This window comes from Pseudoxanthomonas indica (assembly GCF_900167565.1).
Lineage (GTDB): Bacteria > Pseudomonadota > Gammaproteobacteria > Xanthomonadales > Xanthomonadaceae > Pseudoxanthomonas_A > Pseudoxanthomonas_A indica.
Genome location: NZ_FUZV01000001.1, coordinates 1524297 through 1581967, shown reverse-complemented (window position 1 = coordinate 1581967; position 57671 = coordinate 1524297). Strand labels below are relative to the sequence as shown.

Sequence of the window (57671 nt, the reverse complement as noted above, 5' to 3'; positions counted from 1 at the left end):
TTGTTGCGCGAGACATTGCCACTGAACTGGTACCCCTTGCTCTCCGAGCCGAAGTTGGTGCCCAGCAGGTAGTTGTGGCGAATCGTGTTCTGCGCGATGTAGCCGGTGTTGGCGCCGATGGTCAGGATGCCGTTGCCGCCGTTGTACTCGATGGTGCACTTGGTGATGGTCACCCCGGTCACCCGCTTGTAGACCAGCACGCCATTGCCCGCATTCCTGCGGATCAGGCAGTTCTCGATATGCACGGTGGAGGTGGTGCGGCCATCGTGGGCGTCCGGCTCGATATCGATGCCGCACTCGGGCGCGATGCCCTTGCTGGCGCTGAACTCGCTGTCGTACACCTTGACGTTGGTCGCGCAGCCGATCGTCATGCCCTGGCGGCGGTTGCCGGTGCAGACCACGTTGTCGATCACGATGTCATCGCAGGAAATGGTCGGCTTGCCGGTCACCATGGCCCCGCCAATGGAGATGCCGTCGCCGAAGCACTTGGAGATATGGATGTCGCGCACGGTGACATTGCTGGAGCCGCGGATCATGATGCCGTGGCCCCATTCGCCCTTGCTGCCGATATGGTTGTCGCGGTCGCCGATGATCTGGCCGCCCTTGATCTCCACATTCTTGACCTTGTAGACCATCAGCACATACGCGCGTTCCTGGTTGTTGCGCTTGGCCAGCAGCACCGCGCCGCTGCGCAGTTCCAGGCACATGTTGCTGCGCAGGCGCAGGTTGCGGACCGGATCGATGACGTATTTGCCCGCTGTCAGCACCACGGTGCCGCCGGAGGTCGGTAGCGAATTGATGGCGGCCTGGATGGCGGTGGTGTCATCGTTGGCGCCATTGCCCAGGGCGCCATAGTTGCGAGCATTGCGGACGGTGGTGCCGCGGTAGCGGCGGGGCGGGGAGTAGGCCGCAAAGGCCTTGGGGATGCCCAGGGTGTAGAGCGCTGGTGGTACTGCCAAGAGCAGCGTCTTCCGCATGAAATCGCGGCGAGGCGTCCCTGCCTCGTGTGGGGAGCACACGAGTGCATTGTCTTTCACTGATTCGAGCCCTTAAGTGCGAGTCCTCAAAAAGGAGAACATGAAAAGAAAGTCACGAGATTCGCGACCCGGGCGACTATAGAGGATGAGGAGCACGTGAAAGTTCGCTGCGCGTGAAAGACGCGTGCACGGTCAGGTGTCTGAATCGGGCGCAGATGAGGTTGCTGGAAATGCAAGCGCAGATTCGCCGATGCGCGTCGCTATTCCAGCATTTTCCCGACATCGACGATGTCCACGCCCTGCATCTGTCCCAGCCACTGATCGAACCACGGCTTGTGCGACACCCCGACCACCGACAGCACGCGCGCGCCGGGCCGTTCGCGGAAGGTCTGGTGGATGTTGGCGACCATGCGCAGGTTGCGGATTTCCCAGCCGTTGACCCAGATCTGCGGGTAATGACGATCGGACTTCGCACGCATGGTGGCGCCGGCGTTCACGTCGGCGCGGATCCACAGCTGCTCCGGCTGGTTGATGAAGCGGTACAGCGGCAGCAGATCCGGCGCCGCCGACAGCGATTTCTCCTGTTGCTCGCTCTGGTTGAGTTCGCTGCGCCCGGATTTCCACGCCGCCATCACGGACTGGCCGAAGGCTTCAGTCTCCGCCTCGGGCACCTGGATGTTGTCGCCGGTGTGATCGTCCACCGCATGCACGCGTGGCAGGCCCAGCCGTGCGGCCAGGCGCGCGGCGATCTGGTAGTTCTCGTTGTTGCGCGCGGCGATTTCGCCCAGCATCGCCACCAGCGTTTCGTCGAGGCCGTCGCCGGCATGGCGTTCGGCTTCCGGCAGCTGCAGCCACTGCGTGTACGCGGACGCGCGATCATTGGCGGCCAGGAACAACGCGGCCAGTGCGCGCCGTTGCGCCGGAGTCGGCCGCGCCGGCCATGCGGCCAGGGCTTTCTGCACGCCGGCGATGGCGGCGGGTACGTCCAGGCCGGTGGCGGCCCGGGCCTTGGTGGTGTCGGGACAGTAATCCGCGCCATAGATCGTGGGATGTCGCGCAGCCAGATCGCACTGCTCCCCGCTGATGGCCTCGATGGTGATGATCTCGGGCCGGAACGCGGCCAGGCGATCCAGCATCGGATCCAGTGAGCGCGGATCGAATTCCTTGGGCAACTGGCTCAGGTGGACCGAACCCAACACCAGCACCTGCGTGCGCGGCCCGCTCATGTCCTTGTCCAGCGTGGTCAGATCGAACTTTGTCTGTGCATGCGCGGCGGGGATCGCCAAGAGGCAGGCGGCCACTATCCCGAGGCATCGATTCATGCGGTTCCCCTCCTTCCCGGATTCGAGAACCGCATTATTGGCGAACCCTGCCCTGCGCTGGCGTAGCGAAGGGCAGGGTGCCTTATGGCATGCCGTGGACGCTGGCAGTCAGCTCACCAGTTCCAGCGCACGCCCACTTTTCCATCCCACGCTTCGAAGCTGCGGCTGAAGCCATGCTGGTAGCCGACATTGGCGTACAGCGACGTCGCTGCACCCCATTGCCAGGTCATGCCGGCGTTCAACTGCCACCACGAACCGCTGATGTCGGCTGCAAACGGAATGTAGCCGGCGGCGGAGGAAAACTCGGTGACCGGCCGGCCGCGGAACTCATGCCACAGGTTCACCCGCAACCAACCGGTGAACAGGCGTGGTATGCCCTCGTTGGTCGGCTCGAGCTTGCGCGAATCGGCCCAGCGCAATCCCAGCCGGCCCGCCAGCGATTCCATTTCGCGGAAACGCACATCGGCGTAGGCGTCGGCGTCCTGGTCCTTGTCCGCGTGCTGGTAGATCAGTTGCAGTTGCGGTTCGATGATGCGATCCGGATCTTCGTCGCTGTAGTGCCAGGGGTAGCCGGTTTCCGCCGACATCGCCCAGCCGAAGCCGCGCCGCTCCAGCGTCTGCCCATTGGACGAGCGCGCGGTTCCCTTGGCCCAGGTGCCCTGCCAGACCAGATCCAGGTAGTCACCCTGATCGCCGTAGCGCGTCCAGTACAGACCCACGGAAGGCCCTTCGACTTCGTTGCGACCGGCGTAGCTGCCATCGTAGTGATGCACCGAGGTGCGGATGCGGCCATCGCCCACGTAGAAGCCGGCATGGTCACGCACGTTGTCCTCGTCCGCGTCTTCCTTCGCGTACACGTCCATGCCCACCTGCAGCGCGACGATGCTGTAGTCGTACTTGGGACCTTCGCCATAGATGCCGCGTCGACTGCCGCGCACATCGCCATCCTCGCCTATCACGCGAATCCAGGCGCCGTTGAAACTGTTCCTGCCGCGCAGGTCGGAACGCGCGCGCAGCTGCTCCTGCTCGCCCACGCGCTCGTGCAGGTTGCCCAGCGTCGCCCAGCCGTAGCGCAGGCCCATCGCCGGCAGCGCCGTATACAACGACACCTCGTCGCGGTACTCGGGCGGCTCGGGCGCGGGATCCGGCGGCGGCAGCGGATCCGGCGGGTCCGGCGGCGGGGGATCCGGCGGCGGTGGCGGATCGGGTGGCGGCGGCGGCGGATCCGGTGGTGGGCCCGGCGGATCCGGATTCGGCGGCGGCGGGTCCGGCGGATCCGGCGGCGGATCCGGTGGCGGTGGATCGGGCGGATCCGGTGGCGCAGGACAGGGCGGCGTGGGCGCATTGGGCGCCGAGCAATCAATCGCCGATCGCAGGAACCAGAACTGCTCGGTGCCGGGCGAGGGCCCGCCCTGATGCAGGCGATAGACATACGGCCCGGCGAACACCGGCGCGGCCAGCGCGAACAGATCGGCCTGGGTGGCGCCACCGTTGATCACCTCGACCAACGGAATGCCGTTGGCCAGCGTCACCGCGCCCGGGCCGCCGGCATTGACCACGCGGATCAGGCTGCTGCCGGTGGCGGTTCCGCCATCGATGATCAGTTTGTCGGTAGGCGAATCGTCCGAGGCCAGGTAGGTATTCATCACCAGCAGGCTGCCCGCGGCGCCCACATACGACTGCGTGAACAGGTTCTTGTAGACATCGCCCTGCGGTGCGGTGAACTCGATGGTGCCCGCGTTGGAGACCAGTCCGGACACCGTCGACTCGATTGGCAGCGTCCACAGACTGCTGGCGTCCACCGCGACCTGGGTGACATTCCAGGCGCCGCCGGTCCAGTGCGAGTTGTCGTTCAAACTGATGTTGGCCTGCGCGCCGGTTTCGGCCTCAGCCAATCCTTCCAGCACGCTGTTGTTGGCGGTCAGATCGATCACCGTCGCTTCGCCATAGGCCGGATCGGCCACCGACGCGCCCAGCAGCCCCTGGCTGCCGCGCACGCTGGCCCCGCTCAGCGTGGCGGCCAGCGGCCCCACGCCGATGATCGCGAACTGATCACTGACCAGGCTGCCACCGTCCATGCTGAAGGTGTTCTGCATGCCCTTGGTCTGGTTGACCGAGTACAGGCCGTAGCTGCTGCCGCTGGCGATCACGTTCGAGTTGGTCAAGTGCACCTCGGTGGCGAAACTGGCGGGCTGGTTGGTGGCGTTGTTGACGTAACCGAACATGTACACCGCGGCCACGCCATCGGCCACGTCCACGACCGAATCCTCCGCGTTGATTTGCCCGTTCGCCGATGCGAACAGGCCGTAGCCATATTGGTTGCTCGTGCGTACGGTCACCTGGTTGTGCAGCAGGTTGATCTCGCTCAGGGCCGTGCCGTTCTGGCCGGCATACACGCCATAGCCTTCGCTGCTGTTGATGTTGATGGTGGTGTCGGTGCTGTTGATGGTGCCGCGCTGCGCCAGCAGGCCCGCGCGCTGCGAGGGTGCGCTGACGCTGGCGAACAACGGCCCGGTGATGAACGAGGAAGTCGGCCCCGGGCTGAAGTTGTAGGTCTGTGCGTTGCTGCTGGCGTTGATGTCGATGACGCTGTTGCCGCTCAGGTTGATGGTCGAGCCGGCCCGCGCCCACGCACCCAGCGCCGCGCCGACGCCGCCCATCTGCAAGCCGGACACCTCGGCCACGCCACCATTGACCGCAGTGACGCCCAGGCCCGCGCTGCGCCCGGCGGTGTTGTTGTTGAACTGCAGTTGCAGACCCTGCAGCGGCGCCGCCATCGTCGAACCATCCACGATCAGGCCCACCGAGCCGGTGCCGTTGAAGGCAATCCGCAGCGGCGCCGTGCTGCTCACCTGGCCGTTGTTGTACAGGTAGACACCGATGGCGCCCTGGCCATTCATCACCACCGGCAGATCACCGTTCACTTCGATGCGTGCAGCGGGCCCGTTGGCGGCCAGCGCCACGGCATTGGTGAAGTTGCCGGTGAACAGACGGTTGCCGCCGCCAATGGCGATGACGCCGCTGCCTTCGGCCGCAAAGCCGCTGCCGCTGCCGGCGCCCAGCGCGGGATCGTTGAAGATGCTGTCGCTGATCTCGATGCGCCCGGCCGATGCGCCCGCCGCACGCGCGTTGCCCGTGTTGGTCACCAGCGCGCCCGCTACGCGAATCAGGCTGCTGGCCGAATCGCTCAGCATCGCCGGCCCGGTGGTGCTGAGGATGTTGACGCCGTGATCCACGAGGATCGTTCCGCCGTTGGCGTACAACGCCGCACCGCGCTGCGTGCGCAGGGTGATCGGTCCTGGCGTCCCGGCCTGCATGTCGATGATCAGCGTTCCCCCGCTGACCTGCGTGGCCGGCGTGCTGGTGCCGGCGCTGACATCCACGCTGGTGCCACCCACCATCGTCACCTCACCCGAGCTCACCTGCACCGTGCTGGTGAGTGATCCCGGCCCCACCTGCTGCGCGTGACCTTGCGTGGCGAGCCCCGACACACCCAATGCAACGGCCCAGGCCAACGGTTGCTTCTGTACGTGCATGGCGCTCATCCATCCAGGGATTGCGCCCGTTGTACCGGCTCAGATTGCCGGCACAACCGTGCAGGTACGTAGAACGAGCCAGTATTTCTACTGGCGGATCAGCGCAAGCGCCTCTGTGGCGAATGATCTGACAGACGGCAACGCGAAACCGGTGCGAACCGCCGTGCGAGCGAAGCCGATCGCTGTCTGCTACGGCGCCGCGGCTTCCATCTCCCAGCGCGCATATTTCTGTGCCGGCTGCACCACCACCTGGCCACCGCGGTTCTGCTCGCGGCGCATCTCGAACACATCGCCCTCGGCCAGGCTGATCCGGTACGGGAGCTTCAGCAGTCCCTTGCCGATGTAGTGGATGTTGCCGTCGGCATCGATCCTGCCGTCCCAATCCTTGCCGCCCAGATATTTGGTGTGCATCTGGATGCCGCCGGGCTCGCCGGTCGGGGTGATGGTGTTGCTGTAACGCACCTTGCCGCTCGCGTCTTCCCAATCTTCCAGCAGCACCTTGCCCGGATCCTGCCAGCGCCAGACGATGCGATAGCGGCCTTCCGGCGCCTGCGTGCGGCGTCCGACCAGGCGGGTATACAAGCCCCACACGGCGGGATCGCCGGTGAACACCGCAGGCTTGGCTTCGGCACTCGTCGCTGCGGGCGCGGGCACTGCCGTGATTGCGGCAGTGGCACTGCTCGCAGTCAGCGCATCCGTCGCAGCGGCGGCAGGTTCATCGTCGTACACCAACTCGATGCGCGGCACCTGGCCTTCCACCAGCACCGTGTACGGCACGTCGGTCCTGGCGCTGCTGATGCCGATCAGATAGATGCCGTCTTCCTCCAGCGTGTGCTGCAGGATGCCGCCGTAGTTGTCCTGCTGGGCCGCCAGTTCCTTGCCATCGGCGTCGTACAACACCACGGCCGCGAGCCCCTCGACCACCAGATACACCTTGAGCCGCGTACCCATGGCGCCGGCAAACGCGTAGAAGCTGCCGCCATCGCCGACGGCCTTGCCGCTGGTCACCTGGCCCATCTCGATGCGCTGCGGCGTCTGCGCGATAGCGCTGGCCGAAGCCAGCACCGCCGCCAGCACCAACAGCTTGCGAAGGAGCGCGCGCATCACTGCATCCTCCCGCGGCGACGATCGCGTTCCCGGACCTTCTGCAGGTCCGCTTCCAACTGCGCATCGCGGCGCGCGTTCTCCGCCATCACCTTGGCCATCGCGGCGGAGCGGCGACGCTGTTCTTCCATCGCCCGCGCTTCCATGACCTCGGGTGGCACGGTCAGCGGCTCGGCTTCCTCGATGATCAGCGAGTCGGTGACCGGGTACTCGACCACCGGCTCCGACGGAATCGGTGGATCATTCCACGCCACCTCCATGCCACCTTGCTTGACCTGGTAGTCATGCGACTCCTGCACGCCTTTCAGGTTGGTGCCCCGGTAGCAGCCGGTGCGCATGCTGCTGGAGTCCGCCAGCAGATGCGAGGCGAAATCGGCGTAGGCAAACCCCGTGGCCCGCTCGTCCAGCGCCACCGAGGTCTGCATGATCGGCGTGTAGGCGTAACCGCCACCGCCGTACGCGTTTTCCAGATAGCAGTAGTAGTAGTACGTATCGGCCATGGCCGGCGCACTCACCCACAGGCAAGCCCCCGCCACCGCCATGGCGCAGCCGCGCGAAAGTTTCATCGAAATCCCCTGTTTCCCCGCCGCCACTATAAGCCAATGAAACAGGGGTCAGAGTCCCTTGTTCCGGCAAAAACCGGCCACGGGCGCTGCCGACGGACCGCTGTCGATTTCCGGCCTTCCGGTTCGTCGTAGCAGGAAACCCGAAGATCCCGGCCTTCCGGCCCGGCGGGACACAGGAGATCCCCATGCGCAAGTTGCTATTGACCATGTCGATGTCGCTGGACGGCTTTGTCTGCGGCCGCGATGGCGACACCCGCTGGATTTTCAGCGGTGACCAGGAAGCGATTGCCTGGAAGCTGGAAGTGTTCAAGCGCGCCGGGCTGATCATCATGGGCAAGCGTTCGTTCCAGGCGATGGCGCCGTTCTGGCCCACGGCCGACAACGTGTTCGCGCCGGAGATGAACCGGATCCCGAAAGCCGTGTTCTCGAAGGAAGGGCCCGCCGTATTGGAGGGCGCGGCCAAAGCCATCCAGGACGCGCGCGCCAGCAAAGGCGACGCCCAAGCGCTGCACCCCGGCGCCGACAGCTGGGCGCAAGCGCACGTAGCCACCGGCGACCTGGCCGAGGAAATCCATCAGCTGAAGTCGCAGGACGGCGCACCCATCCTCGCCATCGGCGGCGCCGCCTTTGCGCGCAGCCTGATTGCCGCCAACCTGGTCGACGAGTTCGTGCTGATGGTCCACCCCATCGCCCTGGGCGGTGGCGAACCGATCTTCTCCGACCTGGTCACGTCGCGGCCGCTGGAACTGATCAGCTCCACCGCCTTCCCGCTGGGTTCGATCGCGCAGGTGTATCGGCCGGCGACCGCCTAGCGCACTGCGCTACGCAAACCCCGAATCCGCCACCACCTCATCCTCGTATTCCACGAAGCGCTGCAGATCGAACGTATCCATCCGCAGCCGCCGCGCCGCCGCCGAATACGCCATGGTCGCCAACACCCGCTGCGGGTCGCGCGCCCACGGCGGGATGTAGCGCGAGGGCGCGATCAGCCCGGTTTCGCGATACGGCGCCAGGGTGATCACATCGGCGGTGGTCAGCCGGCCGGCAAACAACATCGGCAGCAGTTCGGGCCGGCCCTCCTGCAAGGTCTTCACCACGAAGGCGTGCACCACCATCACCCCGTCCAGATACGCACCATCCTTGGTGAAGCACACGCGCCCGCGCACATCGCCGCCACGGAACAGGCGCGCGGCGCTGCGATAGCTTTCCACCTCGGTCTGCCCCGCCTCCAGGAAGCCACGGAACACCTCGATGAAGTCCGCCCCCGCCAGCGCCTTCTCCAGCCACACCACCCGCAATGCGATGCGCCGCAGCCGCGCCAGATCAATCGCGCCGGTGATGATTTCCGAGAACGTCGCCAGCCCTTCCTGCGTGCGCGTGGTGCGCGGCGCGCCCAGCCCCAGCGCCTTGAAGTAAGGCTGGTTGCGGCCATTGATGGCGGTGAGCGTATGCACGAAGGCCTCATGCTCGGCCAGCTGGTGCAGGTCACGCTCGGAGAACAGCGCGGTGGCGCGCAGGTTGATGCGCTTGCTGCAGGCGGTGGCCTTGGAGGCCAGGTTGGGATCCAGCACCACATCGACCCGATCACGATCGAAGATCGGCGTGATATGCGCGCGCAGCCGCTCGGCGAAGACGTCGGCGGGGATGTTGGCCTCGGTCATTTCCAGCGTGCCGCGCCCCATCACGTCGTCGGTGATTTGCAGCATCTCGCGCGCGCTGTCGGCGCTGGTCAGCTCCTGGCTGCGGTAGGCCACGTCGGGTCGCCCGTACAGCAGCATCGAGCAGCGGGTGAACTCGGGCGTGCCGGCGCCGGCCAGCATCCGCGCCGCCACGAGGTAACTCCACGCCGTCTTGTACAACCAGTGGCCGATGGGATGGCCGGTGTCGATCTCCCGCATCAACGCCTGCAGGCCGTCTTCGCATTCGGGAAAGGTCTTGACCGTGGTCGGCGGCGTCGGCAACTCCGGCGCGCCGCGTCGCCACGAGGCGAGGAAGCGATCCTCCATCTCCGCCGGCCACTCGATGCTCTTGAGCACGGTGATCTTCTTGCCCAGTGACACCAGCGCGCGATCCCAGGCTTGCAGGCGCGCGAGCGACTCGGGCGGTTCCGACGTAACGGCGGGGGCGGGGTGCGCAGCCATGGCGGAGATCCTCGAAGGGGTGGCGAAGCGGCCTGCCTGCGCACCTTAGATCCGGCGTGTGCCCATCCGGCGCCGCTGGTCGGGAAAGCGCGCGCCCGCCCGCCCCCTAGTCCACGGCGGGGCGGGTCGGACCGCGGCCGGCCTGCAGCGACCGGCCGCCACCGCCGCACGCATCCAGCGAGTACGCCACATAGCGGTCATACAAAGTGGTGTGCAGGTTGTGCAGCGCCAGCTCGATCTGGAACGGCGTGCGTGGATTGAGGTCGAGCAGGCGGACGATATGGAAGCCGACCGGCTTGACCCCCTGCTTGTGCACGTAGATGGCGAACTCGCGATAGAACGGGTCGGCCAGTTCCGCATCGATGCGCGCCACCGTGTCCCGCTCGCTCGCCGACAACGCCGCACGCAAGGCCGGCTCGCGTTCGACCAGCAACCGCTGGAAGTAGCCATGCGTCTTGCGCCCGGGCAGACGGCGCGCAAGTTCCCAGATGGTGCGGTTGCGCTGGTTGTAATACTCGAAGCCGCCATGCTGGCGCAGCAGTGCAGCCGCCGATTCGCCGACGTCATACACCACGAAGTTCTCGGCCTGGTTGTTGAGATCATCCAGCGTGTCGCGATCCAGCACGTGGAAGATGAAACCCGGCAAGCCCATGAACGCCTGCCGCCCGCTGCGCGACGCCGCCACCGCACGCCCGTCGCGGGTGAACTCGCCCGCCTCCGACCCCAGCAGGATGCTGCGCGTGCGATGCAGGCGCAAGAAGGTGCCGATGACAATCTCGTCGGCGTCAAAGGCCACATCAAATCCCTCGCGCCCGTACAACTCCGCCTGCGTCGCGTACTGCGCCACCTGCCGTCCCACGCCGCATTCGCTGCGCACCTGCCCGGCGTAGAACGCCTGGATGGCGCGGTAGTTGCCCGCACGCGGCTGGTAGCCGCGGCCGAAGGAGGCAATCGGCTCCCAGCCATCGCGCGCCGAACCGCTCGGGCCGAAGCCTATCCAGCCCACCTGCAGCGCCGAGAAGCGATAGCCCGCGTTGGCGCTCAGCTGGTCCACCGCCCGCCGCGTCGCCGTGCCCAGCTGGAAACCGTAGGCGCAGTGCGTGGCCGGATGAGCGAGCAGATCACGCTCCAGACGCGCGAGTGAGACCGCATCCATCCCGGCAGGCACGCGCACCACCAGATCGCCCGCTGCCTGCGCCGCGGAAAGATCGCTACGGTCGCAAGGCGTCCCCGGCTCGATCCGCACCTGCGCCACATCCGCCACCACAAAGCGCCAGCCCAGCGCTTCCAGCAAGCCGCGCGTGCAATCCGGCGCGTCCTGCGCCACCGTCGACGCCGAACCCGCCAGCCACGCCACCGCGATCACCGCAGCGCGAAGAGTCACACCCCAGCGCGTGGAAGAGTAGGGGAACACCTTTGAGAGACGGCAACAGGAGAAAGGCCAGCGTACTCCCCGCCCCCGTGATGCAGGCGTCCACCCGCGCCCCGTTCGTCGTCACTCACGCCACGGCATGGCCCGCCGGCGGCTGGATCGCCGGCGCGTGCTCCGCCAGCACCTCCACCATCCAGTCGATGAACACCCGCAGCTTGCGGCTCACATGCCGGCTGGGCGGAAACGCCACATACAACGGCATCGCCTGCAACTGCCAGTCCTCGAACAAGGGCACCAGCTCGCCGCGCGCCAGCGGCGTGCGCGCCATGTACTGCGGCAACCACATCACCCCCATGCCGGCGATGCCCGCCGCCAGATAGGCATTGCCGTCATCCACCGACAGCACATGCCGGCCCTGCAGGCTCAGCTGCTCGTCACCGCGCTGCATCACATGCGCCAGCGGCCGGCCGCTGCGCGATCCGCGATAGCCGATGATGCGGTGATGGCTGTCTTCCAGCGCCTGCGGATGTTCCGGCGTGCCATTGCGCGCCAGGTAATCCGGCGCGGCGTACACGCCCAGCGGCAGATCCGCCACATGCCGCGCGCGCAGCGAGGTTTCGCTGAGCTCGCCACCGCGCACCACGCAGTCCACGTTCTCGTCGATCAAATCCACCTTGCGATCACTCACGCCCAGGTCCAGCTGCAGATCCGGATAGCGCGCATGGAAGCCGGGCAGGGCCGGCACCACCACCAGGCTCGCCAGCGGCGTGGGCACATCCACCCGCAAGCGTCCGCGCGGGGTGTCGGACGCGGCCGACAGGCTGGTTTCGGCATCGTCCAGATCCGCCAGCAGCCGCACCGCGCGTTCGTAGTAGGCCGCGCCATCGGCGGTCACGTTGACCTTGCGGGTGGTGCGGTGGAGCAACTCCACGCGCAGATGGGTTTCCAGTTGCTTCACCAACTGCGTCACCCGCGTCTTGCTGGCCTGCAGCGTTTCGGCGGCCTTGGTGAAGCTGCCGGTTTCCACCACGCGGACAAAGGCCTGCATCGCGTCGATACGGTCCATGGAGGTTCCAGAGGGGAGCGGGGGATTGTTTGGATTCTACAAACAGTGCTTGCGCGTTCGAGCGGTTTATCCGCCTGCCGCCGCGGCCTAGAGTGATCGCATGCACCGGGACCGCGTGTCCCATCCCCCACGGCAAGCCCAACAGGAGAACCCCCATGGCCAAGCGCGACGCAGTCTTCCCCGCCGGTCGTCACGAGCTCTACCAGAACCACACCTACTCCGCCGCTATCCGCTCCGGCGATCTGCTGTTTGTCTCCGGCCAGGTCGGCAGCCGCAGCGACGGTTCGCCCGAGCCGGACTTCGAGAAGCAGGTGCGCCTGGCCTTCGCCAATCTGCAAGCCACGCTCAAAGCCGGCGGCGCCGGACTGGATGACATCGTCGATGTCACCAGCTTCCACACCGATCCGGAGCACCAGTTCGCCACCATCATGGCGGTGAAGGGCGAAGTGTTTCCCGAAGCGCCGTATCCCAACTGGACCGCGATTGGCGTGACCTGGCTGGCCGGGTTTGATTTCGAGATCAAGGTGATTGCGCGGATACCGGGCTGAGGCCGGCGATCAGCGGCGCGTGACCTCGCGCGGGTATTCCAGCTGCATGGCCACCACGTCGGCCGTGGGCTCGCCGTAACGGGCGGCGATGGCGGTCAGCGTGTGATCCAGCACCCGCGCGGGCGCCTGCCTGGCGAAGCTGGTCACCCGTCGGTCGACCGGCCATTCGCCCGCCACTCCATCGGGAATCACCTGCACCCCGTTCCAGGTGTCCACCGCCGCCGACGAGAAGGCGAAGCTCGACACCCGCGACCGGTAGGTGCGCGACCACGCATCGGCCGCCAGCGCCAGCGACACCTCGTCCATGCCGAGCTGCAACAAAATCCCCAGTTCTTCGCGCTGCCAGAAGGCCAGCGTATTGGCCAGCACGGTGCTGGCAAACGGGCGGGTGAACTGGAAGCGGCCGCTGTCATGGCCCGCGTCCCAGCGCACCATGCCGAGTTGCGCGGCCACTGCTTGCGCCTTGTCACGCCCGGCAATGGCCTGCACCAGCGTCAGCATCATCGGCAGCGAGGCGCTGATGCCGGTGGTGGTGGCGACGCCGTGGTCGACCACGATGCGCCGGTTGGCGACGTAGTGAATTGAAGGATTGCGCTGCAGCAGCTGCTCGCGGTAGTACCAGTGCGTGGTGGCGCGCTTGCCATCGAGCAGGCCCGCCGCCGCCACCACCTTGGCGCCGGCGCAGACGCCGATGATGATCGCGCCCTTGTCGGCCTGCGCGCGCAGCCACGCCAGCACGGCGGGATCGTCATCGCGGCTCATGGCCGGCACGATCACGTAATCCGCGCCGTCCGGATGGCGCGTATCAAACGCCGCGACCGTGGCATCGGGCTGCACGGTCAGCGCAGGGAACAGCCGCACCGGCCCGGGCGCGCTGGCCAGCATCCGCACATCGGCCACGTCCGCGCGCCGCAGGATGCCGGTGGGCACCAGATAGTCCGTGGTCTCGGTGGCGTCGTTGATGCCCACCACCGCCACCAGCGGGCGCGCACGCTTGGGCGGCTTGAGAGCGGCCAGGAGGGCGTCGGTTTCGGCCTGCGCGAGGGTGGGCGGGTTCGCCAGCGCAACCGGCGTGGGCAGGTGCAGCAGCCACAGCCCGAATCCCGCCAGCGCCAGCGCGAACAACCCCGCGCCCCCCAGCCACAGATGCCGCACGCGCATGGTCAACGAGTTCCGTCAGCGAAAGAGTGCACGCTAACAACGTGCCTTGGCAGCGGCAATGACATTAGTTGTTCTGGCCGGCGAGATGCGGTGATGCAAGGCGGGTTCGACAACGGTGCGTGCGGGCCCGACAATCCGCCCCTCCGAGCTGCCCTGCGGCTCACCTCGATGAAAGTATCGGGTCATCCATCCGGAGTTCGCGTGCAGATACGACCCGCCACCCCGGCAGACCTTGCCGCCATGTGGGACATCTTCCAGTCCGTCATCGTCAGCGGCGATGCGTTGCCGTTTGCCGAATCGCTGGACCACGTCACCTTCCGCAGCCACTGGTTCGGCACGCATACGGCGTACGTGGCGGTGGACGACGCGCGCGTGCTGGGCATGTACAAGCTGGGGCCCAACTATCCGGATCGCGGCGCGCATATCGCCAGCGCCACGTATCTGGTCGGCGCCGCCGCACAAGGCCAGGGCATTGGCCGCGCCATGGTGGAGCACAGCATTGCGCTGGCCGAGCAGGCGGGCTACGTGGCCATGCAGTTCAACTACGTGGTCAGCAGCAATGCGCCGGCGGTCAAGTTGTATGAAAAGTTGGGGTTCTCGATTGTGGGTACGCTGCCGAAGGCATTCCGGCATCAGCAGCGGGGGCTGGTGGATGTGTATGTGATGTATCGGCCGCTGGGGGAGAGCGGGTGAAGAAGAGAGCGAACTTGCAGCAAGACGAAACAAGCGCGCACATCAACTACGGCGACATCTTCTGGGTGGCGGCGGACGAGCAGATGGGTTCCCTCTCCGGCTCGCCGCATCCGCAGGTGGTGGTGCAGGATGATGTCTTCAATCATTCCCGCATCGGCACCGTGGTGGTCTGTTCGCTGAGTTCCAACCTCAAGCGGGCGTCGGAGCCGGGGGTGATTCTGCTGGAGGCAGGCGAGGGCGGATTGGAGCGGCAAAGCGTGGTCATCGCCTCGCAGGTGTCGAGCATCGCCAAAGAGCGCCTGGGCGAGCGCATCGGCTCGCTCTCCCGCCAGCGGGCCGACCAGGTCGTTGCCGCGTTGCGATTTCTACAGGCATCCCACTTCCGCGGCCGTTGACCCGCGGCCCGGGCACCGGGCCGCCCGCCAGGCAAAGAGCTCCGGGTGCAAGGCACTTTGGCCGGCGCACAAGGCAAAACGGGCGGCGCGCGAAGCAAAAAGCCTTGCGCGCGGAGCTTTTTGCTTCGGCTGCAAGGCTCGGAGCCTTGCGCGTGATGCCCGGTAGCCCGGCGCGCGAAGCAAAAAGCATCGCCGACGGAGCTCGGAACTCCGCTCGCCAGGCCTTTTGCCCGGTACGCGAGGCAAAAAGCCTTGCCGATGCAGTCATTTGCCTTGTGCCAACAAAAACCCCGGCCAGGCCGGGGTCGGGTGCGCCTACTTGGCGGTGATGACCAGCCTTCCGTGGCTTATCTCCACGCGCACCTGGTGCCGGCGGTGGAACCCGGCCTCCGCCAGCCATTGCCCCTTGAGGCGGATGTAGGGCACGGAGACATAGGGGCGGCTGTCCTCGCAGCTCATGAACTCCCGGCTGCGCAGCTGGTCGTCGCGGTCGGGCGGCTGGTAGCCCGAGGTGCTGATGGTGAGGGTGCGTTCTTGTTTGCGTGGGCGTGATTTAGGATTGGCGTTAGCCATTGGCAGCTCCTTGAGTTAGCTGTTGGTGGTTAGCGGGCCGTGGGTGTTGGTAGCACCTGCGGCCCGCGCGTTTTTTATTTTGCCGAGCGAAGTCAAGGTGAAGGCTCAACTGGCCAATCAACATTAGCCCTTCGAGCGGTCAAGCGCTGTCAGAAAACCCCGCTACCGCGCCTACGTAACTTCTGAGCTATCTGTAGGAAATGCAGCTTGGACTCGCAAAGTCGCTCTCCGATCCCCCACGTAGCTTCGCTACGCAAGTTCAACCAACGATACGTTAGTGCTGACATTCCCCGTAAGCTGATACGCGCGAAGAAGAGTCTCCTCGTCTTGAACCTTCATGAACTTCTGAATTACATGTCGAGTCGTAGTCCAGCTCGCGGTGGTCAGGACAAGCCGCGTACGCTGAGTTGAGTCTCGACCGGAAAGCACGAACGATCGAAGAGTATCCAGTACGGCAACTCGGTTTACGTCGTCGAGGTGAGCCAATGGCTCGTCCAAAAAGAAGCTGCCTCCCATAGCAAATGCTCGCACCAGAAAGAATGCAAGGGCTAGGTCTTGGCGCTGGCCCGTGCTAAACAATTCCGGTTGAAGCGAGAATCGCCCAAGCAAGCCCTCCAACTCGAATGAGGGGCCCACAGACACCGAATCGAAAACTCTGTTCACCTGCATTCGTTGAAAGAGCTGGCTGACCGACGGGCCAACTGTGGCTACTAGCCTTTCTCGGTGATGTTCCGCCTGCTTCTCGACTTGACTGTGTACGCGATGTACTCGAATGAGTTCCGCGTCAAGGGATTCAATATCTTTTGCAAGTGCACCAGCAGCAATCGATGCCTTCTCCGCCTCCAATCCAAGAGCAGTTTTCCCTTGAATGTCTCCCGCTGCACGGAGATGTTCCAATGCAGCACGGACGTCCTTCTGGCGAAGAACTAGTTGATCGTCCACCTCCTTCAGATGGGCTGAAGTCGTAAGATTGAGCCCAAGGTGGCTTTGAAGAACTTGTAACTTCGAGCGCAGACTTTCATGAACTGCAACGCTCTCTCTTAATGATCTAAGTACGCCTTCCCGCTCCGATATAGAAGCACTGTCCTGCTCAATTGACGCACCAAGAGCTTCAAGCGAATGCTCGCTACGCAGAAGTTTAGAGTGAGCTGAAGCTGCCGCTATAGCAGCAATCTTTGCTGCGGAAGCAGGAGTTGTCGACTCCGGGATAGCCTTCCAGTCTGAGTGTGTGGAATACAGTTGGTCTACGACCGCTAGCTTCTCGGCTACCCTAAGATTCCTTTGAGCCTGTTGAATGGTCTCATGGCTAATGCTGGCAGCAGAATCAAGTCCAAATCTACGAGCAAGTGCATTCGCGTCGCTGATTCGTTTCAGGTGTATCTCGATTTCAGCGTCTGCCTTCTGAAGTTCCTCTCGACGGAATCGTTGTGAAGCGATTTCAGAGCGCAAGAGCTCTACATCCGATAGCAGTGACGCCTCTGAAACAAGCAGATGCGCTTCCGCGTGGGGCATTTGCTGAAGTGAATCTTGGAAAGCCTGTTCAAGCTGAGAGCGAGTGACCCAATCATGGCCGCATGACGGGCAGGATGTACCTTGCCCATCATGCTGATGCGCAAGCATAGCTATCCTGACAGCATCAGACCTGAGCGTACTCAAGGCGCGCCGAGTCGTCGCGCTTTCGGAGATAGAACGCTCCTTCGCGATAACCTCAGCCTGAAGTTGGTCTTCAGATCTCATCTCAACAAGCAACTTTTGAATCTCGTTAGAACGAAGTTGGAGATCTCGAAGGGTCGACGTGTCGTGCAGAAATTCCGACGGAGTGACCGCGAGGGCTTCAAGACGATTAGCGGCAACTTCGATGCTCGAGAACGAGGCAAGGCTGCTGGCTGCTAATCGAGCCTCATGAAGTGTTTCGGTGTCGCCACATACGGCGTTCAAATCTAGAAGTGCATCCCCAAGCTTCTTCAGGTCGGCTACTTCGGCAGCAAGCAGGTCATTCTGTCGAGAAGTCTCCACAGATTGCTCGTTGTCGCGCCGTAAGGAAGAACTCAGATCACGAATCTCGTCCTCCAGGCTTGAGATCTGCATCGAATGATCTGGTTTATCGAAAGTCGACAGTAACGTGAGTACGGACCGAAGTTCCGAAAGAGATTCCATGCGAACTCTTAGGTCCTCGAGTTCTCTGTTTGCCACGATTGTCAGACGCTCAAAGTCAGCGACATCTTGATCAGATCCAACGAGAAGCCTGCTCGCCTCCTTTACAAGGGCGTCAATGTCGGCCCTATCCTTCGAAAGCTTCAGGTACTGTTCTTCTAGCTCAATGAATCGAGACAGCTCAGATTCGAGTCTTGCCCGTCGTTCAAGAAGCTTCTTGCGATACAGGTCCATAACCTTCTGAGCATTCCGCTGGATCCTTGTCCCCGCCAGATCCGCCATGGCATCAGCTCTGGCGTCAGCATTCTCGCTATCGATAAGTCTGCCAAGCGCACCAACACCAAGCACATGATTGGATGAAAGATAGGCTTTAAGTTTCGGAATTCGAGAGATAGCCGAGAGTTCGGAAACGTCACAATCGGGCGCGAGACTCTGCAAGAATTCGGCTTCGCCTACCTGCGCACCGTTAGAAACTCTTGACGACCTGCCGGAATCAATTGCGCGCATGGCGCTAACCGGCTTCGAGCCAATGACGGCGCTGATAGCGACCTTGGTTGGCTCCAGGTTGCTTGCGACCTTGCATCGAGCTTCGCGAATATCGCCTCCGTAAAGCCAGTCTATAGACTCGATTAGCGATGTCTTCCCAGTGCCGTTTGGCGCGTAGATGAGCGTCAGTGGCGCAGTTAGATCGAGATCTAAGCTCGTTCGTATTCCGCCGAATGCTGCAACGCTAAGGTTATCAACTAGCACGGCCATTAGTTGGAATCCAAATTTGACGTGAATTTTGTGAAAGTTAACGATGGCCCCTCCGCGATGAGACTATCCAACCAGTTGGAGTCATCTGCCGCAAGTTGGAGGGTCTCTGAACGCTGCACGTTGGGCGGATCGGAAATGGGCAGAATCGGAAGGCGATTGAGGAGCTGGCTAGGGAACTCTGAGGTGCTCAACCAATACTTGCGTGACACGTTGCGTACAGTTCTCTCGTTTCTCAGAGCCCAGAGGGAAGCCGACTCAGCATCGTTAGCTACGAAGCACACATGAGCGTCTACGACGCCACCATCTTTCAGTTCTTCGCCGCGAATATCCTCCAGCACCTTCTTATCCACAATTCGAACTATCTCGGGCCAGTTGAGTTCCGTGTCCTGTTCGCAGAGAGCTATGTATAGCCGTACATAGCTTGAGCGATAGACCTTGGCCGCCACGCCGGGGAGAAGGTCGATCTGTGGCCCATGTTCGACGATGCCGACCTGCGACAGGAGTAATGTAAGGTCACGGGAAGTAGTCGTCACGGGATCAAACCTGCTGCAGTTAGTATTGAGATCCGAAGTTGAGCAATCGTATCCGGGTAGGTACCCGTATCAACTACGCTGCTAATTCTTAAACCCGTCGAGAAGGGGAGAGCGATGACGGTATTCGCGTGAGCGCGCGGTGCTGTCGAGTCAACTTGAGCGTCTTCCCTCGGCCCCGTCGTATCGAACTGTAAGGTCACATCATCTTGGTTAAGTGGTATCCCGTTCATGTCTTCTGCGAAGACCACAAGAGCAGGTCGGGGGATCGGGTCATCAATGTATGATTGAAGAGAGCTTGCCATGCCTGACCAATGCTCTTTCGTGCTGCTCCAAACGTATGCGGAACATCTCAGACTTGGATCCTGCTCAGTTGTGGGAATGTTGACCATAAGTGTGGGTTGGAGATCTGTTGGCCAAGGGAAGTACGACGATCGCGACAGCGCGTCAGCTACCCTGAGTGCATTCTCCATGCTCTTATTCGTCGAAGAATTAAGTGACGGATTAGGATCCGTGGAGGTGCTGTTAGGGCCCTCAGAAATTGATAGAAAGAAGGAAGCCTTCCTCGCGTCGTCTGCTTCTTCAAGGTGAGATGTAACTCTCGAAATTGCGCTGGCCGAAGGTTGGAGGTGCTTGGTTCGATGACATATCCGCGGGATCTCGTAGGTAAGCCTTGTACTAATTCGGGTGAAGGCTGCGTTTGAATACGTTTGACCCCATCGGACAAGCCAAAGATGGCGGCCCTTTGTCGACGAGAAATTCTCTACTCGAAGCAATCCGGCTGTGAAAACTTCGCATGAGTCACGGAGCACCGTCCCCCTTGCAGTCTGGCCGTCTCGCGCGCTGCAATCAATTGAGTCCGGCAGGGTGCCATTTATGGTGCCTGCGGCAGCATAAGCGCCACTGAGATTCCGATTGGGGTCATCGTCATAAGTTGCGGGTCGGACCTTATGAGAGTAGTTGGCAAGCGCGAGGACGAATCCGCAGTCTGTCACTCGATCTAGCCGACTGCTCCATATTCCGTGCCATGGTGTTTCTTGCAGAACGCTTGCAGCGACAATGAGTGGCTTACCATTTTCCTGTTTCAGTGTTTTTAATTGATCGACAGCATTTGGCTTCTGAGCTTCAGAATCTGCAAGTAGGTCAGCGCATATTAGAGGCGCGAATGTGCAATCTTGGAAAATCAAGGCCTTGTGGGAGGTCGCTCGAACAGGGTCGAAGGCGGGCTGCTCCTCCGTCTGCTCAGGAAAGTTTTTGCAGTAATAGTGGGCGTCGTGTAATTCTTCCGTGTCGCCGGATGCAGGAAGTTTTACCCAGACACAGCCGAAGTTGACGTTTCGTCCGTCAGACGTGCCTTCAGGAAAATGTAGGCGGGTGCGAAGCGATTTGACCTTTGTGAAGCCGAATCCCGCGACTACGAGAATCGCTTTATTGTAGTTTCTAATGGCCTGGTCGATAAGCGACCAATCGTCGAATCCGAGGCTCAGTTCTGGCAGTACAAGTAGTCGAGTGAGAAGTGGATTGTCACAATCCAGGTCAATGGGTGCGAGTCCATCCGCGTTGCATTCGAGCAGTGCGCACACGGCGTCAGCAGCTGCTCGATTTCGATGTGCGGGAGTCAGTTCGTTTTTGCTACGACTCAGCTGTCCGATGCAAAGCCACAGCTCAGATCCGACTAGTATTCGACGCTCATAGGTGACCACGTCCAGTGTCATTCTGCTCCCCTCTTAACCTAGCAACTCGTCCCCAGAGTTCTTATCTCCAATATTAACTTATCGGGCGTACAAGCCGGGAATGGTCTTTGCGCCGGACAGATGGAACCCCTGAGTTCTACGGCCACTCATAGGGTGGCAGCGTTTCTTGGCGAGGTCGATTCGGCAGTCTGCAAGGGAGCGATTGCGCGGACCCCGGGTTTCTCTTAGGTCGAACTAGTTTCTGTCGAGGCAGATTTTTCTGAGCGGCGCGGCGTGGGCACTGGGGGTTGCACGCGTTCACCCCCCCACACTCCTCCTCACCGTAACCCCCACAAACCCCGGCGAAACCCGCTTCCTCAACTCCACTTCATTGCTGGCCCCATCCGCCCGCGTCCCCTCCCACTTCTCCCGCTCCTCCCGAAACCCGCGCCCAAACAGATCGGTGGCCTCGGCCCTTACCCGCCAATGCTCCCCAGTCCGGCGCTCGGCAAACAGGGTCCAGCCCATCGCCTCGGACTCGCGGGTAATCCGGTCATAGCGGTACTTGGTTTCGCGCTCGGCGATATGTTCCAGCTGCACGCCCCAGTTCATCCGTAGCGTGGGCAGTTCCTGCTGCAGTTCAATCTCGCCTTCAAACGGCTTCTCTTCGGATATCCCGCGCTGCTCGCCGGTGACCGGGTCGGTGACGCGGCTCTGGCGGTACAGCAGGCTGGTGCGCAGGTGGAAGCCGCGCAGGCCCCAGGCGTCCAGCGGGGTGGCCAGTTCCAGCGCCAGGGTGTCGCGGCGGCCGTCGCCGATATTGCCGGGGGCGTCGAACACGTCATCGCCATCCACCACCAGCACGCGGTCCACCACGTCGCTGATGCGGTCGTGCGTCCAGTTCAGGGTGAGCGCGGCGTCTTCGTTGAAGTGGTGTTCCCAACCCAGCACGCTGCGCCAGCTGCGGTCGGGCTGCAGCTCGGCATTGCCGGCGCTGACGGTGCCGCCTTCCAGCGAGGCGCTGGCGGCAAAGTCCTCGAAATCCAGTTGCCCCACCTCGCGCGATATCGCCAACCGCCACTGGTTGCGCTCACTCGGCGTCCAGCGCACGGCCACGCGCGGCTTGGGGTAGGTGAAGCGCCGCTCCAGCGCGCTGTCGCCGGTCTGCGAAATCTTCGATTGCTCCAGGCGCATGCCGGCTTCCAGCGTCCACGCCTCGGCCGGTCGCCACGCCAGCCCGGCGCTGGCTTCGGCGCGCTGTTCTTCCACCCGCACGCGCGAGCCGGGCAGGAAGACCGGCGCGCCGTTTTCTTCCAGCTGGCTGTTGCCGTCCAGGAAGTTGTACGCGGCCTCGATGCCGCCGAGCAGCGAGAGTTTGTCGTTGTGGGCGTGGGTCAGTTCGATGCGGCCGATGGTCTCGCCGGTGTCGGTGTCCTGGCGGAAGCGTTCGTGGTCTTCGCCTTCCTGCGAAACCTCCTCGCTCTGCAGGTCGCCGCGCTGGCGGCTGGCCATGGCTTCCACCGTGGTGCGGCCGGCGAACTGGCGCACGTAGCGCGCGGCCAGTTCGGTTTCGCGGTAGTCCTCGTCTTCGCTGATGCGCTCGTCTTCTTCGCCGCCGCTCAGGGTGCTGCGGGTGCGGGTGTCTTCGCCGCGCAGGTTGGCGGTGAGGGTCAGCCGGCCTGCGGCCAGCGGCTGGCGCCAGCTCACGCCGGCTTCGGTGTTCTGCTTGGTGGTGCGGGTGTCCCAGGCGCTGCGCTCGCTCTCGCCATTCTCCAACTCGCGCGTGCTTATGTGGCCGCGGCCGGTGTCGTCGTCCAGCTCGGGCTCCAGTTTCAGCGACAGGTCCAGCGCGTTGTCGTTCCAGCGGCGGCCGTATTCCAGCTGGCCCTGCGGCGCGGTCCAGCCGTTGGTGGCGGCGACGGCGCCGGCTTCCACCGCCCACTCGGTGCTGGCTTCGCGGTGGCGCACCACGTTGGCCAGCACGGCATAGCCGCCCATGTCCACGCCGGGGGTGCCGGCGTAAATCAGCTCGATGCGCTCCACCGCGCCGGCGGGGATGCGCTTGAGTTGCTGCGATACGTCTTCGCGCTTGCTGGTGGGGCGGGCGCCGTCGAACAGCACGTTGCCGGAGGCGCCGGCATAGCCGCGCACGTCGGCGTCGGCTTCGACCAGGCTGAAGCCGGGCAGGCGCAGCACCATGTCGTAGGCGTTGGCCGGCGCGGCGGCGCGGAAGAACTCGGGAAGATAGACACCGGCGCGGGGGGCCGCGCCGGTGTCCGCGGTCTGCGCCGCCGCCGGGAGAACGGTGGCGCAGGCCATCAACAGGCTTGCCAACAGAGGGGTGCAGTCGTTGCGTGGCCGCATGGTCGGTGCGTTTCCAACAGGAATGACCGGCAGGCTATGCTGGCTTGCCTGACATGCCGTCGACGCAGATCGTCAGGCAGATGTCAGGACGGCTTTCGCATGCTGCGCCCCATGAACACGACAACCCAGCCCAAAAAGAACCGTCCCTTCCGCCGTGGCCGGAGCCTGGCCCTGCTGGCTGCACTGCTGGCATCGGCGCCCGTGTACGTGGCGTTGGCCGGCAAGGACGACCATATCGAAGCGCGCGAGCTGCTGCGCCGTGGCGAAATCGTGCCGCTGGCGCAGATTCTGGAGGTGGTGGGCAAGCGCGTGCCCGGCGACGTGATTGAAGTGGAGCTCGAGCGCGAAGACGGCCTGTGGGAATACAAGGTCAAGGTGCTCACCCCCACCGGCCGCGTGCGCAAGTTGTATCTGGATGCGCGCAACGCCGCGGTCCTGAAGATCAAGGACGATTGATGCGTTGTCTGGTGGTCGAAGACGAGCCTGACATCCGCGCCGACCTGGTGCGCGCGCTGGAAGCGGCCGGCTTCACCGTCGATGGCGTGGGTGATGGCCAGACCGCCTGGTACCAGGGGGATGTGGAAGATTACGACGCGGTGATCCTGGATCTGGGCCTGCCGCGCCTGGATGGCCTGAGTGTGTTGCGGCGCTGGCGCGCGGCGGAGCGATCGTTTCCGGTGATCGTGGTGTCGGCGCGCGGCGACTGGACCGAGAAGGTGGAAGGCATCGAGGCCGGTGCCGACGACTACCTGTCCAAACCGTTCCAGATGGGCGAGCTGGTGGCGCGCGTGCGCGGGCTGGTGCGGCGCGGTGCGGGCAAACTCACGCCCACCGTGGACGTGGGCCGCCTGCGCCTGGATACCGTGCGCATGAGCGCCACCTGGAACGGCGCGCCGGCGCGGCTGTCGCCGCTGGAATTCCGCCTGCTCGATTACCTGGCCCACCAACCGGGTCGCGCGGTGCCGGCCGGCGAGCTGGCGGAGCATCTGTATGGCGTGGCCGATCACGGCGATGCCAATGCCATCGAAGCGATCATCGCGCGCCTGCGCCGCAAGTTCGGCAACGAGATTGTCAGGACGCGGCGCGGCTTCGGTTACCTGCTGGAAGACGCGCCGTGATGCGCGCCTCGCTGCGCTGGCGGCTGCTGGCCGGCGCGGGCGTGGCGATCCTGTGTGCGCTGGCCATGGCCTGGCTGCTGATGACGCTGCTGTTCGAGCGCCACCTGGAGCGCCGGCTGGAAGCGGAGATGACCCGCGATGCGCTGGCGCTGGTGGGTGGCTTGAACCTGGACGCGCAGGGCCGGCCGCAACTGAGCGACGAACCCAATGACAGCCGCCTGCGCAAGCCGGCCGGCGGTTACTACTGGCAGATCACCACCCAGGCCGGCGTGCTGCGTTCGCGTTCGCTGTGGGACAGCGCACTGCCGGTGCCGAAGGACTCGCCGCAGGATCACTGGCGCCTGCAGCGCCGGCCCGGTCCGTTTGGCGAAGCCATCGTGGTGCTGGATCGCCAACTGGTGGTGGAGTCGGATCGGCCGCCGGTGATCGCGCAGCTGGCGCAGGACAGCTCGCCGCTGTCGACCGCGCGCAGCGAGTTTGGCCGTGAGCTGGCGTTGTTCCTGGCGGTGTTGTGGGCGGTCCTGTTGCTGGCGGCGTGGCTGCAGGTGAGCCTGGGCCTGCGCCCGCTGGCGCGCGTGCGCGCCCACCTGGCGGCGCTGGAACGCGATGCCAATGCGCGCCTGCCACCGGCCAACGTGCGCGAGGTGCAGCCGTTGGTGGATGCAATCAACTCGCTGGCCGGCGTGCGCGAAAAGGATCTGGATCTGGCGCGGCGTCGCGCGGCGGATCTGGCGCACAGCTTGAAGACCCCGTTGGCGGCACTGGCCGCGCAGAGCCGGCGTGCGCGTGAGGCCGGCGCGGACAGCGCGGCCGACGGCATGGATCGTTCGATCGCGGCCATCGATCGGGTGGTGGATGCGGAACTGACCCGCACGCGGCTTGCGCGCTTGGGTCAGGTGCGTGGCGCCACTGCGCATGTGCAGGCGGTGGCCGAGCGCGTGGTCAACGTGCTGGAGCACACCGAGAAGGGCGAGCAGCTGCTGTTCGCGGTGGAGGCGCCGGCCAACTTGCAACTGGCCATCGAAGAAGAGCACCTGTCGGAAATCCTCGGCGCGCTGCTGGAAAACGCGGCCAAGTACGCACGCCGGCAAGTGCGTCTGAACGCCGACGCCGGCCCCGGCTGGGCGCGCGTGCAGGTGGACGACGACGGCGCCGGCATCGCCCCCGAACGCCGCGATGAAGCCCTGGCCCGCGGCAGCCGCCTGGACCAAAGCGGCGGCACCGGCCTGGGCCTGGCCATCGCCCGCGAACTGGTCGAAGCCAACGGCGGCCAACTGCACCTGTCGCAATCAGACCTGGGCGGCCTGCGCGTCACCGCCGAATGGAGCGGCGACGGCGCGTAAAGCGTGCTGCTACGCGTAGTCCCGCTCTTCGCTCTTGCCCCCTCTCCCGCAAAGCGGGAGAGGGCTGGGGTGAGGGCGCTCCTAACGCCGAGCCCCCACCGCCTTCTTCGCCACCCGCGGCGCCCGCTTGATCGCCGCGACAATCTCTTCCTGCGGCTCTGCCACCGAATCCCGCGTCACCAACTGATGCGGGATCACATGGTTGACGATCACCCGCGACTTGCGATCCTCGCGCCGAATCGTGCGCAGCAGGATGTCGATGGCGGCATCGGCCATCGAGGCAATCGGCTGGTGGATGGTGGTCAGCTCCGGCCACACAGTGGTGGCGGCGGAGGTGTCATCGAAACCGACGACCGACAGATCATGCGGCACGTCCAGCCCGCGCCGGTGCGCGACCGACACCACGGCGGCGGCCATGTCGTCGTTGCTGGCGACGATCGCGGTGGGGCGATCGGCCAGGCCCAGCAGATGCTCGGCGGCATCCAGGCCCGAGCGATAAGTGAAGTAGCCCTGTTCCACCAGGCCTTCTTCCAGCGGCAGCTTGGCCTCGGCCAGCGCTTCCTTGAAACCCTTGTAGCGATGCTCGCTGGCGGTCTGGTTGGGGTGGCCCTTGATGTAGCCGATGCGCGTATGGCCGTTGGCGATCAGGTGCGCGGTGACTTCCTTGCTGGCGGCAAAGTCGTCGATGCGCACGCAGGAAATGTCATGGCTGAACTGGCCGGAGGCAATCGACACCACCGCCACGCCGGCGCGTACGAATTCCTGGATCACCGGCTTGGACTCGCACAGCGGCGGCGGCAGGATCACGCCGGCCACGCTCTTGGCCAGCTCGCGCGCGGCATTGCGCTGGCCTTCGGCATCGAGCGTGTCCCAGGTGGCGATGACCAGTTGCGCGGCGGTGCGGCCGGAGCCGTTCAAGGCGCCGACCAGCAGTTCGCGCAGATACGCCGAGCTGGGATTGGTGTAGATGAGGGCGATGCAGGTGTGCTGCGCGGCGGCCAGCGAACTGGCGGCGAGGTTGGGGCGATAGCCCAGTTCGGCCACCGCGCGCTGCACGCGCTCGCGGGTGTCGTCGCGTACCGTGCCACGGCCATTGACCACGCGTGAGACCGTCATCGGCGACACGCCTGCATGGCTGGCGACTTGATCGATGGTTACGGCATGTCCCTTACGACGGACAGACTTTGTCGGCATCTCGTTTCCGCATTCGTGACCTGGGGGGAGGCCGGCAAGTATCAGGGCAGACGCGCGCCTTGGCGCGGGTAGTGCATCTGCGCGCGGCTTCCCCGGGCCGCGATTGACGGTAACGCTACCAAAACGATACGCCCATTACCTGCGCAGTCGGCGCTGGTTTCAGATGAAACAAATCATCTGAAATGGCGCTTTTGCACGGGAAAACCCGGCAATTGCGAGGTTGTAAAAGTTTTGTTGCAGCGCATGGTGACAAACCCCGGACGGCGTGACTAGTCTGCGCGCCATCTGTGGTAGCGCTACCAGACAGCGCAGTCAGCAGCAGCAAACAGGCGAGCCTTTTGCGCCTGGACTGGAAGAACGCCGGTAACGGCCCGTGGGCGCCCTGGGGGGGGCGAATCGTTTCAACGATCGAAGTGAGGGGGTTAGCCAGATGAGTGGGTGCAGGTACCGATGCCACGCACGCTTCATGGCCAGGGCCGTCGCGCAAGCGGATGGACTCGGGCTGGGTCGGGCGATGGGCCGTTCAATATCAGACCAGAGGGCAGGCAAATGAGTGGCACGCTGATGACGCGCAAGTTGGCAAGATTCAAGTCCCGGGCCATGTTCACCTTCGTGGGTGGTGTCCTGGTCATCAATCCGGCGTTCGCACAGGACGCTGCTACCGCGCCGGCCCCTGCGCCCGCGCAACAGGAGGCCACGCAGGGCACGCCCAGCGCGACCACGCTGGATACGGTGACGGTCACCGGTATCCGCGGAAGCCTCAATCAGTCGATGGGCATCAAGCGCGATTCGGCCGGTGTGGTCGACGCCATCAGTGCCGAAGACATCGGCAAGTTCCCCGATACCAACCTGGCCGAATCGCTGCAGCGCATCACCGGCATCTCGATCGAGCGCCGCGATGGCGAAGGCGCGCAGATCACCGCACGCGGCTTTGGCCCGCAGTTCAACATGGTCACCCTCAATGGCCGGCAGATTCCGGGCGCGGATGCGTTTGGTTCGCCGGGCCAGGTGCCGATTGGCGGCGTCGACGGCGGCACGCGTGCGTTCAACTTCGCCCAGCTGGCGTCCGAAGCGATCAGCGCGCTGGAGGTCTACAAGACCGGCCAGGCGACCGTGCCCAGCGGCGGCATCGGCGCGACCATCAACATCCAGACCGATCGTCCGTTCAACCACACCGGCGTGGTGGCCAGTGCCGGCGTCAAGGCGCTGTACGACGACTCGCAGCCGTTCGATACCGATCTGACCCCGGAAATCTCCGGCATTTTCAGCTACACCACCGATGACAAGGTCTGGGGCGTGGGCGTGAGCGCCAGCTACCAGAAGCGCCATGGCGGTTCGGTGCAGGCCACGGAAAACGCCTGGAACATCCAGCGCTGGACCGGTACCGATCCGGCCCTGCGCGCCGACGCCAACCTGGTCAACGCGCCGCAGATCGGCCAGCTGTATGCGATGCCGAATGACCTGCGCTATGCCTTCGCCGATTTCGAGCGCGAGCGCATCAACGGCCAAGCGGTGCTGCAGTTCGCGCCGATCGACAGCCTGACCCTGACCCTGGACTACACCTACTCGACCAACGAGATCAGTGAAGACCGCGGCGAGCAGACCATCTGGCTGCAGCGCGCCAACAGCTTCACCGACCTGGTGTTCGACACCAACGAAGCGGTGGCCACGCCGGTCTACCTGCGCGATATCGTGGGCACCAAGGATTTCGGCTTCGAGCAGCAGCACAACGAGCAGAAGTACAAGCTGTCCTCGCTGGGCTTCAATGCGGCCTGGGATGTCAGCGACACCTTCCGCCTGAAGTTCGATACGCACAGCACCAAGTCCAGCAGCCTGCCCAATGATCCGATGACCGGCGGCGGCTCGACCTACTTCTCCATCGCCGGCACCAACAACTGCACCGACGGCCCGTACTGCGGCGGTAACTGGGCGCAGGTGCTGCAGTTCAACAACGGCCTGCCGCTGGGGTCGCGCACCTGGTATCCGACCACCGCGGATTCGGTGGCCAACACCAATGGCGTGGTCAACCCGGATTTCCCGGCCCAGCAGATTGGTTCGCAGGTGCTGCGCATCAACTCGCAGAAGCAGGAAACCGAGGTCAAGCAGGGCCGCATCGACGGTGAGTGGGACTTCGACAATGGCCGCTTCTCGTTCGGCCTGGATTCGTCGAAGGTGACCATGCATCGCCAGCAGGCGACCGAAATGTACGCAACGCTCGGCGACTGGGGCGTGGCCAACACCGGCAACGAGCCGGGCCTGCAGGATCTGCTGCGTCCGGTCAGCATCATCGGCATGTTCGACGACTGGAGCGCCAATGGTGCGGCGCCGGGTGCGTGGATGGGCGATGCCAGCGCCGGGGCGCGTTGGGCCAATGGTTTCTACGGCGCCAGCAACCGGGTCAATCCGCAGTTGGCGGCCGACAATGAAATCCGCGAGAACACCCGCGCGGCCTATGCGCAGATCGAACTGCAGGGCGAGTTGGGCGGCATGCCCACCAACACCCGCATCGGCGTGCGTTACGAGCGGACCAAGGTGGTGTCGACCTCGGCGGTGGCCATTCCCAATGCCATCCAGTGGCAGGCCAACAACGACTTCCGCATCCTGCGTTCGGCCGAAGTGCAGCCCTTCAGCGAGAAGACCAGCTACAGCTACCTGCTGCCGAACCTGGACTTCAGCATCGACCTGACCGATGAGTGGAAGGCGCGCGCGTCCTTCAGCCAGACCATCGCGCGTCCGCCGTACGGCAACCTGTACGCCGGCCCGAACCCGAACCAGCCCACCGGTTCGATCCTGGTCAATCCGTCCACCCGCGCCGGCGGCGATGCGCAGAACCCGGCCCTGCAGCCGCTGGAATCGAACAACTTCGATCTGGCGCTGGAGTGGTACTTCGCCGATGCGAGCTACATCTCGGCCACGTACTGGAACAAGTCGGTCGACAACTTCATCGGCAACACGGTGGTGCGCGAGAACCTGTACGGCCTGACCGATCCGACCTCCGGCCCGGATGCGCAGGCGGCGCTGGACTTCCTGACCAGCCAGGCCTGCGTGGATCAGGTCACCGCCGCCGGCAACGACGTCGACTCCGGCTGCTCGGCCAACGACACCGCGCTGTTCACCGCACTGGCGATGCTGCGCAACGAAGGCGCCACCGGCGGCCTGGATGCCTATGACGGCAGCTCGGCGCAGGTGCTGACGATGGAAAACACCTACGACCTGGTGGGCGAGGCGGACGACCCGCTGTACCTGTTCGACGTCAACCGTCCGGTCAACCAGAACAAGGCCAAGCTGCACGGCTGGGAAGTGGGTGGCCAGTACTTCTTCGGTGACACCGGCTTTGGCGTGTTCGCCAACTACACCAAGGTCAATGGCGACGTCGGCTTCGACAACACCGTGCTGGAGCGCGATCAGTTCGCCCTGCTCGGCCTGAGCGACACCGCCAACGTGATGCTGATGTACGAAAAATACGGCTGGTCCGCGCGCCTGGCCTGGAACTGGCGTGACGAGTACCTGATTGCGGCCAACCAGAACGGCTCCAACCGCAACCCGTTCTACGTGGAGGAGTACAAGCAGTTCGACCTGAGCGTGAACTACGCGTTCAACGATGCCTGGTCGGTGGGCTTTGAAGCCATCAACTTCACCGGCGAGGACGTGCGCTGGCACGGCCGCTCCAAGAAGCAGGTAATCAAGCTGGTCGACCAGAGTCCGCGTTACATGGTGGGCGTGCGCTACAAGTTCTGACGATGCAACAAGGGGTCATCCCGGGGGACAGGGACCGCTGCGGGGGCAGCGGTCCCTTTCTTTTGCCGGCGCCGGTGATTCGTCACGCCGGAGATTGCGGCGGTGTGCCTTTTCTTCCCGCGGCAAAAAGCGCATAACGCGCCTAATCGAATCAAACCACGTCTTTCCGAATACTTCATGGCCAGACACGAACTGCTCAACAATGTCGCGCACCAGCAGCTGCGCGTGGTCACCCGCTTTGGCCGCGAATACGGCGACGACGTCGGCATGGTCAGCGCCTACCCGACCGAGTTCGCCGAACTGCAGCGCGAATATCCGATCTTCCTGCGCAAGGATCGCCAGGATGGGCACTGGCAGGCGGTGGCCCTGCTCGGTTTCGAGGCGCACGAGAACCTGTTCGTGCAGGACGGCCGCTGGAACGCTGCCTACCTGCCAGGCGCGATCGCCAAGGGGCCGTTCCTGATCGGCTTCCAGGAGCAGCGCATCGACGGCGAGCTGCGACGCGAGCCGGTCATCCATGTGGATGTGGAGCATCCGCGCGTGAGTTTCAGCGAAGGCGAGGCGGTGTTCCTGCCGCACGGCGGCAACTCGCCGTACCTGGAGCACATCAGCGGCGTGCTGCGCGGCCTGCGCGATGGCCTGGAGGCGGCGACCGCCATGTACGCGGCCTACGACGCGCTCGGGCTGATCCAGCCAATGAATCTGGAATTGCAGTTGGACACGCAACATCGCGTCAGCCTGGCGGGGTTGCATGGCATCGATCGGGATCGGCTGGCGGCGCTGGATGCCGATCAGCTGCACGGCCTGCACCGCAGCGGCTATCTGGAAGGCGTGTACTTGCTGCTGGCGTCGCTGCACAACCTGCGCCGGCTGATGGCGGAGAAACAGCGCCGGCTGCGCCAGGCGGAGGCGGCCTGAGGCATGTTCGACACCTTGCCGCCGCTGCCCGAACGGGCCGACTGCACGCCTGACAGCTTGCCGCTGGAGACGTTGCTGGCGGCGGGTGAACCGGTGGTGCTGCGCGGCCTGGCGCGCGACTGGGGCCTGGTGCGCGCGGCGGATTCGATGGCGTCATCGATGGACTATCTGCGCCGGCACTACAACGGCGAGCCGGTGACGTATTCCTGGGGCGGGCCGGAGATTGCCGGCCGTCCGTTCTACCGCGAGGACTTCAGTGCGTTGAACTGCGAAGTTCGCCGCAGCCATCTGGATCAGGTGCTGGCCGAGATCAGCGCGCACGCCGACGATGCGCAACCGCCTACCTACTACGTGGCCTCGTTGCTGGTGGACAGCCGCTTCCCCGGCATGCGCGCGGACAACGATCTGGATCTGGCGCGCCAGGGCGTGCAGGCGCCGCCGAGCATCTGGATCGGCAACCGCGTCACCGCGTCGTGCCACTACGACGCCTTGAACAACATTGCGGTCTGCGTGGCCGGCCGTCGCCGCTTCACCCTGCTGCCGCCCGCGCAGATCCACAACCTGTATCCGGGGCCGCTGGAACCCACGCCGGGTGGACAGGCGGTGAGCGTGGTGGATTTCGCGCAGCCGGATCTGCAGCGCTATCCACGCTTCGCCGACGCCATGGCCCACGCGCGCACGGCGGTGCTGGAACCCGGCGATGCGATCTTCATGCCCAGTCTGTGGTGGCATCACGTGCAGGGGCTGGAACCGTTCAACGTGCTGGTGAACTACTGGTGGAGCAGCGTGCCCGCGTATCTGCCTTCGCCGATGCAGGCGCTGTACCAGGCGCTGTGGACGCTGCGCGATCGGCCGGAGCGCGAGAAGCAGGCCTGGCGCGAAGTCTTTGATTACTACGTGTTCGGGCCGGCCGAACTGGCGGGCGCGCATCTGCCGCCCGCTGCACGCAACGTGCTGGGGCCGGTGGATGAAGCCATGGCGCGGCAGTTGCGCGCCATGTTGATCGGCAAACTCAATCGCTGAGGAAGGACCATGGAGCAGGGCAGGGTACGCAAGGTGGTGATTGCGGGTGGTGGCACCGCCGGCTGGCTGGCCGGCGCGGCGCTGGCGCATCAGTTCCGCGATCTGCTGGACATCACCCTGCTCGAATCCGAGCAGATCGGCACGGTGGGCGTGGGCGAGTCGACCGTGCCGCCGATCCGCAATTTCCACCGCTTCCTGCAGATTGACGAGCAGGAGTTCCTGCGCGCGGTGGCCGGTACGTTCAAGTTGTCGATCTCGTTCGAGAACTGGCGCCGGCACGGCGATCGCTACATCCATCCGTTCGGCATCACCGGGCAGAGCACGCTGGTCTGCGCCTTCCATCATTTCTGGCTGGACAGCCTGCGCCGCGGCATGTCCTCGGATTTGGGCGACTACTGCCTGGAAACGCTGGCCTCGCGCGAGGATCGTTTCGATCTGCCGCAGCAGCCGCAGGTCAATTATTCGTATCACCTGGACGCAGGCCTGTATGCGCGTTTCCTGCGCCAGCGCGCCGAGAGCCATGGCCTGAAGCGGGTCGAAGGCAAGATCCGCGAGGTGCGCCAGCATCCGGACAGCGGTTTCGTGCAGGCGCTGGTGCTGGAAGATGATCAGGTGATCGAGGGCGATCTGTTCATCGACTGCACCGGCTTCCGCGGCCTGCTGATCGAGCAGACCTTGAAGACCGGCTACGAGGACTGGCACCAGTGGCTGCCGGCGGATCGCGCGGTCGCGGTGCAGACCGAGCCAGTGGGCCCGCCGGTGCCGTATACGCGCGCGATTGCGCACCAGGCCGGCTGGCGCTGGCATATCCCGCTGCAGCATCGCGTCGGCTGCGGGCTGGTGTACGCCAGCAAGCACATGTCCGATGACGAAGCCACGGCCAAGTTGCTGCATGACGTGGGTGCACCGCCGATCCGGGATCCGTGGCGCGTGCCGTTCCGCAGCGGCCGCCGCCTGAAAGCCTGGAACAAGAACGTGGTGTCGCTGGGCCTGGCCAGTGGTTTCATCGAACCGCTGGAATCCACCAGCCTGCATCTGTCGATGACCGCGATCGTGCGCTTGATCGAAGCCTTCCCCAATGAGGGCATGCCGTCGGCGTTGATCGAACAGTTCAACGAGACCAGCCGCAAGGAGATGGAGCATGTGCGCGACTTCATCATCCTGCATTACCACGCCAACCAGCGCGATGAACCGATGTGGCAGGCCTGCCGCGAGATGGAGCTGCCCGACTCGCTGTCGATCCGCCTGCGCGCCTGGCGCGAACGCGCGCATGCCTGGCAGGGCGCCAACGAATTGTTCCGCGTGGATTCGTGGACGCACGTGATGTGGGGGCAAGGTCTGATGCCGGAACAAGCGCATCCATTGGCGCGCGCGCTGCCGGATGCCGAGCTGCAGCGCTTCCTCACCGGCGTGCGCGAACCGCTGCAGCGGGCGGTGGCGAAGATGCCTTCGCAGCAGGATTTCATCACCCGCTACTGCGCGGCGCCCGCGGCGGTCTGGGGATCGCGGCCGCGGACGGTCAGCGCATGAGCGCCATAGCCATGCTTGTGGGGGGATTATCGGCCGGCTGCGTCGCGGGAAACCGCCGCCAAGATCTTGATATGGCAGGGATTCCGCGCCGCAGCATGTAGTCGGCGCCAGTCCTGTATAGAGTGGCGGCATCCTTGGGGAACGACGCCGGGAAGCAGCCGTTGGAGACGCCAAAAGCGCGCACGGCTTTTTTTGGACAGTCGATTGTTAGCGCTAACCTGATTACGGGAACGGGTAGACATGAGTCTTTTTGCTGGCATCGATGCAGGCACGCAAAGCGTCAAGGTGGTGGTGTACGACGCCGCCGCGCGCAGCGTGGTGGCCAGCACCAGTGCACCACTGGAATTGATCAGTGGCGAGGACGGCAGCCGCGAGCAGCATCCCTCCGATTGGGTGCATGCGATGCAGGCCTGCTTTGATCGCATCGACCCGGCCGTGCGCGCGCAGGTGGCCGCGCTGGCGGTATCCGGCCAGCAGCACGGCTTTGTTCCGCTCGATGCACAGGGCCACGTGCTGGCGCCGGCCAAGCTGTGGAACGACACCAGCACCACCGCCGAATGCGCGGCGATCATGCAGGCCGTCGGTGGCGCGGCGCAGACGATTGCCTTGGCCGGCAATCCGATCCTGGCCGGGTATACCGCCTCCAAGCTGCCGTGGACTCGCAAGCATCGACCCGAGGTGTACGCCAAGCTCGCCAAGATCCTGCTGCCGCACGACTACCTCAACTTCATCCTGACCGGAGCGTACTTCTGCGAGTACGGCGATGCCTCCGGTACCGGCTGGCTCGATGTGCGTACCCGTCAATGGTCGAAGGAACTGCTGCAGGCCACCGATGGCGAACGTGATCTGTCGGCCTGCCTGCCACCGATCGCCGAACCGGATGCCCTGTTCGACATCGCGCCGCTGGTCGCCGCGCAACTGGGGCTTGCCACCACCGTCAAGGTGGCGGTGGGCGGCGGCGACAACATGATGGCGGCGATCGGTACCGGCTGCGTCAGCGAAGGCCGGCTGGCGATGAGCCTGGGCACCTCGGGCACGCTGTTCGCCTACGCGGATCGCCCGATCGTCGATGACGCCGGTGCATGGGCGGCGTTCTGCTCGTCCACCGGTGGCTGGTTGCCGCTGATCTGCACGATGAACTGCACCGTGGCCACCGAGCAGGTGGCCAAGCTGTTCGGCTTCAGCACGCGCGAAGGCGATGTGTACATCCAGGCCACGCCGCCCGGCGCCGATGGCCTGTTGATGCTGCCCTTCCTCACCGGCGAGCGCACGCCGGATCTGCCGCTGGGCAAGGGCGTGCTGGCCGGCATGGATACCGACAACATGAGCCCGGCACACTTCTATCGCGCGGCGATGGAAGGCGCCACCTACAGCCTCAAGTACGGCTACGACGCCTTCGTGCGCGCGGGCATGCGCTTCGATCGCATCCTGCTGACCGGCGGCGGCGCCAACAGCGCGGCCTGGCGGCAGATGGTCGCCGACATCTTCGAACTGCCGGTGGAAGCGCCGAAGCAGAGCGAGGGCGCTGCCCTGGGCGCCGCCTTGCAGGCGCTGTGGGCCTTGGGCAACGCGCAGGGCGAGACGACCACGCTGCGTGAACTGGCCGATCGGCACGTCACCACCGATCCGCAGTTGGCCGCCACCCCCGATCCCGACCGCGCCGCCGCCTATCGCGCGTCGTACCAGCACTTCCTGCAGCACTTGCAGGCCGTCACGCCGCTCTATCGCGGCTGAGTTTCCCCACGAACCGAACACAACGAACAACACAGGACTTACCCGCATGAGCACGCAGCCCTTCATCGGCGCCAAGGAATACTTCCCCGGCATCGGCCGCATCCCGTTCGAGGGCCGCGGCTCCGACAATCCCCTGGCCTTCAAGGTCTATGACGCCGACAAGAAGATCGGCGGCAAGTCGATGAAGGATCACCTCAAGTTCGCGGTCTGCTACTGGCACACCTTCTGCAACGCCGGCCACGATCCGTTTGGCCCCGGCACCCGCCATTTCCCCTGGGAAGCCGGTGCGCCGATGGCCACGGCCGAGGCCAAGGTCGATGCGGCCTTTGAACTATTCACCAAGCTCGGCGTGCCGTACTGGTGCTTCCACGATATCGATCTGGCGCCGGACGCCGACGACATCGGCCAGTACGAGAAGAATCTCAAGCACATGGTGGGCCTGGCCAAGCAACGCCAGGACGCCACCGGCATGAAGCTGCTGTGGGGTACGGCCAACCTGTTCTCGCATCCGCGCTACATGAACGGTGCATCGACCAACCCGGACTTCAACGTGGTCGCGCGCGCGGCGGTGCAGGTCAAGAACGCGCTCGACGCCACGGTCGAGCTGGGCGGCGAGCATTACGTGTTCTGGGGCGGCCGCGAAGGCTATGCCTCGTTGGTCAACACGCAGATGAAGCGCGAGGTGGATCATTTCGCCCGCTTCCTGACCATGGCGCGTGACTACGGCCGCAGCATCGGTTTGAAGGGCAACTTCCTGATCGAACCCAAGCCGATGGAGCCGATGAAGCACCAGTACGACTTCGACAGCGCCACGGTCGCCGGCTTCCTGCAGCAGCACGGCCTGGAAAAGGACTTCAAGCTCAACATCGAAGCCAACCATGCCACCTTGTCCGGCCACACCTTCGAACACGATCTGCAGGTGGCCTCGGATCACGGCCTGCTCGGCAGCATCGACGCCAACCGTGGCAATGCGCAGAACGGCTGGGATACCGATCAGTTCCCGGTGGATCTGTACGACACCGTCGGCGCGATGATGGTGGTGCTGCGCCAGGGCGGGCTGGAAGGTGGCCTGAACTTCGACGCCAAGGTGCGCCGTGAATCCACCGACATGGAAGATCTGTTCATCGCCCACATCGGTGGCATGGATTCGTTTGCGCGCGGCCTGGAAGTCGCGCACGCGCTGCTCAACGATTCACCCTGGGAAAAGTGGCGCACGGAGCGCTATGCCAGCTTTGACAGCGGCGCCGGCAAGGACTTTGCCGACGGCAAGCTGGCCCTGACCGATCTGCATGCGCTGGCCAGCAAGGCCGGCGAGCCCAAACAGATCAGCGGCAAGCAGGAGCGTTACGAGAATCTGATCAACCAGTACCTGCTGCGTTGATCCCGCGGTGGCAGGCGTCCATGCCCGCGCGCTTCTCCCCGCCGCGGGCGTGGACATCAAGCCAGGGTGGGCGACACTCCGGTGTCGCCCACTCTCATCGCCGCCGCGGCGGCGATGCCACCGAATCGCGCACCACCAGGCGGTGCGGCACCACGTGATCGGCCAGCACGCGCGTGCCGGGATCGTTGCGGCGGATGGCGCGCAGCAGCACATCGACCGCCGTGCCGGCCATGCTGGCGATGGGCTGGTGGATGGTGGTCAAGGCCGGCCAGACGGTGGTGGCGGCCGAGCTGTCATCAAAGCCGACCACCGACAGATCCCGCGGCACATCCAGCCCGCGCCGGTGCGCCACCGAAATGACCGCCGCGCCCATGTCGTCATTGCTGGCGATGATTGCGGTGGGCGGATGACGCTGGGTGAGCAGCTTCTCGGTGGCCTTCAGGCCGGAGCGGTAGGTGAACTCGCCGGGTTGCACGAGCGCCGGATCGATCGCGATGCCGGCCTCGCCGAGCGCGGCAACAAAGCCGTCGTAGCGATGGATGCTGGCGCTCAGATCCGGCCGCCCCTTGATGAAGCCGATGCGGGTGTGGCCGTTCTCGATCAGGTACTCGGCCATTTCCTTGCCGGCGCGGAAGTCATCGATGCGCACGCACGACACATCCTCGTTGTAGCGCCCGGAGGAGATCGCCACCGCCGGCAAGCCGGCGCGCACGAACTCGCTGATCGCCGCACGCGATTCGCACAGCGGCGGCGGCAGGATCACCGCGTCGGCACGCTTGATCAGGGCCCGCGCGGCCTTGCGTTCGGAAGCCGGGTCGAGGTCATCCCAGTAGTCGATCACCAGCTGGATGGCCGTGCGCGAGGCCACACGGAGCACGCCTACCAGCAGTTCGCGCAGGTAGGCGCCGCTGGGGTTGGTGTAGATCAGGGCGATGCGGGTCTGCTGGGCGGCGGCAAGCGAACTGGCGGCCAGGTTGGGCGTGTAGTCCAGCTCGCGCACCGCGCGCAGCACGCGCTCGCGGGTGTCTTCGCGTACCCGCGCCTGGCCGTTGACCACGCGCGACACCGTCATCGGCGATACGCCGGCGCGCTTGGCCACCTCGTCGATGGTCACGCTGCTGCTCTTGCGACGGACCGATTTCTTCGGGGTTTCCAAGGTCGGATCCTTTGGTCTGCGTCAGGCCGTCGGCCGCTCGGCCGCGATGCCTGTTGTTTTCATGGGGGTTGAAACCAATGCGCCGCCCAAGCAAATCAGTGCGACTGTCAGACCCGATGGTACCGCCAAGCCTGCACTCGCACGACGCTGGCGGTGCGATCCCGTGGCGCGCGGCAGTTCGGCGGCTGGGCGCATGGCTGGTGCCGATGGCGATGTTGCTCATGGCCGCGCCAACCATGGCGCAGACGCCCGCGCCAGCCCCCGCCTTGCTGGATGCGTTGTTCCAGGATCACGCGGTGCTGCAGCGCGATCAGCCCATTCGTGTCTGGGGTCAGGCGCAGCCGGGACAGCGCGTGGCCGTGCAGCTGGCAGGCCGGCGCACCGATGCCCGGGCGGACAGCCAGGGTGCGTGGCAAGCCAGCCTGCCGGCGCTGCCGGCGGGCGGACCCTACACGCTCAGTGCCAGCAGCCACGGGCAGGAACAGCACGCGGGCGATGTGTTGATCGGCGATGTCTGGCTGTGCAGCGGCCAGTCGAACATGGAACTGCCGGTCTGGCGCACGCTCGATGCCCGTTCGGAAATCGCCGGCGCCAGCAATGACCATATCCGCCTGCTGAGCGTGCCGCAGCAGGGCGCCGCGGCGCCTCTGGCCAGCTTGCCGCGAGACGTGCGCTGGCAGCCGGTGACGCCGGACAGCGTGCGCGAGTTCTCCGCCGCCTGTTACTACTTCGCGCGCGAGCTGCAGAAGAGCGTCGGTGTTCCGATGGGCCTGATCCACGCGTCCTGGGGCGGCTCGCGCATCCAGGCGTGGATGAGTGGCCAGGCGCTGCAGCGTGTCGGCGGCTACGAGGAAGAACTGGCGGTGCTGGATCGCTACGCCCGCGATCCCATCGACGCCATCAACGACTGGGGGCAACTGTGGCAACGCTGGTGGAGTCGGCAGCCCGGCGTCGCCCACGATGACAGGCCGTGGTCGGTCACCGGCATCCCGGCCGGCGACTGGCAACCGGCGCCGGATGCGCTGGGCGCATGGGAACATTGGGGCGTGCCGGCGCTGGCGGACTTCAACGGCATGCTCTGGTACCGCGCGAGCATGCAGCTGAGCGCGCAGCAGGCCGCGCAGGCCGCGGTGCTGGTGCTTGGGCCGGCCGACGAGATCGACATGAGCTGGGTGAACGGCCGCGCGGTGGGCAGCACCTATGGTGCGGACGGTGATCGCGAGTACCGATTGCCGGCCGGACTGCTGCATGCCGGTGAGAACGCGGTGGTGGTCAACGTGCTGGACACCTGGCGCGACGGCGGACTGGCCGGTCCGGCGAGCCGGCACCGGCTGCGCCTGGCCGATGGCACGCAGGTGCCGCTGCAGGCGTGGCGCTATCGGCGCATGTCAGCGGAGTTCGCTTCGCCGCCACGTGCGCCCTGGCAGACGGCGGGCGGAATGTCGACGCTCTACAACGGAATGATCGCGCCACTGGGCGCGCCGGGGCTGCGCGGCGTGCTCTGGTACCAGGGCGAATCGAACACCGGCGAGGCCGCGCACTACGCCGCGCTGTTGCGCGCGCTGCGCAGCGACTGGCGCGGTCGCTTCGGCACCGATGTGGCGTGGCTGATCGTCCAGCTCGCCGGCTTCGGCATGCCGCCACAGTCCGCCGGCGACAGCGACTGGGCCAGCCTGCGTGAGGCGCAACGCCAGGTGGCCGACGAGGATCCGCGCAGCGGCCTGGTCGTGGCCATCGATATCGGTGATCGCTACGACATCCATCCAGGCAACAAGCAGGAACTCGGACGCCGCCTGGCGCGTGCGGCGCGGCACGTGGCGTACGCCGATGCCGCCTCCGCCAGCGGACCGGTGCCGGCGCGCGTGCAGCGCGTGGGGCAGGACATCGTGATCGACTTCGACGGCGTGGAAGGTCGCTTGATCACCTACGGCGCGGAGGAGGTGATGGGCCTGCAGCTCTGCGGCGCCACGACGGGCCATTGCCGTTATGCGCGCGGTTCAATCCGCGATCACCGGCTCATCGTGCCGATCACCGCGGCGACTGACGAACCCGCTGCGGCCTCCGAAGGCATTGCCGCCACCCGCTTGCGCTACTGCTGGGCTGACAACCCGATCTGCAACCTGTTCGATGCGTCGGGGTTGCCGGCCGGTCCATTCGAAGTTCCGTTGCCTTCCGCCATCAAGGGAGAACACACACGATGACCCTGCCACAGGCTGTTGTTCGCATCGCCGCCCTGCTGCTGATGACATTCACCGCGTCGCCGTTGCCGGCGCAGGAACCGGCCGTGGCGAAGTTCGACTGGTTCCAGTACAGCGGTCAGGACGAGGTCTTTGAAACGCTTTTGCCGTCCGGGCACTACCGCAATCCGATCCTGGCCGGCTTCCACGCCGATCCCGCCATCACCCGCGTCGGCGATCGCTATTACCTGGTCAATTCCAGCTTCACCTTCTTCCCGGGCATCCCGGTGTTCGAGAGCACTGACCTGGTCAACTGGAAGCTGCTGGGCCATGTCATTGATCGCCCTTCGCAGCTGGACTTCGACGGCCTGTCGGTGTCGCGCGGTGTGTTTGCGCCGACCATCAGCCATCACGATGGGGTGTTCTACGTGGTCACCACGGCGGTGGACAGCGGCGGCAACTTCATCGCCACCGCCCGCAACCCGGCAGGCCCCTGGTCGGATCCGGTGTGGTTGCCGGGCGTCGAGGGTATTGATCCCTCGCTGTTCTTCGACGATGACGGGCGCGCCTGGCTGATCAACAACGACGTGCCCGCCACAGCACCGCGTTATGACGGTCATCGCGCGATCTGGATGCAGCAAATCGACCTCGCCACGCTCAAGCCGACCGGTCCGCGCCGCGTGCTGCTGGATGGCGGCGTGGATCCTTCCACCAATCCCATCTGGATCGAAGGCCCGCACCTGTTCAAGCACGAGGGCTGGTACTACCTGACCTGCGCCGAAGGCGGCACCGGTCCGCAGCATTCGCAGGTGGTGCTGCGCAGCCGCACGCTCGATGCACCGTTCACGCCTTACGCGCACAACCCGATCCTGACCCAGCGCGATCTGCCCGATGATCGCCCGCATCCGGTGACCAATGCCGGCCATGCGGATCTGGTGCAGACGCCGGGTGGCGACTGGTGGGCGGTGTTCCTGGCCAGCCGCAATTACGATCGCGTGCACTACAACACCGGCCGCGAAACCTTCCTGTTGCCGGTGACCTGGCGCGAGGGCTGGCCGGTGATCCTGGACGCGGGCAAGACGATTCCGTACATCGTTCCCGCTCCAGCCGGCGTGGTGGCGTCGGCGAGCAGCTCCACCGGCAATTTCAGCTGGCGTGACGACTTCGACGCGCGCCCGCTGAAGTCCGAGTGGTACTTCGTGCGCGTGCCGGATCGCGCGTGGGCGGATCTGCAGTCCACGCCCGGCTGGCTGAGCGTGCAGGCGGGCGAAGTCGGTTTGGATACGCTGCACAACCCGCACTTCCTGGCGCGCCGGCAACAGCACACGCGCTTCCAGGCCAGCACCCAGATGGCCTGGCCATCGGCCAATGTGGACGCCGGCCTGGCGGCCTTCCAGAACGAGCAGTACTGGTACGCGCTGGGCATACGCCAACGTGGCGATCGCGGCGAGGTCTATCTGGAACGCAACCGTGGCGGCGTCCGCCAGGTGCTGGCCTCGCAGGCGATCGACCGGCACGCGATTGTGCAGTTGCTGATCAACGCCGACGGTGGCCGCTACGACTTCGGCTTCGACCTCGGCAACGGCGCGCAATGGCTGCAGCGCGACGTCGACGGCAGCGTGTTGAGCACGGACGTGGCCGGCGGGTTTGTCGGCGCCTCGCTGGGGCCGTACGCGATCCTGCGTGCGGCCAGCGGGAACAAGCGCGAGCCGTGACGGCTCAGTCGCGCGGCGGCGACGCCTGGCCTTTCGCCTTCACCGGCACGCGCAGCACGCGCTGGTGCGAGGTGAGGTACAGGGTGCCGTCGTCGCCGAACTCGGCATTCGAAACCGCCGCGCCGGTCAGCAGCCGGCCCAGGCGGGTGCCATCGGCGCGCATCACCAGCAGCCCACCGGGGGCGCTGGCGAACAAGGTGCCGTCTGCCGCGACGGTCAGGCCATCGGGCAGGCCGGCCACTCCTTCGCCGAGCAGATCGCGCGCATTGGCCAGTTCGCGCCGCGCGGTTACTGCGCCGTTCGCGTCCAAGGAGTACACCATCCAGATCGGCTGATCCGGATCGGAGTTGGCCACGTACAGGGTATTGCCGTCCGGTGACAGCGCCACGCCGTTGGGGAAGTGCAGGCCGTCTTCGATCAGGTGCACGCTGCCGTCCGGATCGAGCCGGAACACGCCGCTGAAAGCGAGCTCCCGCAGCGGCGACTTCTCGATGCCAGCAAGTCCATACGGCGGATCGGTGAAGTAGATGCGCCCATCGGCGCGCCGCACCGCATCGTTGGGACTGTTGAAGCGCTTGCCCTGGTAGCGCTCGGCGAGCACGGTCTTCTGCTTGCTGACCGGGTCAAGACGCGCCAGCAGGCGATTGCCGGAGTCGGCCAGCAGCACCGTGCCCGCAGGTTCCGCGAACAAGCCATTGGCGCCCGCCTCGCGCAGGCTGCCGTCGTCCTGGCCGACGAAACCGGAAGGCTTCAACAGCACCTGCAGGCCATCGCGCTGGCTCCAGCGATAGAGCGTGTTGGCGGGCACGTCGGTGAACAACAGCGCCTGCTGGTTGGCCAGCCACGCGGGACCTTCGGACCAGGTGAAACCATCGGCGATCTGCTCGACCTTGGCATCGGCTGCGATTTGCTGGTGGAACTCGGGCAGGTAGGCCTGCAGCGGAGATTCCGTCTTCGTCTCCGTCGCCGCCTCTGTCTCCGGTTTCTCCGCTGACGTCGGTGACGTCGTCGGCGCAGTGGGTTCCTTCGCCGTGCACGACAGTAAGGCGACGGTGAGGCTCAGGGTCAGCAGGCGAACCGGAATACGCAGCATGAGGAATGACCGGAAGACACGGGAAGGCAGATGCTACCGCGACGCGCCGACTCAGGGTGTCGCGGCGACGGTGGGAGGTGGCGCCGCGATGCTGGACGACGTTGTCGCGGATTCGGTCGCCACGCTCAGCACCGCTGCCAGCGCCGGCTTGGGCTGGCGCTGGCGGTCAAACAGCAGCGGATGGTTGGTGCGATGGGGCACTGGATAGTCATTCTTCCACGACATGCCGTCGTGCACGCCCCACAGACTCACCCGCGCAATGACAGCGCGCTTGCGGTGGAAGATCCGGAACAGCTCGGCGTAGCGTTCGGCCAGGCGCTGCTGCACCTCGACAGGCAGCCCCTGCTGATAAGGGTCCAGGTAGCGCTTGAACTCCGGCAACTGGAACTGCTTGTGCGCCATCACCGTGCCAATCACCTGGCCTTCGCGGGTCAGTGGCAGCACGTCCACATCCAGCTCGGTAATCATCACCTTCAGGCCGAGTGCGGCGTAGGCATCGATCGCGGCTTCGATATCGGCGGTGGCTGGATAGTTCAGGCCCCAATGCCCCTGCATGCCGATGCCGTCGATGCGGATGCCCGCGGCCTGCAGCTTCCTGACCATGCGCACGATGCCGTCGCGCTTCTCCGGTCGCCAGGCGTTGAAGTCGTTGTAGTACAGCTCGGTGCCGGGCGCGTATTGCTGGGCAAAACGGAAGGCCTGCTGCACCAGCAGATCACCATCGCCTACCGCACGCACCCAGCTGGTGTCGCGGTAGCTGCCGTCGTCGTCGATCACTTCGTTGACCACGTCCCAGGCGTCGACGCGGCCGGCATAGCGTCCAGCCACTTTCTCGATGTACTGGCGCATGCGCTCGATCTGCGCATCGCGCTGGTTGGGCTGGCCGTTGGCGTCGCGGAAGAACCAGTCCGGGGTCTGGTTGTGCCAGACCAGCGTGTGCCCGACCACGAACAGCCTGCGCTTGCGGCCAAACTCCACGAAGGCGTCGGCGGCGCTGAAGTCCCAGCGATCCTGCTGTGGATGCAGCACCTCGGCCTTCATGACGTTCTCGGCGGTGATGGCGTTGAAATGCCGCTCCAGCAGTTTCAGTGAGGCCGGGTCGCGGCCACGGACGATGTCGTCGTTCACCGCCACGCCGACCAGGAAGTCGTCGCGGAAACTCGCCTTCAGGCTGTTCGCGGCGTCGCGCGCGTGCAGTGGTGCGGCCAGCAGCATGAGCATCACGATGGCCCAGGCGCTGCGCCGCTGGCAGGAAGCAGTAGAAGTCATCGCACGCAGCCTCCGGCCATCCCGGCGTCAGTTGACCGAGGTCGTGCGCACATAGCGGCGCAACCATTTCATCGCCGGACGTTCGCGGCCGTTCTCGCGCAATAGGGCCGCGCCTTCCTTCTCGCGCCACAGGCCCGGGCGATAACCCCACATCGTCACCCCGCGCACACCGGGATGTTCCCAGAACACCGGGAACACCCGCTGGTAGCTGGCCAGTTGCTCGTCATCGCTGAGGCCATCGATGTCCATCTCGGTCACGTAGATCGGCAGGCCGGTGGCGGCCAGTGCATCCAGGTTGGCGCGATGGATGTCCATCGGCCATTCGGTGGTGGTGGCGAAGGAATGCGCCTGCACGCCGACGCCGTCGACCAGCTTTTCCTTCTGCAGCAGGGCGATTATCTCCAGGTAGGTGCGGGTGTTCTCGGGCTTGTTGGTGATGTTGTAGTCGTTGATCAGCAACCGCGAATGCGGGAAGTAGTGGCGGCCCAGGCGGAATGCCTCGATCACCCAATCCCAGCCGGTGGCGCCATTGCCGCCCAGCGCGGCGATGTAGTGGCCACCACCTTCGTCATCCTTGCTTGGCGGATCATTGAGCGGCTCGTTGACCACTTCCACGTAATCCAGCTGCGGGTAGCGCGTCGCCACGGCGGCAAACCATTCTTCGATTTCCTCGCGCTGCTCGGCCACCGGCAGCGTCTTGATCCACTCCGGCTGCTGGTTGCCCCAGATCATCACGTGCATCTGGAAGGGGAAGCCGTGCTGCTTGGCGTAGTGGTACTGGGCATCCAGCTGCGACCAGTCCATGCGGTCGCGCTCGGCTTCCACTTCGCCCCACTTGCCGGCATTTTCCGGCGTCACCTTGTTCCAGTAGCGGTTGAACCTGGGCGCCTGTGCATCGCCATAGGCGCTGCCGAGAAACTTCGGCTGGTGTTTGGCCAGTGGACCGGCCGATGCGGACGCGGCCAGCACCGACAGTGCGGCGGCAAGGAGGAGGGCAACGTGCTTGGGCATGGCGATCCCCGGGGCTGGAGCCGAGCGGTGGCCATCGAGCAATCCGCGGCCGTGCTCGCTGTTGAGTTGATAGCGCTATCATTATCACAGGCCGGGCCGGGAGCCTTTCTGCACCGCAGCAGGGCCCTGAAAACCCGGAAACTCCGCTTACTTTCGCGCCATTCCGGCCACTGGCTGGCCTGCCTTACGCCACCGCCCGCCGCCATGTTGCTCCGCAGCGTGCGCCGGCAAAAGTGATAGCGCTACCATTCAGTCGTAACGGGTCGGGGTGCCCGGCCGCATCGGTTCCTCCTCGGCCCATGCCGGCGCTTCGTGTGCCGGGTGGGCCGTCTTTTCCTTCCACGCGCGTCATCACTGCCCGCCAGACCAGCGAGAATCCGCGCAATCCGCACCACCACTCCAGGAACATCGCGCCCATGTCCCATGCCGCTTCGGAAGTCCTGTCGGTCCGCGAAAAACTCGGCTACAGCCTGGGCGATCTCGCGGCCAACCTGATCTTCCAGACGCTGATCACCTACCTGGCGTTCTTCTACACCGATGTCTACCGGCTGCCGGCGGCCACCGCCGCCACGATCATCTTCATCGTCGGCCTGCTGGGTGCGTTCGTCTTCACGCCGCTGATCGGCATCCTGGCCGACCGCACCAATACCCGTTGGGGCAAGTTCCGCCCGTGGATCCTGTGGACGGCCATTCCGTTCGGCGTGCTGTCGCTGCTGGCATTCTCAACGCCGGAGCTCGGCGAACGCGGCAAGGTGGTCTACGCGTTCACCACCTACACCTTGCTGGTGTTCGTGTACGCCTCCAACAACCTGCCGTACTCGGCCCTCAGCGGCGTGTTGACCGGCAACATGACCCAGCGCAACAGCCTGTCGGCGTATCGCTTCGTGGCGGTGATGATCGCGCAGTTCATCATCCAGGCGCTGCTGCTGCCGCTGGTGCTGATCCTGGGCGAGGGCGATCGCGTGCGCGGCTTCGAGCAGGTGATGACCGTGTTTGCCGTGGTCGGCACGCTGTTCTTCCTGATCACGTTCTTCACCACGCGCGAGCGCATCGTGCCCACCGCCGAGCAATCGTCCGGGGTGATGCAGGATCTGCGCGATCTGATCCACAACCGTCCCTGGCAGCTGATGCTGGCGCTGACCATCCTGGTCTTCATCAACCTGGCGCTGAAGGGCGGCATGTATGTGTACTACTTCCAGTACTACCTCAGCGAGCCGGCGCTGGCCGCGTTCCTGCACGACATCGGCTTCGAGCGCTTCATCGCCGGTCTCAACGGCCTGCTGAGCAGCGCCGGCCTGACCGGATTCCAATGGCCCAAGGACGCGCCCACCTCGGCCTTCAGCCTGTTCAATGCCGGCGGCATCCTCTGCATGATCCTGGGCATCGGTTTCTCGCGCCCGTTGGCGGATCGCTTCGGCAAACGCGATGTGTTCGGCGGCGCGTTGTTTGTTTCCACCTTGTTCCTGCTGGCGTTCCTCTGGTTCCCGCCCACCACCATCGGGGTCATCTTCGTCTCCTTCATGCTGCACGGTTTCAGCTACGGCATCACCATCCCGCTGCTGTGGGCGATGATCGCCGACGTGGCGGACTACTCGGAGTGGAAGAACCGCCGCCGTGCCACCGCGATCATCTTCTCGGCGATGCTGTGCGGACTGAAGATCGGTCTGAGCGTGGGCGGCGCGCTGGTCGCCGGCATCCTGGCGCACTACGGCTACCAGGCCGGCGCTGCGACCCAGTCGCCAGAAGCCGTGCAGGGCATCCGCATGACCGTGAGCCTGTATTGCTCGCTGCCCTTCCTGGTGGCGGTCGGACTGCTGTTCTTCTACAAAATCGACAAGCGCATGGAAGAGCGCATCGAACGCGAGCTTGACCAACGCCGCCTGCAGTCCGGAGCCCCGGCATGACGACACCCTCCGCCACCGACGCCGGTGACGCCGCCGCTGCGGCGCCACCGGAAGCAGAAGTCCTTCCCGGCGCCGAGCAAATCCAGGCGCTCAAGGCGCGCGAGATCTCCGCGCCGCTGCTGACCCACCTCTACACCGCCGATCCGTCGGCGCATGTGTTCGAAGGCAAGGTCTACATCTACCCGTCGCACGACATCGATGCCGGCACGCCGTTCGACGATGAAGGCGGCCATTTCGGCATGCAGGATTACCACGTGCTGTGCCAGGACTCGCCCACCGGGCCGGCGCGCGACTGTGGCCTGGCCCTGCACGTGCGCGACGTGCCGTGGGCGGATCGGCAGATGTGGGCGCCCGATGCGGCCAGCAAGGACGGACGCACCTACCTGTACTTTCCGGCCAAGCGCGCCGACAACCGGTTCCATATCGGCGTGGCGGTCGCGGACCGGCCGGAGGGGCCGTTCACCGCGGAAGCCGAACCGATCGCCGGCGCCTACTCGATTGATCCGGCGGTGTACGCGGACGACGATGGTGAGTACTACCTGTACTTCGGCGGCTTGTGGGGTGGCCAGCTGCAGAAGTACCGCGACAACGTCTACGACGCCCGGCAGGTCGAACCGCCGCCCGATGCGCCGGCGCTGGGCGCGCGGGTAGCGCGATTGAGCGCGGACATGAAAGCCCTGGCCGAGCCCACCCGAGAAGTAGTGATCCTCGATGAACACGGGCAACCGCTGCTGGCCGGCGATCACGAGCGCCGCTTCTTTGAAGGCCCGTGGCTGCACCGGTACGCAGGCAAGTACTACTTCTCCTATTCGACCGGCAACACCCATCTGCTGTGCTACGCCGTGGGCGACAGTCCCTATGGTCCCTTCCACTATCAAGGCGTGATCCTGACCCCGGTGCTGGGCTGGACGACGCATCACTCAATCTGCCAGTTCGACGGCAAGTGGTACCTGTACTATCACGACTCCCTCCATTCCGGCGGTGTCACCCACTTGCGCACAGTCAAAGTCACCGAACTGCATCACGACGCGAACGGCCGCATCCAGACGATCCACCCCTATGGCGAGTGAGTCGCGCGCGGGAACGCCGCGCTACGACGCGATGGCGCCGATAGCGGTGGGTCCACTCGTGCACTTGGCAGCCGGCGATCTGCAGGTGGATCTGGCACCGCAGGCCGGTGGCCGCATCGCGCAGATCCACGTCGACGGCATCGAACAGTTGATCGGCCCCGAAAGCGGGCGCCTCGATGCGATCCAATGGGGCTGCTATCCCATGTTGCCGTGGGCCGGCCGCATCCGCGAAGGGCGCTTCCACTTTGAAGGCCGCAACTGGCAGTTGCCGATCAACATGCCGCCCCACGCCCTGCACGGTCTGGGCTATGCGCTGCCTTGGACGCTGGATGCCAGCACCGATGACAGCGCCGAACTGTCGCTGCACCTGCCGCAGGATCCAGGCTGGCCGTTCGGCGGCATCGCCCGCCAGCGCCTCACCCTGCGCGATCGCCAGCTGCACCTGCATCTGTCATTGCAGGCGGGTGAACAGGCCATGCCGGCGGTCATCGGTTGGCATCCGTGGTTCCGCAAGCCCGACCAGCTGATCTTCGACGCCCCGCTGTACTACCCGCGCGACGCGCACGGCATGGCCACGCTGCCGCTGGCACCGCCACCCCTGCACCCGTGGGACGACTGCTTCCTCGGGCCCGCAGAGGTGGTGCTGCTGCGCGGAAACCAGCGGTTGCAACTGACCTCGGACCAGCAGCACTGGGTGGTCTACGACGCGCCCGCGCATGCGACCTGCGTCGAGCCGCAGACCGGCCCGCCCGATGCCTTCAACCTGACCCCGCACGTGCTGGCGACCGGTGAGGTGCTGGCGATGGAGTTCCTGTTCGACTGGCGTCAGCCCGGGTCTTCAGCCGACGCATGAAAAAACTGCTGCTGGCCGGCCTGTTCGTCTTTTCGATCTGGCGGGTTCCGGCGCAGGCATGCAATCAACCGCTGGCGGCCTGCTTCCAGGGGGTCGAGGGTGGCTTCGCCCTCATCGCCGAGGGCCGGCCAGCGGACGTCGTGGTGGAGGCCACGGCCGATCCGGCCGTGCAGCACGCCGCAGAAAGTTTCGCCGCGGACCTGCAGCGCGTCGGCGGCCAGCCCGCGCGCCGTATCGCGGACATGCACCAGGCGCGCGGCAGTGTCGTGATCGTGGGCGTGCTCGGGCAGAGCGCGCTGATCGATCAACTGGTGAAGGCGCGCAAGCTGGCCGTGGCCGACCTGGCAGGGCAGTGGGAAGGCTACCGCCAGATCGTGATCGACCAGCCCGTGCCCGGTATCGAACGCGCTCTGATCGTGGTGGGTTCGGATCGGCGTGGCGCCGTGTTCGGTTTGTATGACCTCTCGGAAAAGATCGGCGTCTCGCCCTGGCACTGGTTCGCCGACGTGCCGGTGCGGTTGCAGCGCAATGTCTACCTGGTCGGCGGCAGCGCAGGCGACCACCCTCGGGTGAAATATCGCGGCTTCTTCATCAATGACGAAGAGCCGGCCTTCGGCGACTGGGCCAAGCAGAACTTTGGTGGCTACAACGCACGGATGTACGCGCATGTGTTCGAACTGCTGCTGCGCCTGAAAGGCAATACCTTGTGGCCGGCGATGTGGCCGCCCAAGGCGTTCAACGACGACGATCCGCAGAACATCGTCCTGGCCGACGCGATGGGCGTGGTCATGGGCACCTCCCACCATGAGCCGATGACCCGCGCGCACGACGAGTGGCATCGCCATACGGAGCAGGGCGTCACCGGCGGCAAATGGGACTACGGCAGCAACGCGGCCCACCTGCGCACCTTCTGGCGTGGCGGCATCGAACGGATGGTCAGCAAGGGCCACGGCCAGGCTTACGACAGCCTGGTCACCGTGGGCATGCGCGGCGATGGCGACGAGGCGATGCAGGAAGGCACCGCGACGCAGCTGCTGGAAACCATCGTCAGCGACCAGCGTGCGATCATCGCCGACGTGACCGGAAGGCCGGCGCGGGAAACCCCGCAGGTCTGGGCCCTGTACAAAGAAGTGCAGGATTACTACGACCACGGCATGCGCGTGCCGGACGACGTCATCCTGCTGTTCGCCGATGACAACTGGGGCCAGATCCGCCGCCTGCCCACCGATGACAAGCCGCGCGCCGGTGGCTACGGCGTGTACTACCACTTCGACTATGTCGGCCTGCCGCGCAACTACAAATGGCTCAACACCAACCAGAATGAAAAGACCTGGCAGCAGATGGACCTGGCCTATGCACGCGGTGCGCGCGCGCTGTGGATGGTCAACGTGGGCGACATCAAGCCGATGGAATTTCCGTTGAGCTTCTTCCTGCGCCAGGCCTGGAATCCGGAGGCGATGACGGTCGAGGCGATGGCCGCCTTTCCACGCGACTGGGCGGGCGCGCAGTTCGGCGCCGAAGCGGGGCCGGCGATTGGAGCCTTGCTCACCCGCTACAGCCAATATGCCGCGCGCCGGAAGCCCGAACTGATTGATGCGGATAGCTTTCCGCTGGGAGCCACCGACGGCAGGCCGCGCGACGGAGACGCGCTCGACGGCGGCGAGTTCGCCGCGAGGGTGGCCGAATGGGACACGCTGGAACAGGACCTGCTGAAGGTGCGCGCCGGCTTGCGCGACGAGCAACTTCCCGCGTACTTCCAACTGGTCGAACATCCCATCCGTGCGCTGGCCAACCTTCATCGCCTGTACTACGCGGTGGCATGGAACCGCCGGCTGGCAGCGCAGGGTGATCCGCGAGCGAACGCGTTTGCCGATCGCGCGGAAGCGGCGTTCCAGCGCGACGCCGAACTGAAGGCTGAGTACCACGCCATCGGCGACGGCAAGTGGAACGGCATGATGGCGCAGACCCATATCGGCTACAGCGGGTGGCAGCAGCCCGATCACGACGTGATGCCGTTGGTGCGACGGGTGGCTGCGCAGGGAACTGCGCCCATCGAAGTCGAGTTCGCAAGCGCCCTCGATCGCACCTCTTCGGTCGGCAATGGAGTGGATGCACCTCTCGTCATCGAAGCCGCGAAATTTGCCCGCGCCATTCCGGCGGCGGGCCTGCAGTGGCAGGTCGTGCCGAACCTGGGACACAGCAGCGACGCGGTCATCAGCCTGCCGCAAGGCCAGCCACCGACGCGGCAGCAGGACGGCATGCGCCTGGAATACGACCTCGAGCTGGCCGGAGCAGGCGACCTGCACGTGCAACTGCTGCTGGTGCCGACGCTGGATGTCAGCGGCGCCGGTGAACAGCGGATCGGTGTGTCCATCGACCAGGGCCCCATGAGCGTGCTGGGCAGTCGCCTGGTGCCGGCGCCCACCGAAGCCACCACGCAGGAACAGCGCGACTGGAACCGCACGGTGGAGGACAACCTGCGTCGGCTGCAGCTGACCCTGCCCGAGGTGAGCGCCGGTCCCCACACCCTCAAGATCTGGCGGCTGGACGACAACCTGCCCGTGCAGACGCTGGTGGTCAGCCGGCAGCCGTTGCCGGCCTCCCATCCGCGACCGGCGTCGCAGGCCGTGCGGGAATAGGCCGCGCGACGGTCCTGCCGCTTCACGGCGGCGAACTTTTCGCCCGCGACCGAGTCAGAAGGCCACCGGTCCAGAAGGAAAGCCACGATGCGCATTCCGTTCGCAGGTCAACTGGGGATAGCGGCAGGCATGCTCTTGCTGTTGCTTCCTGCGCTGTCATCGGCGCAGCCGCAAGCGGGCGAAGTGGTGATCGAACAGGGCACGCTGCGGGACGAGCAGGGCAACCCGGTGGCTTACGAAATCGGCACGTTGCATGTCCCCGAGAATCGCAGCAAGCCTGGCAGCCGGCTGATTGGCGTGGGCTTCGCCCGCATCCGCGCCCGCCACGCGAGCGAGGCGCCGCCGATCTTCTGGCTGCCCGGCGGCCCCGGCCTCAGTGTGCTGGGCGCGTTTGCCAGCAACGACATGGGCCGCTTGCGCACCTGGCTGGCGCTGGCGAACGTGGCGGATCTGGTGGTGGTCGAGCAGCGCGGCTACAGCGTGCGTGGCGAGCAGTTGCTGGTGCGGCGCGAAGCCGAGGCGCTGGACCAGCCGGCGTCCGTGTCGGCGTCCGCACGCGAGATGAAACGACGCGCGCACGCCGCCATCGCGGCCCATCCGGACAAGGATCTGTCCGGCTACGACATCGGCGCCTTCGCCGATGACGTCGATGCGTTGCGTCAGGCGCTGGGCTACGAACGCATCAGTCTGTTTGGCGGCAGCTTCGGCTCGCAATGGAGTCTGGCGGTGATGCAGAAGCATCCATCGCGCGTGGCCCGTGCGGTGCTGTCAGGCGTGGAGCCGTTGAACAATGGCTACGACATGCCGACGCCGGTGTATGCCGCCTTGCAACGCATGGCGCAGGACGCCGACCGTGATCCCGGCTTGCGGGAAGATCTCCCCGCAGGCGGAATGATGGCGGTCATCCAGGCGCTGCACAATCGATTCGCACGTGGCCCGATCACCACCCAGGTCCGCAACGAAGACGGCAGCCAGACCTCGGTGGTGCTGGGAGCGGAGGATCTGCAACTGGCCTTGCTCGCGCATGCAGCGGAACCGGAAGCCTGGCCTGCGCATCTGCTGGCCGTGTATCGCGGAGACTACGCGCGCTGGGCCCGTGAAGTGATCGAGGATCGCCAGGGCGGAGATTCCATCCTCATCGGCCCGCTGGTCGACAGCAGCCTGGGCGTCACCGCCGAACGCGAGCGCCAGCTGCGCCACGATCCGGCGCTGCCGATGCTGGGAAGATGGAACTTCGAAGCCAATATCGCCTCGGCTCCCGATTGGCCCACGCGCGACATGGGCGATGATTTCCGCACACCGGTGGCCAGCGCCATCCCGGTGGTCCTGGTGCATGGTGACTGGGATACCTCCACGCCCATCGACAACAGCCTGGAGTTGCTTCCCTACTTCCGCCGGGGCCACCTGATACGCGTCCACCGCGGTGGTCACGATGGCGCCATGTATCTGCTGCGCAATGAGCCGGCGGTGCAGGAGGCGGTCTACGGATTCCTGCGCACGGGCAGCACTGAGGGGCTGCCGGAAGAAGTGACCCTGCCGGCGCCCGCTTTCGAGCGACCGGCCGTTGTCAGATAGCGCGCTCGCGATGGGCGCCGTGGGTCGATACGTGAAGAAGGGATGCAACGGACGGCCTTGCCACATTGCAAGGCCGTCTCGCCATTCACCTTAGAACGTCCAGCCCACGCGGGCGTAGTAGAACCCGCCGTTGAAGCCATACGGGGAGTGCACCGGATACTGCGCACCGGCCACGCCGCCCCACGGATTGTCTTCGGGCACTTCGTCGAACAGATTCTGCGCGCCGAGGTTGAAGTAGATGCCCGAGGGCAGCTTCCAGCCCACTTCCGCATCGACGATGAACTTGCTGCCGCTGTAGATCGGCAGGCCGCCATCGGCCGCGGAGATCACGCCGCTGTCCAGGTGATCCTCGTACCAGGAGCCGTAGTAAGCCAGGCGCAGGTTGGCGTGGAAGACCTCGCGCTGGTGGTTGACGCTGAGGTAGCCCTTGGTCTTGGGCAGCGATTCTTCCAGCTTGTACACGCGTGACTCGTTGACGAAGTCGGGGTTGTAGCGATCCACTTCGGTCTTGTTCCAGTTCATCGCCAGCGAGTAGGTGGTGTCGCCGCCGAAGTGATCGCTCTCGTAGCTGCCGACGAAATCCACACCCGAGGTGGTGGTGTCGAAGGAGTTGCCGAAGTAGGTCACCGAGGAAATCGACGCCGCCTCCGGATTGCCCGCCGCCACCAGGGCGTCGCGCTCTTCTTCGGTCAGGTCGAAGTTGGTGCTGAGCGCGATGCGATCCTCCACTTCGATACGGTAGGCATCGATCGTCACCAGCCAGTTGCCGCTGTCCCAGACCATGCCGACCGAATAGTTCTTCGATTCTTCCGGCGTCAGCGGCTGGGCGCCCTTCAACTGGGCGATGGGATTGGTGGGTGGCAAGGTGGCGATGTCGGTCAGGCCGGTGCCGGCGGTGAAAGCCGTGGTGATTTGGCTGGCATTGGCCTGTCCGGGAGTGGGCGCGCGGAAGCCGGTGCTGATCGCGCCACGCAGGGCAAACGTGTCGGTGACATCGAAGCGCCCGGTCAGCTTGCCCTTGGTGGTGCCGCCGAAGTCATCGTAGTCCTCGTGGCGGACCGCCGCGGCGAGCAGGAACTGCTCGGTGAACTGCGCTTCCAGGTCGGCATAGACCGCCCAGTTGGCGCGATCGAAGGTGCCGGCGGTGCGCGGGCTGAAGCCGTTGAAGCCGTTGGAGCCGAGCGCAAAGCCCTGATCGGTCAGCGGACCGATCGCCGTGGACGGACCATCACCGGCCTTGATTTCGAAGCTCTCCTCGCGCCATTCCGCACCGGCGGCCAGACGCAGCGGCTGGGCGGTGAAACTGGTGGCGATGTCATGGGTGATGTCGAAGTTCACGCCCTTCTCGGTCTGCATGTTGCCGCCGGGATGGAAGCGCAGACCGGGCGGTTGGTTGGGACCCAGCGAGGCGTTGATGGTGTTGTAGATCAGGAAGTCGATGTCATTGCGGCCATAGGTGGCGCTGACGTCCCAATGCCAGTCGTCGCTCCACGTGCCCTTGACGCCGCCGACCACCGACAGATCTTCCAGGCTGCCACCAAAGCGCGGAGTGAAGCCGCCGGTGAACATCGACAGGAAGGTGAAGCAGTTGGCCGGCAAGCCCGCGACCTGACCCGCCACGGTGGAGTAGGGAATCAGGTTGCCGTCGCCATCGCGCAAGGCAATGGTCGGGCAGCCACCGGCGCCGGTCAGGTCACCGATGAGCAGGGTCTCGCCGCCATCGTTGGTGTACACGCCGGAGCGTCCGGCGGGGTCGCGGTAATAGAAGCCGCCATCGACTTCGCGCTTGGCGTAGTTGCCGAACAGATAGAAGTCGGCGCTGTCGCCGGAGATGCCCAGGTTGGCGACGAACTTGAAGTCGTCGTTGACCTTCGGCGAACCCCAGATCTGCACCGGATCGCGCACGCCCGGATAGCCGGCGGCAATGTCCGCCGCGGCGTCGTCGCGTTGCACGCTGCGCGAGGTGTCATCGGCCTTGCGCCATTCGGCGGTCAAGGTGGCGTAGCCGCGCGAAGTCAGCGGCAGACCGACCTGTGCCGAGTACTGGGTGGTGAAGCCATCGCCCTCGTAGAACTGGCCGGCGAACAGTTCGAACGCACCGCCCTCGGCGGTCTTCTTCAGGCCGAAGTTGATCACGCCGGCGATGGCATCGGAACCGTATTGCGCGGCAGCGCCGTCACGCAGCACTTCCACCTGCTCCAAAGCCATCGAAGGGAACACCGACAGATCCGGGCCCTGCGCGCCATCCGACAAGCCGTGACCGAGGAAGGTGATGACCGCCGAACGATGGAAGCGCTTGCCGTTGACCAGCACCAGGGTGTTGTCGGGTGGCAGGCCGCGCAGGTTGGCCGGACGGATCAAGCTGGCCGCGTCATCGATCGGAATCGTGCTGACGGTGAATGACGGCACCAGCACACGCAATTGATCGAGCGCATCCGTCGCACCCTGGTTGCGGAATTCATCGCCGCTGATGATGTCGATGGGTACGGCGGACGTGGACACCGTACGCGGCGTCGTGCGGCTGCCCAGTACCGACACCACATCCAGCGTGGTGGCCTGGTTGCCGGTGGTGCTCGTGCCCGTGTTCGTCGTTTGTGCCTGGGCCTGGGCCTGCGTTTCGGCCTGGGCGGTCTGCGACCATGCTTGCGGGGCGGCGCCCACGGCGAGCATCGCCAGCGCCAACCGAACCGAAGTAGTCAGAGTCGAGTGCGAAATCCGCGAATGTTCCCCAACGCGTTTGCTCATGCTGCATCCCCTGTCAGAGTGGTTTTATGGGTGATGTGTCGAATCGCAGTAGCGCTGTGAGCTACTGTGATTCTTCAAGCATTAGCAGTAACGAAATTTACTGGCAACAGAAAAATAACAAGCACGCAATCGGTGCGTGAAAGCGCGCGCACGATTTCAGTGCACGCAAAGTAAGCTCACTTACAACCACACGCTGATGTGCGTTTTCAGAATGGAGAGCGCTGCTGCCTGCGCTGCGCTAAGCGCTTGGCTGGTAGAGAAAAAGTGTTTGTCATTCAGCGAGCGCGCGTGTGGTGCATTGCCGAGTTCGCATGAAGTGGCGCTTACGCTGCTTGCATCACAACGATGAATTTCGTAATCCTGATTATTCGACGGCGATGTGATCTTGCGCATCGGTTGCGCAAAAAATGTGCGCGATACCGCTGCCATCGAAGCGACTAGCGAAACAGCGCTTTCAGACTTCTGGAAAGGGCATCGCATCGAAGCGGCGTCACTCACCCTTGCGCCACAACGCCATCGCCTGCGTCCTGGAGCGCACGCCGAGTTTCTCGAAGATGCGGGTCAGGCTGTTGCGCACCGTCTTGTCACTGATGAACAACGCGGCCGCGATTTCGGCATTGCTCTGACCCCGGGCCAGGGCGGTGATGATCTGGCGCTCGCGTTCGGTCAGTGGCGCAAGCGCCCGGTCCTGGGCTTGTCCCGTGAAGCCCAGCACTTCCTCGCAGAACCGTTTCCACGCCGGTTCGTCTTCGAGCAGCACGTGATTGCGTGACTCGAGTTCGACGAACTGCGCGTCGGCGATGCCGGCGGCGATCAGGCGACCTTCCTCCAGCGGCACCACCGCGTCCTCGCGGCCGTGCAAGACCAGGGTGGGGACATGGACCTGCGGCAGCAGGTCGGTGACGTTGACCATCGCCCGCGAATCCAGCAATGCGCCCGCGGCTTCGGCGGTGGTGGTAATGCGTGCCAGCTCATTGAACCAGCGCACTTGCATGTCGTTGGCCTCGGGCATGAAGCGCGAGGTGAACACTTGCCGGAACACCGGGTTCTCTTCGGCCCAGCCGGTGCGCGCGATGTCGGCGATGGCGTGGTACTTGAGCGCGAACTCGGGATCGTCGCGCTGGTAGGCGCCACGGGCGTAGCCGCCGTAGAGGATCAGGCGCGACACGCGCTCGGGATGCTTGATGGCATAGGCCAGGCACGCGGCCGCGCCTTGCGAGATGCCCAGCAGCACGAAGGGCTCTTGCAGGCGTGCGGCCTCCACCACCGCTTCCAGATCCGCCAGCCAATGCGGCAGGCTCAGGCCGCGCGGATCGCCGCCGGTCATGCCGCAGCCGCGTTCGTCGTAACGGATGAAGCGGAAATGCTCGCCGAAGAACTGGATCCAATGCCGCCACAGCGGGCTTTCCAGATCGTATTCCAGATGACTGAGCCAGTTGGCCGCCTTGACCAGCGGCGGGCCGGAGCCCATGGACGCCCACGCCAGGCGGGCGCCGTCCGGGGTACTCAGGTAACGGATGGATTGCGGCATCGACGTGGGGCTCCGTGCAGCGC

At 65.1% G+C, this 57671-nt stretch carries 40 protein-coding genes and 2 pseudogenes (1 of these 42 only partly in view); 20 read left to right on the top strand and 22 right to left on the bottom strand.

Annotation, left to right across the window (positions count from 1 at the left end; translation table 11 throughout):
* The 5 genes from B5X78_RS07520 to B5X78_RS07500 all read right to left on the bottom strand — a co-directional run.
* Window positions 1-959 carry the 5' portion of a right-handed parallel beta-helix repeat-containing protein gene (locus tag B5X78_RS07520; protein ID WP_176140795.1) on the bottom strand. It extends 151 nt beyond the left edge of the window, so 959 of the gene's 1110 nt are visible here — the first part of the coding sequence; its start codon is at window positions 957-959; its stop codon lies off the left edge, out of view.
* A 278-nt stretch (window positions 960-1237) separates the two neighbouring features.
* The gene (locus tag B5X78_RS07515; protein ID WP_079723801.1) at window positions 1238-2299 is read right to left on the bottom strand and encodes a DUF5694 domain-containing protein; all 1062 of its coding nucleotides are present in this window, start codon (window positions 2297-2299) and stop codon (window positions 1238-1240) included.
* 113 nt (window positions 2300-2412) lie between these two features.
* Window positions 2413-5835, bottom strand: a complete 3423-nt coding sequence (locus tag B5X78_RS07510; protein ID WP_139381448.1) for an autotransporter family protein — start codon at window positions 5833-5835, stop codon at window positions 2413-2415.
* A 189-nt stretch (window positions 5836-6024) separates the two neighbouring features.
* Complete coding sequence (locus B5X78_RS07505; protein ID WP_079723799.1) at window positions 6025-6939, bottom strand: hypothetical protein; 915 nt, start codon at window positions 6937-6939, stop codon at window positions 6025-6027.
* On the bottom strand, window positions 6939-7505 hold the full coding sequence (locus tag B5X78_RS07500) for a hypothetical protein (protein ID WP_139381447.1): 567 nt from the start codon (window positions 7503-7505) through the stop codon (window positions 6939-6941). The genes B5X78_RS07505 and B5X78_RS07500 overlap by 1 nt, the downstream gene beginning before the upstream one ends.
* Window positions 7506-7690: 185 nt before the next feature.
* Between B5X78_RS07500 and B5X78_RS07495 the strand changes: the two genes are divergently transcribed.
* Window positions 7691-8317, top strand: a complete 627-nt coding sequence (locus B5X78_RS07495; protein ID WP_079723797.1) for a dihydrofolate reductase family protein — start codon at window positions 7691-7693, stop codon at window positions 8315-8317.
* Window positions 8318-8326: 9 nt separating this feature from the next.
* Here B5X78_RS07495 and B5X78_RS07490 read toward each other — a convergent pair whose 3' ends face one another.
* From B5X78_RS07490 to B5X78_RS07480, 3 genes are all read right to left on the bottom strand, one after another.
* Window positions 8327-9646, bottom strand: coding sequence for a tyrosine/phenylalanine carboxypeptidase domain-containing protein (locus B5X78_RS07490; RefSeq protein ID WP_079723796.1), 1320 nt, complete (start codon window positions 9644-9646; stop codon window positions 8327-8329).
* A gap of 106 nt (window positions 9647-9752) precedes the next feature.
* Window positions 9753-11030, bottom strand: coding sequence for a hypothetical protein (locus tag B5X78_RS07485; protein ID WP_139381446.1), 1278 nt, complete (start codon window positions 11028-11030; stop codon window positions 9753-9755).
* Window positions 11031-11145: 115 nt separating this feature from the next.
* On the bottom strand, window positions 11146-12084 hold the full coding sequence (locus B5X78_RS07480; protein WP_079723794.1) for a LysR family transcriptional regulator: 939 nt from the start codon (window positions 12082-12084) through the stop codon (window positions 11146-11148).
* Window positions 12085-12239: 155 nt separating this feature from the next.
* Here B5X78_RS07480 and B5X78_RS07475 point away from each other — a divergent pair, with 155 nt between their 5' ends.
* Window positions 12240-12632 carry a RidA family protein gene (locus tag B5X78_RS07475; RefSeq protein ID WP_079723793.1) on the top strand — a complete coding sequence of 131 codons (393 nt, stop codon included), beginning with the start codon at window positions 12240-12242 and terminating at the stop codon, window positions 12630-12632.
* 9 nt (window positions 12633-12641) lie between these two features.
* Here the strand turns inward: B5X78_RS07475 and B5X78_RS07470 are convergent, their stop codons facing one another.
* The gene (locus tag B5X78_RS07470) at window positions 12642-13793 is read right to left on the bottom strand and encodes a DJ-1/PfpI family protein (RefSeq protein ID WP_079723792.1); all 1152 of its coding nucleotides are present in this window, start codon (window positions 13791-13793) and stop codon (window positions 12642-12644) included.
* Window positions 13794-13994: 201 nt separating this feature from the next.
* Between B5X78_RS07470 and B5X78_RS07465 the strand changes: the two genes are divergently transcribed.
* Complete coding sequence (locus B5X78_RS07465) at window positions 13995-14486, top strand: GNAT family N-acetyltransferase (RefSeq protein WP_079723791.1); 492 nt, start codon at window positions 13995-13997, stop codon at window positions 14484-14486.
* Window positions 14487-14500: 14 nt separating this feature from the next.
* A complete protein-coding gene (locus B5X78_RS07460) occupies window positions 14501-14881 on the top strand; it encodes a type II toxin-antitoxin system PemK/MazF family toxin (protein WP_217698646.1) in 381 nt (126 codons plus the stop codon).
* 315 nt (window positions 14882-15196) lie between these two features.
* Here the strand turns inward: B5X78_RS07460 and B5X78_RS07455 are convergent, their stop codons facing one another.
* The 4 genes from B5X78_RS07455 to B5X78_RS07440 form a co-directional block, all read right to left on the bottom strand.
* Window positions 15197-15454: a SymE family type I addiction module toxin gene (locus tag B5X78_RS07455; protein WP_079723790.1), complete on the bottom strand. Its 258-nt coding sequence runs from the start codon at window positions 15452-15454 to the stop codon at window positions 15197-15199.
* 249 nt (window positions 15455-15703) lie between these two features.
* On the bottom strand, window positions 15704-18364 hold the full coding sequence (locus tag B5X78_RS07450) for an AAA family ATPase (RefSeq protein ID WP_079723789.1): 2661 nt from the start codon (window positions 18362-18364) through the stop codon (window positions 15704-15706).
* Window positions 18364-18897, bottom strand: a complete 534-nt coding sequence (locus B5X78_RS07445) for a hypothetical protein (protein ID WP_079723788.1) — start codon at window positions 18895-18897, stop codon at window positions 18364-18366. Before B5X78_RS07445 ends, B5X78_RS07450 begins: the two co-directional genes overlap by 1 nt.
* 1988 nt (window positions 18898-20885) lie before the next feature.
* Complete coding sequence (locus tag B5X78_RS07440) at window positions 20886-22901, bottom strand: TonB-dependent receptor plug domain-containing protein (RefSeq protein WP_188444690.1); 2016 nt, start codon at window positions 22899-22901, stop codon at window positions 20886-20888.
* Between the two features lie 141 nt (window positions 22902-23042).
* Between B5X78_RS07440 and B5X78_RS07435 the strand changes: the two genes are divergently transcribed.
* The 3 genes from B5X78_RS07435 to B5X78_RS07425 are packed head-to-tail and all read left to right on the top strand — an operon-like array spanning window position 23043 to window position 25392.
* Window positions 23043-23387 carry a PepSY domain-containing protein gene (locus B5X78_RS07435; protein WP_139381445.1) on the top strand — a complete coding sequence of 115 codons (345 nt, stop codon included), beginning with the start codon at window positions 23043-23045 and terminating at the stop codon, window positions 23385-23387.
* Window positions 23387-24049 (top strand): response regulator transcription factor, encoded by a 663-nt coding sequence (locus B5X78_RS07430; RefSeq protein ID WP_079723785.1) that lies wholly within the window; start codon window positions 23387-23389, stop codon window positions 24047-24049. Before B5X78_RS07435 ends, B5X78_RS07430 begins: the two co-directional genes overlap by 1 nt.
* Window positions 24049-25392 (top strand): sensor histidine kinase, encoded by a 1344-nt coding sequence (locus B5X78_RS07425; protein ID WP_079723784.1) that lies wholly within the window; start codon window positions 24049-24051, stop codon window positions 25390-25392. Before B5X78_RS07430 ends, B5X78_RS07425 begins: the two co-directional genes overlap by 1 nt.
* An 81-nt stretch (window positions 25393-25473) precedes the next feature.
* Here B5X78_RS07425 and B5X78_RS07420 read toward each other — a convergent pair whose 3' ends face one another.
* Window positions 25474-26586, bottom strand: a complete 1113-nt coding sequence (locus tag B5X78_RS07420; protein ID WP_079723783.1) for a LacI family DNA-binding transcriptional regulator — start codon at window positions 26584-26586, stop codon at window positions 25474-25476.
* Window positions 26587-27150: 564 nt separating this feature from the next.
* Here B5X78_RS07420 and B5X78_RS07415 point away from each other — a divergent pair.
* The 6 genes from B5X78_RS07415 to xylA all read left to right on the top strand — a co-directional run bounded on the left by B5X78_RS07415 (window position 27151) and on the right by xylA (window position 36910).
* Complete coding sequence (locus B5X78_RS07415) at window positions 27151-30324, top strand: TonB-dependent receptor (protein ID WP_079724465.1); 3174 nt, start codon at window positions 27151-27153, stop codon at window positions 30322-30324.
* Between the two features lie 177 nt (window positions 30325-30501).
* Entirely contained in the window at window positions 30502-31242 is a 741-nt protein-coding gene (locus B5X78_RS07410) for a SapC family protein (protein ID WP_079723782.1), read from the top strand.
* Window positions 31243-31245: 3 nt separating this feature from the next.
* A complete protein-coding gene (locus B5X78_RS07405; RefSeq protein ID WP_079723781.1) occupies window positions 31246-32265 on the top strand; it encodes a cupin-like domain-containing protein in 1020 nt (339 codons plus the stop codon).
* 9 nt (window positions 32266-32274) lie between these two features.
* Window positions 32275-33795 (top strand): tryptophan halogenase family protein, encoded by a 1521-nt coding sequence (locus B5X78_RS07400; RefSeq protein WP_079723780.1) that lies wholly within the window; start codon window positions 32275-32277, stop codon window positions 33793-33795.
* Window positions 33796-34035: 240 nt separating this feature from the next.
* Entirely contained in the window at window positions 34036-35529 is a 1494-nt protein-coding gene (gene xylB / locus B5X78_RS07395) for a xylulokinase (RefSeq protein WP_079723779.1), read from the top strand.
* Window positions 35530-35575: 46 nt separating this feature from the next.
* Entirely contained in the window at window positions 35576-36910 is a 1335-nt protein-coding gene (gene xylA, locus B5X78_RS07390; RefSeq protein WP_079723778.1) for a xylose isomerase, read from the top strand.
* 94 nt (window positions 36911-37004) lie between these two features.
* Here xylA and B5X78_RS07385 read toward each other — a convergent pair whose 3' ends face one another.
* Window positions 37005-38066 (bottom strand): LacI family DNA-binding transcriptional regulator, encoded by a 1062-nt coding sequence (locus B5X78_RS07385; protein WP_079723777.1) that lies wholly within the window; start codon window positions 38064-38066, stop codon window positions 37005-37007.
* 221 nt (window positions 38067-38287) lie between these two features.
* Between B5X78_RS07385 and B5X78_RS07380 the strand changes: the two genes are divergently transcribed.
* Entirely contained in the window at window positions 38288-40267 is a 1980-nt protein-coding gene (locus tag B5X78_RS07380) for a sialate O-acetylesterase (protein WP_244898549.1), read from the top strand.
* Window positions 40264-41958: a glycoside hydrolase family 43 protein gene (locus tag B5X78_RS07375; RefSeq protein ID WP_079723775.1), complete on the top strand. Its 1695-nt coding sequence runs from the start codon at window positions 40264-40266 to the stop codon at window positions 41956-41958. The genes B5X78_RS07380 and B5X78_RS07375 overlap by 4 nt, the downstream gene beginning before the upstream one ends.
* A 4-nt stretch (window positions 41959-41962) precedes the next feature.
* On the opposite strand, the gene B5X78_RS07370 is transcribed toward B5X78_RS07375, so the two are convergent.
* From B5X78_RS07370 to B5X78_RS07360, 3 genes are all read right to left on the bottom strand, one after another.
* Entirely contained in the window at window positions 41963-43051 is a 1089-nt protein-coding gene (locus B5X78_RS07370) for an SMP-30/gluconolactonase/LRE family protein (protein ID WP_079723774.1), read from the bottom strand.
* Window positions 43052-43102: 51 nt separating this feature from the next.
* Complete coding sequence (locus B5X78_RS07365; protein WP_308933136.1) at window positions 43103-44272, bottom strand: endo-1,4-beta-xylanase; 1170 nt, start codon at window positions 44270-44272, stop codon at window positions 43103-43105.
* A gap of 75 nt (window positions 44273-44347) precedes the next feature.
* Window positions 44348-45331 (bottom strand): endo-1,4-beta-xylanase, encoded by a 984-nt coding sequence (locus tag B5X78_RS07360; protein ID WP_079723772.1) that lies wholly within the window; start codon window positions 45329-45331, stop codon window positions 44348-44350.
* Between the two features lie 416 nt (window positions 45332-45747).
* Between B5X78_RS07360 and B5X78_RS07355 the strand changes: the two genes are divergently transcribed.
* The 5 genes from B5X78_RS07355 (at window position 45748) to B5X78_RS07335 (ending at window position 53372) form a co-directional block, all read left to right on the top strand.
* Window positions 45748-47235: an MFS transporter gene (locus B5X78_RS07355; RefSeq protein WP_079723771.1), complete on the top strand. Its 1488-nt coding sequence runs from the start codon at window positions 45748-45750 to the stop codon at window positions 47233-47235.
* On the top strand, window positions 47232-48305 hold the full coding sequence (locus B5X78_RS07350; protein WP_079723770.1) for a glycoside hydrolase family 43 protein: 1074 nt from the start codon (window positions 47232-47234) through the stop codon (window positions 48303-48305). Before B5X78_RS07355 ends, B5X78_RS07350 begins: the two co-directional genes overlap by 4 nt.
* Entirely contained in the window at window positions 48295-49158 is an 864-nt protein-coding gene (locus B5X78_RS07345; RefSeq protein WP_079723769.1) for an aldose 1-epimerase, read from the top strand. The genes B5X78_RS07350 and B5X78_RS07345 overlap by 11 nt, the downstream gene beginning before the upstream one ends.
* Window positions 49155-51797 (top strand): glycosyl hydrolase 115 family protein, encoded by a 2643-nt coding sequence (locus tag B5X78_RS07340; protein ID WP_079723768.1) that lies wholly within the window; start codon window positions 49155-49157, stop codon window positions 51795-51797. The genes B5X78_RS07345 and B5X78_RS07340 overlap by 4 nt, the downstream gene beginning before the upstream one ends.
* 87 nt (window positions 51798-51884) lie before the next feature.
* The gene (locus B5X78_RS07335; RefSeq protein WP_079723767.1) at window positions 51885-53372 is read left to right on the top strand and encodes an alpha/beta hydrolase; all 1488 of its coding nucleotides are present in this window, start codon (window positions 51885-51887) and stop codon (window positions 53370-53372) included.
* Between the two features lie 90 nt (window positions 53373-53462).
* Here B5X78_RS07335 and B5X78_RS18875 read toward each other — a convergent pair.
* The 4 genes and pseudogenes from B5X78_RS18875 to B5X78_RS07325 form a co-directional block, all read right to left on the bottom strand.
* Window positions 53463-54845, bottom strand: a pseudogene (locus B5X78_RS18875) (TonB-dependent receptor domain-containing protein); the annotation flags it as partial.
* Between the two features lie 672 nt (window positions 54846-55517).
* Window positions 55518-56042 (bottom strand): annotated as a pseudogene (locus B5X78_RS18870) (TonB-dependent receptor plug domain-containing protein); the annotation flags it as partial.
* A 255-nt stretch (window positions 56043-56297) separates the two neighbouring features.
* On the bottom strand, window positions 56298-56546 hold the full coding sequence (locus B5X78_RS18410; RefSeq protein ID WP_188444689.1) for a hypothetical protein: 249 nt from the start codon (window positions 56544-56546) through the stop codon (window positions 56298-56300).
* Between the two features lie 61 nt (window positions 56547-56607).
* Window positions 56608-57648 carry an alpha/beta fold hydrolase gene (locus B5X78_RS07325; RefSeq protein WP_079723766.1) on the bottom strand — a complete coding sequence of 347 codons (1041 nt, stop codon included), beginning with the start codon at window positions 57646-57648 and terminating at the stop codon, window positions 56608-56610.
* Between the last annotated feature and the right edge of the window lie 23 nt (window positions 57649-57671).

What these genes read in the sequence shown, in the direction of transcription:
- B5X78_RS07515 (WP_079723801.1), bottom strand. Translation starts at nt 2,299, where the DNA reads ATGAATCGATGCCTCGGGATAGTGGCCGCCTGCCTCTTGGCGATCCCC.
- B5X78_RS07510 (WP_139381448.1), bottom strand. Translation starts at nt 5,835, where the DNA reads ATGCACGTACAGAAGCAACCGTTGGCCTGGGCCGTTGCATTGGGTGTG.
- B5X78_RS07505 (WP_079723799.1), bottom strand. Translation starts at nt 6,939, where the DNA reads ATGCGCGCGCTCCTTCGCAAGCTGTTGGTGCTGGCGGCGGTGCTGGCT.
- B5X78_RS07500 (WP_139381447.1), bottom strand. Translation starts at nt 7,505, where the DNA reads ATGAAACTTTCGCGCGGCTGCGCCATGGCGGTGGCGGGGGCTTGCCTG.
- B5X78_RS07495 (WP_079723797.1), top strand. Translation starts at nt 7,691, where the DNA reads ATGCGCAAGTTGCTATTGACCATGTCGATGTCGCTGGACGGCTTTGTC.
- B5X78_RS07490 (WP_079723796.1), bottom strand. Translation starts at nt 9,646, where the DNA reads ATGGCTGCGCACCCCGCCCCCGCCGTTACGTCGGAACCGCCCGAGTCG.
- B5X78_RS07480 (WP_079723794.1), bottom strand. Translation starts at nt 12,084, where the DNA reads ATGGACCGTATCGACGCGATGCAGGCCTTTGTCCGCGTGGTGGAAACC.
- B5X78_RS07475 (WP_079723793.1), top strand. Translation starts at nt 12,240, where the DNA reads ATGGCCAAGCGCGACGCAGTCTTCCCCGCCGGTCGTCACGAGCTCTAC.
- B5X78_RS07470 (WP_079723792.1), bottom strand. Translation starts at nt 13,793, where the DNA reads ATGCGCGTGCGGCATCTGTGGCTGGGGGGCGCGGGGTTGTTCGCGCTG.
- B5X78_RS07455 (WP_079723790.1), bottom strand. Translation starts at nt 15,454, where the DNA reads ATGGCTAACGCCAATCCTAAATCACGCCCACGCAAACAAGAACGCACC.
- B5X78_RS07450 (WP_079723789.1), bottom strand. Translation starts at nt 18,364, where the DNA reads ATGGCCGTGCTAGTTGATAACCTTAGCGTTGCAGCATTCGGCGGAATA.
- B5X78_RS07435 (WP_139381445.1), top strand. Translation starts at nt 23,043, where the DNA reads ATGAACACGACAACCCAGCCCAAAAAGAACCGTCCCTTCCGCCGTGGC.
- B5X78_RS07430 (WP_079723785.1), top strand. Translation starts at nt 23,387, where the DNA reads ATGCGTTGTCTGGTGGTCGAAGACGAGCCTGACATCCGCGCCGACCTG.
- B5X78_RS07425 (WP_079723784.1), top strand. Translation starts at nt 24,049, where the DNA reads ATGCGCGCCTCGCTGCGCTGGCGGCTGCTGGCCGGCGCGGGCGTGGCG.
- B5X78_RS07420 (WP_079723783.1), bottom strand. Translation starts at nt 26,586, where the DNA reads ATGCCGACAAAGTCTGTCCGTCGTAAGGGACATGCCGTAACCATCGAT.
- B5X78_RS07415 (WP_079724465.1), top strand. Translation starts at nt 27,151, where the DNA reads ATGACGCGCAAGTTGGCAAGATTCAAGTCCCGGGCCATGTTCACCTTC.
- B5X78_RS07410 (WP_079723782.1), top strand. Translation starts at nt 30,502, where the DNA reads ATGGCCAGACACGAACTGCTCAACAATGTCGCGCACCAGCAGCTGCGC.
- B5X78_RS07405 (WP_079723781.1), top strand. Translation starts at nt 31,246, where the DNA reads ATGTTCGACACCTTGCCGCCGCTGCCCGAACGGGCCGACTGCACGCCT.
- B5X78_RS07400 (WP_079723780.1), top strand. Translation starts at nt 32,275, where the DNA reads ATGGAGCAGGGCAGGGTACGCAAGGTGGTGATTGCGGGTGGTGGCACC.
- xylB (WP_079723779.1), top strand. Translation starts at nt 34,036, where the DNA reads ATGAGTCTTTTTGCTGGCATCGATGCAGGCACGCAAAGCGTCAAGGTG.
- xylA (WP_079723778.1), top strand. Translation starts at nt 35,576, where the DNA reads ATGAGCACGCAGCCCTTCATCGGCGCCAAGGAATACTTCCCCGGCATC.
- B5X78_RS07380 (WP_244898549.1), top strand. Translation starts at nt 38,288, where the DNA reads ATGGCCGCGCCAACCATGGCGCAGACGCCCGCGCCAGCCCCCGCCTTG.
- B5X78_RS07375 (WP_079723775.1), top strand. Translation starts at nt 40,264, where the DNA reads ATGACCCTGCCACAGGCTGTTGTTCGCATCGCCGCCCTGCTGCTGATG.
- B5X78_RS07370 (WP_079723774.1), bottom strand. Translation starts at nt 43,051, where the DNA reads ATGCTGCGTATTCCGGTTCGCCTGCTGACCCTGAGCCTCACCGTCGCC.
- B5X78_RS07365 (WP_308933136.1), bottom strand. Translation starts at nt 44,272, where the DNA reads ATGCTCATGCTGCTGGCCGCACCACTGCACGCGCGCGACGCCGCGAAC.
- B5X78_RS07360 (WP_079723772.1), bottom strand. Translation starts at nt 45,331, where the DNA reads ATGCCCAAGCACGTTGCCCTCCTCCTTGCCGCCGCACTGTCGGTGCTG.
- B5X78_RS07355 (WP_079723771.1), top strand. Translation starts at nt 45,748, where the DNA reads ATGTCCCATGCCGCTTCGGAAGTCCTGTCGGTCCGCGAAAAACTCGGC.
- B5X78_RS07350 (WP_079723770.1), top strand. Translation starts at nt 47,232, where the DNA reads ATGACGACACCCTCCGCCACCGACGCCGGTGACGCCGCCGCTGCGGCG.
- B5X78_RS07345 (WP_079723769.1), top strand. Translation starts at nt 48,295, where the DNA reads ATGGCGAGTGAGTCGCGCGCGGGAACGCCGCGCTACGACGCGATGGCG.
- B5X78_RS07340 (WP_079723768.1), top strand. Translation starts at nt 49,155, where the DNA reads ATGAAAAAACTGCTGCTGGCCGGCCTGTTCGTCTTTTCGATCTGGCGG.
- B5X78_RS07335 (WP_079723767.1), top strand. Translation starts at nt 51,885, where the DNA reads ATGCGCATTCCGTTCGCAGGTCAACTGGGGATAGCGGCAGGCATGCTC.
- B5X78_RS18410 (WP_188444689.1), bottom strand. Translation starts at nt 56,546, where the DNA reads ATGGCAGCGGTATCGCGCACATTTTTTGCGCAACCGATGCGCAAGATC.
- B5X78_RS07325 (WP_079723766.1), bottom strand. Translation starts at nt 57,648, where the DNA reads ATGCCGCAATCCATCCGTTACCTGAGTACCCCGGACGGCGCCCGCCTG.